Source organism: Actinomyces naeslundii, assembly GCF_001956585.1.
Lineage (GTDB): Bacteria > Actinomycetota > Actinomycetes > Actinomycetales > Actinomycetaceae > Actinomyces > Actinomyces naeslundii.
The window spans coordinates 57,672-114,969 of record NZ_MSRR01000004.1; the positions used below are offsets into that span (position 1 = coordinate 57,672).

Below are 57,298 nucleotides of genomic sequence, written 5' to 3' on the forward strand. Positions count from 1 at the left end.
CGGCGGCCTTGACGCCGGCGGCCATGAAGCCGGTGACCGGGGTGGGAGCGCCCTGGTAGACGTCCGGGCTCCAGGCGTGGAAGGGCACGGCCGCCACCTTGAACAGCAGACCCACGATCACGAGCATGAGGCCTGCCAGAATGAGCCAGTCCTGGCCCTGTACGGTGCGTACGGCGGTGCCGATGCTCCGGTAGTCAACGGCACCGGCCACCCCGTAGAGCAGGGCGGATCCCATGAGGAGGAAGGCGGAGGCGAAGGCGCCCAGTACGAAGTACTTCAGTGCCGCCTCCTGGCTGAGCAGCCGGCGGTGGCGGGCGGTGGCCGCCAGGATGTACAGCGGCAGCGAGATCATCTCCAGGATGACGAACAGCGTGATGAGGTCGCTGCTGGCTCCGAAGAGCATCATGCCACCCAGGGAGAACAGGGTCAGGGGGAAGACCTCGGTGGTGGTCCACCCGGCCAGAAGGGACTCGGTCTCCTCGGCGCTGCCCGGCCGATCGGCGGCCTGGGCCGCGAAGGCGCCGTCACCGACGGCGGTGCGGTCGGCCATCACCAGGACGGCCAGAAACCCGATGACCAGGAGAACGCCCTGGGCGGCGATGGAGAAGGGGTCCTCGGTCAGGCCCGCCGACATGCGAGCGCCCGGGAGGAAGCCCTCGGGCAGCTGGAACTGAGGATCGGCCGCGGCGGCGGCCCCGGCGGCCTTGACCTCGCCCCAGCGCAGGAAGAGGGAGACACCGGAGGCCAGAATGGCCACGAGGCTCAGCGCAGCCTGCAAGGTCAGGCGGGCGGGGCGGGCGATGAATGCCTCCACGAGGACACCCAGGACGCCGGCGCCCAGGATGATGAGTACCGGTGTCAGGGCGTCCCAGTTGACGATCGGGGCAGTGGCTGAGGGGCTCACTTGGTGTTCCCTTCCGTAGCGGTGGAGGCGGCGGGCGCATCAGTCGCACCGTCGGCATCGGAGCTGTCACCGGGGACGACGGCGGAGGCGGCGGCCTGCGGGGCCCGGCTCACCGTGAGCGTGACCTGCCGGGCGACGTCGTCAAGCGCATGAGTGAGTACGGCCGGGGCCAGCCCGAGCGCGAGCATCGCGGCGACGATGGGGACCACGACGAGTCGCTCGCGCCCGTCGAGGTCGGGGCTGCCCACGCGCTCGGGCGCAGGCGCTCCGGTGAAGACCCGCTGGTAGGGCAGCAGCATGTAGACGGCGGCGATGACGACGCCGACGACGGCCGCGGCGCCCAAGGCCAGCGAGACCGAGAAGGTGCCGGTGAGCACCATCCACTCGGGCACGAAGCCGCTCAGGCCCGGCAGGGCGATGGAGGCCAGGCCGCACACGAGGAAGGTGCCGGCCACCAGCGGCATGACCCGGGCGATGCCGCCGAGCTCGCTGATGGCGACCGTCCCGGTGCGCCGGGCCATGAAGCCGGTGACCAGGTACAGGCCGGCGATGGACAGCCCGTGGGCCACCATGTAGACCATGGCGCCGTTGGCGGCCACCTGGTTGCCGATGAAGATCCCCAGGACCATGAAGCCGAAGTGGCTCACGGAGGTGTAGGAGATGAGCCGGTAGAGGTTGTCCTGGGCGATGGCGGCCAGGCCGCCGTAGATGATGGAGACGACCGCCAGAACCAGGATCACCGGGGCGGCCCAGCGGGAGGCCTCCGGGAAGATCGGCAGGACCAGGGTGATCATGCCGAAGGTGCCGATCTTGTCCAGGATGCCGATGAGCAGCACCGAGGTGCCGGGGGTGGCCTGCTCAGCGGTGTCGGGCAGCCAGGTGTGGACCGGGACCAGGGGCGCCTTGATGGCGAAGGCGATGAAGAAGGTCAGGAAGATCCAGTGCCCGGCGGACGTGGAGACGTGCAGGTTGGCGGCCACCGAGTCGATGAGGAAGCTGGGGGCACCGTCCTTCATGGAGTGCAGGTAGACCGCGATGACGCCGATGAGCATGATGAGCCCGCCGGCCAGTGAGTACAGAAGGAACTTCAGAGCGGCGCGCTGGCGATTCTCCCCACCGAAGCACCCGATGAGGAAGTACACCGGGATGAGCATCGCCTCGAAACACAGGTAGAACAGCAGCAGGTCACGGGCCGAGAAGATGACGACGACGAAGAACTCCAGGGCCAGGACGAGCCCGGTGAACAGCCCCTGCCGGTCGGCGGGGACCTCGCCCCAGGAGGCGAGCAGGACCAGGGGCGTGACGAAGGCGGCCAGGAGGACCATGGCCAGACCCAGGCCGTTGACGCCCAGGGCCCAGGAGGCGCCGATGGCGGGGATCCACGCGCGGGTGTGAGCCAGCTGGACGACGCCGGCGTCGCCGAGGTCGAAGGCGCTCAGCGCCCACAGGCCCAGAGCGAGGACGGCCAGGGAGAACACGACGCCCACGGCGCGGGCGTGGAGCCGGCGCAGCGGTGGGACCAGCCACAGCAAGAGCGCCCCGGCCAGTGGCACGATCGCCATGACGGTCAGGACGGGCAGCGATGCGGGAAGAGTCGGCATGTGTCGTGTCCTCTCAGAACCTGGCGGCCAGGACGGCGATGAGTACGAGGACCGTTCCGGCCAGCATGTAGCCGGCGTAGGAGCGCACGTACCCGGACTCGGTGCGGCGGGTCAGGCGCCCCACGGCGCCAGTGCCCGCGGCGGTGCCCTCGACGGCGCCGTCGACGACGTAGCGCTCGACGGCGTCGGTGGCCAGGACCAGTCCCTGGCCGGTGCGCATGGCCAGGGCCTCGTTGACGGCGTCCTGGTACATGTCCTTGCGGGCGGCCTCCACCAGGGGGTTGGTGGGCTGCAGGACGACGGGCACCGGTCGGCGCACGTACATCCACCAGGCCACGAGGACCCCGACAACGACCAGGGCGAGGGTGGCGCCCATGATGACGGTGGCCGGCAGGACCGGCTCGCCGTGCTCGGCGTGGCCGGTGACCGGCTCCAGCCAGGTGACGAACATGTTGTTGTAGGTCAGCAGCCCGCCCAGCCCGGCGGAGAACACGGACAGGATGATGAGCGGCAGCGTCATGAGCCAGCCGGACTCGTGGGGGTGGACCTCGCCCTCCAGGTCCTTGTCCGTGGTCCAGCGCTGCTTGCCGTGGAAGATCATGAAGAACAGGCGGGACATGTAGAAGGCGGTCAGGCCCGCGCCCAGCAGGGCGATGGTTCCCAGGATCCAGGGCTTGGCGCCCTCGCCGACGAAGGCTGCCTCGATGAGGCGGTCCTTGGACCAGAACCCGGAGAAGGGCGGCACCCCCAGGATGGCGAGCCAGCCGATGCCCATGGTGACCCAGGTGATCGTCATGGCGCTGCGCAGACCGCCGAAGCGGCGCATGTTGACCTGGTCGCTCATGGCGTGCATGACCGAGCCGGCTCCCAGGAAGAGCTGGGCCTTGAAGAAGCCGTGGGTGAGCAGGTGGAAGATGGCGAAGGCGTAGCCGATCGGGCCGAGTCCGGCGCCGAGCATCATGTAGCCGATCTGGCTCATGGTGGAGGCGGCCAGGACCTTCTTCATGTCGTCCTTGGCGCTTCCGATGACGGCGCCCAGCAGCAGGGTGATGGCGCCGACGACGGCGACGGCCATCTGCGCGTCCGGGGCGCCCTCGAAGACGGCGGCGGAGCGGACCATGAGGTAGACGCCGGCGGTGACCATGGTGGCGGCGTGGATGAGGGCGGAGACCGGCGTGGGGCCCGCCATGGCGTCGCCCAGCCAGGCCTGGAGCGGGAACTGGGCGGACTTACCGCACGCCGCCAGGAGCAGGAAGAAGCCGATGGCGGTGAGCCAGCCGGTGGACACCGAGCCGTCGCCGGCGGCGGCGGAGACGGTGTCGAAGGAAACGGCACCGACCTGGCCGACCATCGTCATCATGGCCAGCAGGAGACCGACGTCGCCCACACGGTTCATGATGAAGGCCTTCTTGGCGGCGGCGGCGTTCTCGCGGCTGGTGACCTGCTCGCCCTGGGGGGCGTCGGCGTCGGCCGTGTTCCAGAAGCCGATGAGCAGGTAGGAGGCCAGTCCCACGCCCTCCCAGCCGACGAAGAGCACGATGTAGGAGTCACCCAGGACCAGGGTGAGCATCGCGGCGATGAAGAGGTTGAGGTAGGCGAAGAAGCGGCGCCGGTCCCGATCGTGGGCCATGTAGGCCACCGAGTACAGGTGGATGAGGAAGCCGACGCAGGTCACCAGGGTCACGAAGGTCAGCGACAGCGGGTCCAGCCGCAGGCCGACGTCGATGCTCAGGTTGCCGGCGCTGAACCAGTGGTAGAGGGGAAGGCCGATGACGCGTTCCTCGGCGGGCAGGCCCAGGACCTGGAGCAGGATGCCCACGCCCAGGCAGGCGGTGGTCAGGGAGGCGGCCAGTCCCAACCAGTGGCCCCAGGCGTTGGAGCGGCGGCCGGCCAGCAGCAGGAGCGCCGCCGAGACCGCGGGAACGGCGATGAGCAGCCAGGCCCAGGAGGCCAGGCCGGTGGCCTCGGCCACGGGCGTCACAACAGCGGGGGCGGTGACAGGAGCGGGAAGCATGTCGGTGGTCTCTCCCCTCAGTTCTTGAGCAGGTTCTCGTCGTCGACCGACGTGGACCTGCGGGTGCGGAAGATGGATACGACGATGCTCAGGCCCACCACGACCTCGGCGGCGGCCACCACCATGACGAAGAAGGCAAAGACCTGGCCGGTGAGGTTGCCGTGGATCCGGGAGAAGGTCACCAGCACGAGGTTGACGGCATTGAGCATGAGCTCAACGCCCATGAGCTCGATGATGGCGTTGCGGCGCAGCAGCACCGTGAGCGCCCCCAGGGTGAACAGCACCCCGGCCAGCACGATGTAGACGGTGATGGGGAGACTCACTTCTCCTCCTTCTGCTCAGGGGCGGCCGAGTCGGCTGCATCGTCATCGCTGAGGACGGGCTGCTTGACGGCGGGCGCAGCGGCTCCGGGCATGGCCAGCATGCCGGAGCGGCCGGTGTCCTGGGAGCCGGTCGCGCCGACGCCGCCAACGCTGTCCTGGCGGGAGACGATCTGACCGGAGCGCTGGGCCAGTCCCATCTCCGGGGAGACGTCGGACAGCTCCAGGCCCTGGCCTCGGGCCCGCAGGACCCGGGGCACGGACTCCTCGACGGCCTCGCCGTCGGCACCCAGCGCGGGGGCGGCGGCGGAGTTGGTGGAGGCGTAGACGCCGGGCATCGGCTTCTGTCCGGGGTGAACACCCTTGGAGGCGTAGTCCCGCATCTTGTTCGCGGCGATGCGGCGCTGGCTGAGCCGGGCCCGGATCCGCTGACGGTGGGTGAGGGTCAGGGCTCCGACGGCGGCGACGATGAGCAGGATGGCGGTCAGCTCCATGGTGACGACGTGGTCGTTGTAGAGCGTGACGGCCAGAAGATCGGGGGCGGCCTTGGCGCCGTCACCGAGCCCGGCCGGCGTCGGGAAGACGGTGCGCCACACAGCGGCGGTCAGGACCCCGGCCAGGCCCAGTCCCAGCAGGATGAGGGCCGGCCATCGCATGACCGAGCCGGCCGCACCGACCGGCTCGTCACCGCCGACGCCCACGAGCATGATGACGAACAGCACGAGAGTCATGACAGCGCCGGTGTAGACCACGACCTGGGTGATGCCCATGAAGGGCGACTCGTTGACGATGTAGAGGACGGCCAGCGAGATCATGATGCCGATCATGTTGATCGCGGCGGTCACGGCTCGCTTGGCGGTCAGGACGCCGATGCCGCAGGCCACGGTGACCAGGGCGACGACGCCGAACACGATGGCCTCGCCCAGGCCCAGGTGGCCGTTTCCGGCCAGGGCCATGGGAACGGCAGAGACCTCACTGGGAAGCAGGAGGGCGTTCATCGCACGGCCCCCTTCACGGTCTGCTTGGCGCCCCAGCCGGAGGCGGTGGGGGTGGCCTTGGCGCGGGCGCCGGCCAGGCTGGGGTCGTCGGGCCGCTGGGCGCGCACCCAGTCGATCTGGGCCTGGGTGGAACCGGTGACTCGCCCGCGGTAGTAGTCGCCGTCCTCGGTGCCCTCGACCATGGGGTGGGGGGCGGCGACGGCGCCCTCGGGAACCGGGGCCAGGAGGTCCTCCTTCTCGTAGATGAGGCCCTCGCGACCGGGGCCGACGAGCTCATCGAAGTCTGTGGACATCGTCAGGGCCCGGGTGGGGCAGGCCTCGATGCACATGCCGCAGAAGATGCAGCGCAGGTAGTTGATCTGGTAGACGCGCCCGTAGCGCTCGCCGGGCGAGTACTGGGCGCCGGGCTCGTTGGAGGCGGCCTCGACGTAGATCGCGTCGGCGGGGCAGGCCCAGGCGCACAGCTCGCAGCCGATGCACTTCTCCAGGCCGTCGTCGTAGCGGTTGAGCTGGTGTCGGCCGTGGTAGCGGGGCATCACCTGGGGCGGCTCGAAGGGGTACTGCTCGGTGACCACCGGGCGGAACATCGAGGAGATGGTGACCCCGTAGCCGGCCACGGGCGCGAAGGCCCGGGCCAGGGCGGAGGGAGCGTCGCGCAGCCAGTCGTCGTGCTGGGAGCCCCGGGAACGGTTGGGGCGATCAGTCATCTTTTCCCTCCTGGGGTGCCTCAGTGGCCGTGTCTGTGCCCTTGTCGCTGGCCGCGTCGGCCTTGAGGCCAAGGGTGAAGGTGGGCAGGGCGGTGGCCGCGTCCGCACCGGGCCGGGTCGGGCCGGAGACCTCGTCGGGACCGGCCGAGTCCGGTGAGCCGGCAGAGGCCGCGGAGTCGGCGGAACCGGTCTCATCGTCCTCGGAGTCGACGTCGTCCAGAAGACCGACGGCGGTCGCCGGACCGTCCTCGAAGCCGTCGGTCCCTGAGGCCGGGGAGGCACGGCGAGCGCGTGGCGAGGGCGGCAGGGACTGGCCCGGCAGCGGCGGGACGGGGAAGCCCTCGAGGAAGGCCACGTGGTCGTCGTCGGCGCTCATGACCTCGACGTCGCCGGCCTCCTCGTCATACTCGTCATCGTCGTAGTCCTCGTATTCCTCGTAGAGCTCCTCCTCGTACTCCTTGTCGGGGATGAGGAAGAGGACGAACATGATGAGGCAGAAGACGACCGCCAGCGGCAGCAGCAGGGCCTGCACGGAGGCACCGGAGAAGGTGCGGAAGGCGCGCACGACCGCGACCAGCACGAACCACACCAGGGAGACCGGGATGAGGACCTTCCAGCCCAGCTTCATGAAGTGGTCGTAACGGATGCGCACGAGGGTGCCCCGGGTCCAGATCATGAAGAACATGACGGCCCAGACCTTGCCGATGAACCACAGCATCGGCCACCATCCGGAGTTGGCGCCCTCCCAGAACAGGCTGAGGATGGTGGAGCGCCAGCCGCCCAGGAACAGGGTGACGCACACGGCCGAGACGTTGAACATGTTGATGTACTCGGCCAGGAAGTACCAGGCGAACTTCATCGAGGAGTACTCGACCATGTGGCCGGCGACGAGCTCTCCCTCGGCCTCGGGCAGGTCGAAGGGGAGGCGGTTGACCTCACCGACCATGGAGATGACGTAGATGATGAAGCTGGGCAGCATCGCCACGGCCCACCAGACGCGCTGCTGGGCGCTGACGATCCCGGAGGTGGACATGGTCCCCGAGGCCAGGAAGACCGTGAGGATGGACAGGCTCATGCTCAGCTCGTAGGAGATGACCTGTGCGGCGCTGCGCACGGCGCCGAAGAGCGGGTAGGTGGAGTGGCTGGACCAGCCGCCCAGGATGATGCCGTAGACGCCGAAGGCGGTGATGGCCAGGATGTAGAGGACCGCCACCGGGAAGTCGGTCAGCTGCAGGGGCGTGGAGTGGCCGAAGATGCTCACCTGCGGCCCGAAGGGGATGACCGCGTAGACCATGAAGGCGCTGAAGGCGGCGATGAGCGGGGCCAGGAGGTAGATGACCTTCTCAGCACCCTTGAGCCAGAAGTCCTCCTTCATGATGAGCTTGCCGGCGTCAGCGACCGCCTGGAGCAGCCCGAGCGGGCCGTTGACGTTGGGGCCCAGGCGGGTCTGCATGCGGGCCAGGCCGCGCCGCTCCACCCACAGCGCCATCATGACGCTGACGATGAGGAAGGCGACGATGAAGACGGCCTTGATGAGGGTCAGCCACCAGGTCTCGGCGGAGAAGTCGGCAACCACGCCCCCGTTGGAGACGGCGTCGTCGGCGGCGGCCTGAGCCGCGTAGATCGGGTTCACCTCAGTACCTCCGCTGCATGAGTCAGGGTGACCCGGGAGCCGTGACCGGCGCCCAGGGTCTGATGGACGGTGGATCCGGCCGAGCACTCGGGCAGCCACACGCTTCCGTCACTGACACCGCCGACGACGGCCGGCAGGGTGATCGAACCGGTGGCGGTTGACACGGTCACCTCCTCGCCTCCGGCGAGCGACAGGCGCCGCGCGAGGTCGACGCCCACCTTGGCGACGGGACGCAGGGCCGTGGCGGCCAGGAAGGGCTCGCCGTCCTGGAGGCGTCCGGCGTCGAGCATGGGCTTGTGGGTGGTCAGGAGCGCCTCCACACCGCCGCCGACGGACACCTCGGCGCCGGTCACCGGGGCGCGCCCGAAGGCGACCGGCATGCGCTGCCCGCGCCACAGGCCCAGGGCGGCGAGCTGATCGTGCAGCGTGACCAGGTCGTCGACCTGGAGGTCGACGCCCATCTCGTCGGCGAGCATCCCCAGGACCTGGCGGTCGGTGCGGGCCCGCGAGACGTGTGCCTGGCCGAAGGGGCGCACGCGCCCCTCCCAGTTGACGAAGGTGCCGTTCTTCTCCACGGCCGGGGCCACGGGAAGGACGACGTCGGCGTGCTCGCTGACCTCGCTGCGACGCACCTCGAGCTGGACGGTGAAGCCGCTGGCGGCCAGGGCCGCGCGGGCCAGACCCGGGTCGGGGAAGTCGCGCAGGTCGATGCCGCCGACGACGGCGCCGCCCAGGGTCCCGTCCAGGAGGGCGGAGAGGATCCCGGTGGTGTCACGGCCCAGCGACGTGGGCAGGCCGTGCTCGGGGCCCATGTTCCAGGCCCGCTCGACCTGGGCACGGGCCTCGGGGTCGCTCACGGGGCGACCGCCGGGCAGGAGGCCGGGCAGCAGGCCCGCCTCGATGCCGCCGCGCTCGCCGCTGCGACGCGGGACCCAGGCCAGGTGGGCACCGGTGGCCGTGGCCAGGGCGTCCACGACGCTCAGCAGACCGGGAACGCGGGCGGCGCGCTCACCGACGAGGATGGTGGCGCCGTCGGCGCGCAGGGCCTCGACGAGGTCGGGGTGGGTCTGGCTGAGGTGGGCGACGACGCGGGCCTCCTCACCGGGCGGGGTGAGGATGGCCTGGGCGGAGAGCTTGCGGCTGCCGGCGCTCAGGCAGGTGGTCACCGTGGCCACCTTGACGCCGCCGGCGCGCACGCCCTTGCGCAGGCGCAGGAACAGTGAGCCGCACTCGTCCTCGGGCTCCAGGCCCAGGAGCAGGACCTGGCCAGCCCTCTCCAGGTGGCGGTAGGTGACGGCGCCCAGGCCGGTTCCGGCCACTCGGGCGGCCAGGAAGGTGTCCTCCTCCAGGCTGTGGGCGCGCACGCGCTGGTCGATGTCGTTGGTACCCAGGACGGTACGGGCGAAACGGGACCAGGACCAGGCATCCTCCAGGGTGAGGCGGCCGCCGGGCAGGAGCCCCACTCCCCCGTCGGAGGCGGCGCGCGCCAGTCCCTGGGCGGCGACGTCCAGGGCGTCGGACCAGGAGGTGGAGACGAGCTCACCGGTCTCCTCGTCGCGCACGAGCGGCACGGTGAGGCGGTCGGGCTGGGAGGACCAGGTGAAGGCGAAGCGGTCCTTGTCGGTGATCCACTCCTCGTTGACCTCGGGGTCGTTGCCGGCCAGGTGGCGCAGGACGACGCCGCGGCGCATGTCGACGCGGATGGCCGAGCCGGAGGCGTCGTGCTCGGTGACGGAGTCGGTGGAGACCAGGTCCATGGGGCGGGCCCGGAAGCGGTACTTCGCGGAGGTCAGGGCGCCCACGGGGCAGATCTGGATGATGTTGCCGGAGAAATAGGAGGCGAAAGGCCTCCCGGAGGCGTCCAGGTCCTCGCGGCCGGCGCCCAGGTCGGGGCCGTAGTCCGTGCCGTCGGAGGCGCCGGGCTCGCCGCCGGGGCCAGTGAGGTCGCCCAGGGCGCTCAGGGACGGCACCCCGCGGATCGTCTGGAGGTCGGCATCCATCGACTGCTCGGCCGAGCCGGTGGCGAAGTCCAGGACGCGGGCATCGAAGCGCCCGATCTGCTCGGAGTACAGGCCGCCGGCGTGCTCGGGGTTGCCGTCCATGTCGTAGGAGGGGTGACCGCCGCCGCGTCCCTGGAGGGCGATGAAGGGGTCGCCGGGGATCTGGTCGGCGAAGCGCACGCAGCGCTGGCACAGGATGCAGCGGTCGCGGTCCAGCAGGATGTTGCTGGTCAGACGCAGCGGCTTGGGGAAGGTGCGCTTGACGTCGGTGAAGCGGGTGGCCGACTGCGCGCCGGAGGCCATGAGCTCCAGGGCCTGGTTCTGCAGGGGGCACTCACCGCCCTTGTCGCACACGGGGCAGTCCAGCGGGTGGTTGATGAGGAGGAACTCCATGGTGCCGGCCTGGGCCTTGGCCGCGACCTCACTGGTGGCCTGGGTGGAGATCTCCATGCCCTCCATGGCGGTCATGGCGCAGGAGGGCTGCGGCTTGGGCATGGGCCGCACGACGCCGTCGCGCCCCGGCATGGCCACCTCCACCAGGCACTGGCGGCAGTTGGCCGACGGCGCGAGCAGCGGGTGGTCGCAGAAGCGCGGGATGCGCACGCCCACCTGCTCGGCGGCGCGGATGAGGAGGGTCCCCTTCTCCACCTCGACGGGAAGCCCGTCGATGGTCATGTGGACCATCTCGGGTGCCGGCGGCGCAGCCGGTGCGGAGCTCTTAGTGGTCGTCTCAGCAGTCATGGCTCACCGTGCGCTTTCGAAGACGGAGGAGGCGGCGTAGGGGAAGAGCTCGCCGGCGGCGGTGGTGTAGCCGGCCTCGAACTCCTCGCGGAACCGCTTGATGCCGGTCAGGACCGGGGTGGCGGAGGCGTCGCCCAGGGCGCAGAAGGAGCGCCCGGCGATGTTGGAGGCGATGGACTCGAGCTTCTCGACGTCACCGGGCAGTCCGCGCCCGGCCTCCAGGCGCAGCATGATCTGGCGCATCCAGTAGGTGCCCTCGCGGCAGGGGGTGCACTTTCCGCAGGACTCGTGCTGGTAGAACTCGGTCCAGCGGGTGACCACGCGCACCACGGAGACGGTCTCGTCGAAGACCTGCAGCGCGCGGGTTCCCAGCATCGAGCCGGCCTCGGCCACGGACTCGTAGTCCAGGGGCACGTCGAGCTCGTCGGGACCGAAGATCGGCGTCGAGGAGCCTCCCGGCACCCAGAACTTCAGCTCATGCCCGGGGCGGATGCCGCCGGAGAGCTCGATGAGCTCGCGCATCGTGATGCCGAAGGGGGCCTCGTACTGACCAGGGCGGACCACGTGCCCGGATACGGAGAAGATGCCGTGGCCCTTGGACTTCTCAGTGCCCATGGTGGAGTACCACTGGGCGCCGCGGGCCAGGATCGCCGGGACCGAGGCGATGGTCTCGACGTTGTTGACCACTGTAGGCCGGGCGTAGAGGCCGGCGACGGCGGGGAAGGGCGGCTTGAGGCGGGGGTGCCCGCGGCGCCCCTCCAGGGAGTCCAGCAGGGCGGTCTCCTCACCGCAGATGTAGGCACCGGCCCCGGCGTGGGCGGTGATGCGCAGGCGCTGCTGGCCGTCCAGGCCGAATCCGGTGTCCAGCAGACCGGACTCGGTGGCCTCGCGCACGGCGCTGAGCAGGCGGCGGTAGACGTGGGGGACCTCGCCGCGCAGGTAGACGAAGGCATGGTCGCCGCCGATGGCCCTCGAGGTGATGGCGATGCCCTCGATGAGCGCCTGGGGGTTGGACATGATCGTGGGGATGTCCTTGCAGGTGCCGGGCTCGGACTCGTCGGCGTTGACCACGAGGTAGCGCGGGCCTCCGTCGACCGGGGGCAGGAAGGACCACTTCAGGCCGGTGGGGAAGCCGGCGCCGCCGCGTCCGCGCAGGCCGGAGTCCTTGATGAGGGTGATGAGCTCCTCGCAGCTGAGGGCCTTGGCGCGCTTGAGGCCCTCGTAGCCGCCGTGGTCGAGGTAGGCCCGCAGGGTCCAGGAGCGTTCCTGGTCCCACAGGTCGCTCAGGACCGGGGTGAGGGTGCCCGGCGCGGTGTAGGTGGCAGTCACTTGCTCTCCTCCTTCGGCGCGGTCCAACCCTGCTCGCGGGCGATGCGCAGGCCTCGCAGGGTCGGCTCACCGGGGCCGTGGCCCTCGTCGGTGCGCCCGTCCTCGAATCCGGCCAGCAGACGCTCGTTCTCGCGGAAGGTGGGCACGGTCTCGGGGCCACGGGTGGGGGTGACGTCCTCGCCGCGCTCGAGGGCCTTGATCATGGCGACGGCGGAGTCGGGGGTCTGGTTGTCGAAGAACTCCCAGTTGACCATGACGACGGGGGCGTAGTCGCAGGCGGCGTTGCACTCGACGCGCTCGAGGCTGATGGTGCCGTCCTCGCTGGTCTCCTCGGCGCCCAGGCCCGTGTGCTCGGTGACGGCCGACCAGATCTCGTCACCGCCCATGACGGCGCACAGGGCGTTGGTGCACACGCCCACGTGATAGGTGCCGGCAGGGTGACGGCGGAACTGGCTGTAGAAGGTGGCCACGGCGCTGACCTCGGCGCGCTCCAGGCCCAGCCGAGCGGCGCACAGGGCGATGCCGGCCGGTGACACGTAGCCGTCCACGGACTGGACGAGGTGGAGCATCGGGATGAGGGCGCTGCGCTCCTTGCCCGCCGGGTAGCGGGCGATGATCCGCTCGATGTCGACCTGGAGGCCCTGGGCGACGTCGGGGCTGTAGCCGGCGGCGACGGCGGCGGCCGCCACGGTGCCCACCGGGCCGACCGCGCTGACGGTGGCGATCGTCTCCACGGCGGGGTTGACGGCCGGCGCGGCCGAGCCGGCCGGGTTGACTGCGTTCTCGGTGGTGCTCATCAGCGGTCCACGCCTCCCAGGACGGGGTCGATGGAGGCCAGGGTGGGCACGAGGTCGGCGATCATGCCGCCCTCGCCCATCAGGGCCAGCGACTGCAGGTTGGAGAAGGAGGGGTCGCGGAAGTGGACCCGGTAGGGGCGGGTGCCGCCGTCGGAGACGGCGTGGATGCCCAGGACCCCCTTGGCGTGCTCGACGGTCTGGTAGACCTGCCCGGCGGGGACCCGGAAGCCCTGGGTCACCAGCTTGAAGTGGTGGATGAGGGACTCCATGGACGAGCCCATGATCTCGCGCACGTGCTCCAGGGACTGGCCCTGGCCGTCGGTGGCGATCGCCATGCGGGCGGGCCAGGCGATGGTCGGGTCGGCCACCATCGTCGTGTTGGAGGGGTCGTCGCCGCGGGAGGAGATCTCGTCGAGCCGGTCCAGGCACTGCGAGACGATCTTGAGCGACTCATAGCACTCGTCAAGCCGGATACGCAGGCGGTTGTAGCAGTCGGAGACCTTGTAGGTGGGCACCCGGAAGTCGTAGGTCTCGTAGCCGCAGTAGGGCTTGGTGCGCCGCAGGTCCAGCGGGTAGCCGGCCGAGCGCAGGCACGGCCCGGTCAGGCCCAGGGCGAGGGCGCCGGCCAGGCTGATCTCGCCCACGCCGATGAAACGGGACTTGAGGATCGGGTTCTCCATGAGGAGGAGCTCGAGCTCGTGGATGTCGTTCTTGATGTCGGGCATGACCGAGCGCACGAAGTCGGTGAAGCCTTCGGGGAGGTCCTGGGCCAGACCGCCGGGGCGGACGTAGGCGTGGTTCATGCGCAGCCCGGAGACCATCTCGAAGGCCTTGAGGATGTTCTCACGGCAGCGGAAGGCGATGGTCATGAGCGTGGTGCCGCCCATCTCGTTACCGCCACTTCCCACGGCCACGGCGTGAGAGGCGATGCGGTTGAGCTCCATGAGCAGCACGCGGGTAACGGTGGCCTTCTCGGGGACGTCATCGGTGATGCCCAGAAGCTTCTCGACGGCGAGCGCGTAGCCGACCTCCTGGAAGAAGGGGGCCACGTAGTCCATGCGGGTCACGAAGGTCTCGCCCTGGACCCAGGTGCGGTACTCCATGTTCTTCTCGATACCGGTGTGCAGGTAGCCGGTACCAACGCGGACCTCGGTGACGACCTCGCCGTCGGCCTCCAGGACCAGGCGCAGCACGCCGTGGGTGGAGGGGTGGACCGGTCCCATGTTGAGGACGATCCGGTCGTTGCGCAGGCGGTCGGCCTCGTCGCGCTCGGCGATCCGGGCGACGACGTCGTCCCAGTCCCCACCGCTGACGGTGAACTGCTCGGCGCCGGCGGACAGGTCCTCCGTGGCGGGGCCGGAGGCGCGGAAGGTGCGGGTGGTGCTCATCAGCGGTAGGACCTCCGGGTGTCGGCGGGCGGGGTCTGGGCGCCCTTGTACTCGACGGGGATGCCGCCCAGCGGGTAGTCCTTGCGCTGGGGGTGGCCCACCCAGTCGTCGGGCATGGCGGTGCGGGTCAGGTGGGGGTGACCGTCGAAGACGATGCCCATGAGGTCCCAGGTCTCCCGCTCGTGCCAGTCGTTGCCGGGGTAGACCGAGACGATGGAGGGCACGTGCGGGTCGGTCTCGGGGCAGGCGACCTGGAGGCGCAGCTGGCGCCCGCCGTGGGTCAGGCTCATGAGCTCGATGCAGGCGTGCAGCTCGCGGCCGGCCAGCTGGGGGTAGTGGACGCCGCTGACGCCCAGGCACAGCTCGAAGCGCAGGTCCTGGTCGTCGCGCAGGGGCCGCACGACGTCGAGCAGGTGCTCGCGGGCGATGAACAGGGTGAGCTCGTCATGCTCGATGACGACCTTCTCGATGGCGGCGGCAGGGTCGAGGCCGGCGTCCTGAAGGTCCTCGATGAGGGCGTCGACGACGCCGTCGAACCAGCCGCCGTAGGGACGCACGGCGGCCGGGGCGAGGGTGACGACGCTGCGGTGCTCGCCGTAGCCGGTGGTGTCACCGGCGTCGGAGGCGCCGAACTGGCCGGTGGGCGCGGCGATGACCTCCAGACGCAGCTCTGGGCGCACGGGGGTGCCGGCGACCTCGGGCACGGCGGGGACCGCCGGGACCTCGGGGATCTCGGGCAGGGCGTCGGAGCCGTTCGCCGGAGCGTTCTTCTCACTCATGCCAGCAGGCCCTTCATCTCATGGGTGGGGGTGGCGGACAGGGCGGCGGCCTCGACGGCGCGGGCGATCTCCTCGCGGTGCTTGAACAGCGGCTTCTTCTCGATCTGGCGGGTGAGCTCGAGCATGGCATTGAGGAGCATCTCGGGGCGGGGCGGGCAGCCGGGCAGGTAGATGTCCACCGGGACGATGTGGTCGCAGCCCTGGACGACGGCGTAGTTGTTGAAGATGCCCCCGGAGGAGGCGCAGGCGCCCATGGAGATGACCCACTTGGGCTCGGGCATGGAGTCGTAGACGTTGCGCACGATCGGGGCCATCTTGTGGGAGACGCGGCCCGAGACGATCATGACGTCGGCGTGGCGCGGGGAGGCGCGGAAGACCTCCCACCCGAAGCGGGCCATGTCGAAGCGGGGGGTGCCGGCCGCCATCATCTCGATGGCGCAGCAGGCCAGCCCCATGGTGACGGGCCACATGGAGCGGGCCTGGGCCAGGCCCGCAAGCTTCTCGACGGTGGTCAGCAGGAAGCCGGGGCTGTCCACCTCGGCGGCAGCGGCCGCGTAGGGGTCGTTGCGCTTGGAGGGGATGGACGCCATGAAGGCGTTGTGCTTTTTCATGCTCTTCACTGCTGTGTTCTCCTTGAGATCGTCAGGGCCGCGTGCCGCCCGTGGGTCCCGTTGTTGGTGCCTCGTGCTCGATCCGTGCGTCTCAGTCCCAGTCCAGCCCGCCGCGGCGCCACTCCAGGATGTAAGGCACGGTGATGAGGCCGATGAACAGGACGGCGGCGCCCAGTCCGAAGAACCCCAGGCGTCCGAAGGCCGTGGCCCAGGGGTAGAGGAAGACCACCTCGACGTCGAAGATGATGAAGGTCATGCCCACCAGGTAGAAGGAGACGGGGAAGCGCCCGTGCTCGGTGTTGGCGGGAGTGGGGTCGATGCCGCACTCGTAGTTGGCGACCTTGACCCGGTTGCGCCGGGTGGGGCTGACGATGGCGCTCAGGGCCAGGCCGCCGACGGCGACCACGAGGGCCAGCGCGGCCATGATGAGCAGGGAGGCGTAGGGGTTCATGCTTCCGGCACCATCCTTGTCAGGAGCTGGATGAAGTGGTCGATTCCGTCGCCGCCGCGGCGCTCCCACCCGTCGGACAGGAGCTTGGTGACGAGCTTCATGAGGCGCTTGCGCGGCAGCCCGTAGCGGGTGCACAGGCGCATGACCTCGGGGTGCTCGATGAGAGCGACGAAGACACGCCCGAGCGTGTAGTAGCCGCCCATCTCGGCACTGAGGGCCTTGGGGTACTGGGCCAGGACCTGCTCACGGCCCGAGGTCGTGGAGCGGGCGGCGGCCTGAGCGGCGGCCTGGGCGGCCAGGCGGCCGGACAGGAGGGCCTGGGCGATGCCCTCGCCGTTGAAGGGTGAGACCATGCCGCCGGCGTCTCCCAGCAGCATGAGGCCGTCGGCGTAGTGGGGCTTGCGGTTGAAGGCCATGGGCAGGGCGGCGCTGACCAGACCGCCGACCTGGTTCTCCTTGGTGAAGCCCCAGGAGGCCGGGACGTTGTCCATCCAGCGGTTGAACACGGCACGATAGTCGATGGCGGTGGCCGAGGCGCGCGAGGAGACCGAGCCGAGGCCGACGTTGACCAGCCCCTCCCCCACGGACCATATCCACCCGTAGCCGGGCAGGAGATCGGACTTGCCGGGCTTGCCGTCCCACAGCTCGAGGCGCGACTCCATCCAGGCGTCCTTGGCGCGTGGGGAGCGGAAGTAGGCGCGCACGGCCACACCCATGGGACGACGCTCATTCTTGGTGCGCCCGACGGCGGTGGCCAGACGGGCCGAGACCCCTCCGGCGTCGATGACCAGCGGGGCGGTGAAGGTGGTGGGGGCCTCGATACCGGGGTAGGCGACCCGGTTGGTGGGGCGGGCCTCGACGCCGGTGACCCGGCCGGTCGGTGAGGTGACGGGACCGGTGACGGTCACGCCGGTGAGCAGGCGGGCTCCGGCCGCGGCGGCGTGCTCGGCCAGGTCCCGGTCGAGCAGGGCGCGAGGGCGGGCCATCCCGTAGGAGGGGAAGGAGGCCTGCTCCGGCCAGGGGAAGTGGAGGAGGTGACCGCCGCCGATGACGCGCAGGCCGCGGTTGCGCTGCCAGCCGGAGGTGTCCACGCCCATGGAGACGAGCTCGCGCACAGCCGAGGGGGTCAGGCCGTCCCCGCAGACCTTGTCGCGGCCGAGCTCCTGCTTCTCCAGGAGGATGACGTCGAGGCCGAGAGTAGCCATGTGGTAGGCCGCCGAGGATCCGGCCGGGCCTGCCCCGACGACGATGACGTCGGCAGTCGTGGAGGCGCTGGACTGGGCAGCTGCCTGAGTCACTCGGGCTTCCCTCCTCGGCACTTCTGGTACGGCGGGCGTTGTCGTAGGCATCACAGTTGGCACCGTAATGCAGGCCCCGCGCTCGGCGGAGCCTGTGCCGACTGTACCCAGGGGGCGGACACCTCCATGACGAGACCGCCGACAGAGGTGACGAACAGAGGTTTTCGTTGCTGTGACGGCAATGTTCAGGAAAGTCCCCACCTCAACGGACGGTTGCGGCGCCCCGTAATTACGCTGCAAGTGAGTGACGAATTTCAACGCTGTCGGACAGGACCTGGGTCCTAGGCCGGCAGAGGCGCCATGGCCGGGATTTGCGATGATGCTCCCCATGAGCCCTTCCCCCCTTCGAGCCACCCTTGCCAAGGACCCGCGTGAGGTCGCCGGGATGTTCGACGCCGTCGCGCGCCGCTACGACCTGTCCAATGACGTGATGAGCCTGTTCCAGGTGCACATGTGGCGTCAGGTGACGCGTGCCGCCGTCGCTGCGGGGCCGGGGATGCGGGTCCTGGACCTGGCCGCGGGAACCGGCACCTCATCGGTGGAGTATGCCGCCGACGGCGCCGAGGTCGTGGCCTGCGACTTCTCCACCGGCATGGTGGCGGAGGGCAAGCGCCGTCATCCCGAGATCGCCTTCGTGGCCGGGGACGCCACGGCGCTGCCCTTCGCCGATGAGAGCTTCGACGTCGTCACCATCTCCTACGGGCTGCGCAATGTTCAGGACACGGCACGGGCACTGTCGGAGATGCACCGGGTGACGGTGCCGGGCGGCCGGATCGTCATCGCGGAGTTCTCCACCCCGGTCTCACCTCTCTTCCGACGCCTGTACCGCTTCTACCTGGGCAGCGCCCTGCCGACCGCCGCCCGCGTGGTCTCGTCCAACACCGAGGCCTATGACTACCTGGGCGAGTCGATCCTGGCCTGGCCGGACCAGAGGGAGCTGGCCGGCCTCATGCACGAGGCCGGCTGGCGGGGCGTGGGCTACAAGAACCTCTCCGGCGGGATCGTTGCCGTCCACCGGGCCACTCGGCCGGATCATGCCGCGCGCACCGCGATCGAGCGCTGAGAGGCGAGTTGTGAGGGCCGATCACTGCCGGGACGCGCCGCCGCGGCTGTCCTTCCGCACCCACGAGCTGCCCGAGGAAGCACTGGAGGGGCTCGCGCTCATCGACCTGCTGGCGGGCCGTGAGGATGTCAGCTCCTGGGTCCATGAGGAGCGCGGGCTCATCGGCCTGGGCCGCGTCCTGGTGATCGAGGCCCACGGTGCGGAGCGCATCGAGGCGCTGCGGGCCGCGTGGCGGGCCACCGTTGGCGCGGCCTGGTGGCGCGACGCGCTGGTGCGCCCCGGGACCGGCCCGGTGGCCCTGGGCACGATCTCCTTCTCCCCCGCCTCGCGACAGCCCTCGGTACTCGTCGTCCCTAAGGCCCTCATCGGACTCGACGACGAGGGCGTCTGGCTGACGACCGTGGTGCCCGCCCCCTCGGGAGAGGCCGAGCCGGAGCACCCGGATCCCGAGGCGCTCATCAAGGCGCTTGTGGTCGAGGCGCGCGCGGCGATCGGCCAGGAGCGCACCGGCAGCGACAAGGACTCCGGCGGCACGACCGCCGTCGAGACCGGGGCGCTCAGCGAGGAGCAGTGGTGCCGGGCGGTGGCGGGCACGCAGGAACGGATGCGCGCAGGGCACGCCCGCAAGGTGGTCCTGGCCCGAGACGTCCTGGCCCGCCCGCCGGCGCCGCTGGCCACCGGCACGGTGCTACGGCGCCTGGCATCCGACTACCCCTCCACCTGGACCTTCGCCGTGGACCAGATGGTGGGGGCCAGCCCCGAGCTGCTGCTGCGCCTGCGCGATCGGCGCCTCATCAGCAGGGTTCTGGCCGGTACGGCCCGCCGGCACGCCGGCGAGGACGCGCTGGCCACGGCCCGCCTGGCGGCCTGGCTGGAGGGCTCGGAGAAGAACAACCGGGAGCATGAGCTGGCCCGAGCCTCGGCGATCACGGCGCTGGAGCCTCTGTGCTCAGTGGTGGAGGCTCCGGCGCGCTTCGTCCTGACGCTGCCCAACGTCCTGCACCTGGCCAGTGACGTCACCGGGGTCGTCGCCGGGGACACCGGAGCGCTGGCGCTGGTGGACGCGCTGCACCCGACGGCCGCGGTGTGCGGGACGCCGACGCCGGCGGCGGCGCGCCTCATCGAGGAGGTGGAGTCCATGGACCGGGGGCGTTACGCCGGGCCCGTGGGCTGGGTCGACTGGCACGGCGAGGGCGAGTGGTGCATCGCGCTGCGCAGCGCCCAGCTGCCCACCGGCGGCCCCGGACCGCATTCCCCCACGAGAGTGTTCGGGGGCGGCGGCATCATGCCGGACTCCGATCCGACCGACGAGCTGGCGGAGACGATCGCCAAGATGCGCCCCATGCTGGGGGCACTCGGCGTGCGTTGGTGACGCCCGATCCCTCAGGAGTCCTTGCGCTCGGCCAGGGTCACTTCGATGTCCTGCTTCTTGGAGTCGCGGATGACTGTGAGCTTGACCTTGTCGTTGGCGGAGTACTGGCGCACGTAGCCGGTCAGCGCCGAGCCCTGGGACGTGGTCTTGCCGTCGATGGCGATGACGACGTCGCCCTTCTTGAGACCGGCCTTGTCAGCGGGTGAGCCGCCCTCGACCGAGGTGATCTTGGCACCGGCTCGCTTTTCGCCGTCGGCCGTGGCTCCATCGGTGTCGAGGCTGACTCCCAGGTAGGCGTGGGTCGCCGCCCCCGACTCGATGAGCTGCTTGGCGACCTTGTCCGCCAGCTTGACGGGGATGGCGAAGCCGATGCCGATGCTGCCGGAGCCGCCCTCACCGGAGCTGGAGTTGCCCATGGTGGCGATCGAGCTGGTGATGCCGATGACCCGGCCCTTCTCGTCGAACAGGGGCCCACCAGAGTTGCCGGGGTTGATGGCGGCGTCGATCTGGATGGCGTTGGTGTAGACCGCCGAGGACGAGGATCTCCCACCCGTCCCGTCCTCGCCCTGAGAGTTGACGACGGGACGGTCGAGGGCCGAGATGATGCCGGTGGTGACGGTGGAGGACAGGCCCAGCGGGTTCCCGATGGCCATGACGTCCTGGCCGGTGGTCAGCTTGTCGGAGTCGCCGAGCTGGGCGACGGTGAGGTTGTCGGGGGCGTCCTTGAGCTGGATGACCGCCAGATCGGTGGCCGGATCGGTGCCGGTGGTCTCAGCGTCGTAGACGCGGCCATCAGCCAGCGTCACCTGGATCTGCGAGGCGCCCGCCACCACGTGGTTGTTGGTGATGATGTGCCCGTCCTTGTCGAAGATGACGCCGGAGCCCAGGGCGTTGCCGTTGTTGGTAGCGATGGCGATGGACACGACGGCGTTGGACACCGCGGCCGAGACCGCCTCCCAGTCGGGGGCCTGACCGGTGCTGTTGACGGTCTGGGTCGTGTCACCGGTGGCGATCGCGGTGGGCGCGGCCGAGGTGTGCGAAGAGGGGCTCCCGCTGCCGGAGTCCAGGTACTTGACCGCTCCGACGGCGCCACCGGCGCCCAGCAGGGAGGCGACCACCGCGGAGGCCACGAGGGCGAACCAACCCGGTCCTCGACGTCGGCTTCCGCTGCTCTGGCTGCCGGCGGCACTCGACGTCGCGTAGAAGGACTCTCCCGCAGTGCCCAGTGGCGCATAGGTGCTGGCGCCCGTCTGCGAGCCGCCCGCAGCCGCACCGGCGCTGCCGGGCGCCGACGGGGGGACGTCGTAGCCGCCGGGCGTTGTCGGAACGCTCGTGTAGGGAGAGCCGAGGTGCGCCTGCTGCCCCTGGTAGGACGGCTGAGCGGCGGGCTGGTTGTAGGGCGCCGTCGGCTGCTCCGGGACGTAGGGCGGGTACTGGTTCTGCTGGTAGGACTGCTGGAACGGCTGTTGCTGAGACTGCGCGTAGACCGACGTCGGCTGATCCGCGGGGAGCACCGACGTGGCCTGGTCCGCAGGTATCTGCTGGGTGTGTCCGGTGTACTCCCCGGCCGAGGTCGGAACGGAGTCGGAGACCGACTCGGGCTGCGAGGGATCGGCGTCATAGGCCTGAGAGGGGGCGTCGTAGCCGGCCTGGTCCGCAGACGCGTTCGAGGGCGCACTCGAGGCTTCGCCTCCAGAGACCGTCTCAGCCGATGCTCCCTGACGTGCAGCGGACGGGGAGTCGACACCGGGGTGACTACCGTCCGCCGCCTGGTCGGGCTCGGTAGGCCGATAGGTCTCCGGATGCGTCTCGTCGTAACCGCTCATCTATGTGTTCCTCCTCGGGCCGTGTGCCCTGTCCAGGTCCGCAGGTAGACAACCTCAGGGCTCTGTGGCGTTTCCGATGATTTCCTGAGGCTGTGCTGTGGATCGTATAACCGTTGTGTCGCAGCTCGCCGAGCGAGGGTGGCCGGCTCGAGGCGGGGTGGCCACCGTTTGTGACGGTCTCGTCAGCTCACAGGACTGTCTATCTCTATCGTGGGTCATGTTGTCCGGGCGTTAGGCGGTTTTCTCGAAACCGTCCATAAAATGACACTCAGCCCCTCGACCGGCTCGGCCAGGAGCGCTCGGAGAGCGGCGACGTCCTCGGGGACGTGGACACGAGCCCCCAGGGCGGCGGCCAGTGCGGAAATACTCGCACGCTGAGGGGCGGCGAAGAGCCGTTCGAACCGATCTGATGCTGTGGTACGGGCGTACTCGAGATGGGAGAAGATCGCGCCTCCGCCGTCGTCGACAACGATAACCTGAAGGTCCGGCTCCGTCTCACGGAGCCCCCTCCCCATTGACATGGCATCGTGGAGGAAGGCGAGATCCCCCATGACGGCTCGCACCGGCCGCTCCGACGCCATCCACAGCCCGACCCCGGTGGCAATGGTGCCGTCGATTCCCGCCAGACCGCGGTTGGCCACGGCCTTCGGGGCTGAGCAGTCGGGGTCACCGGGGCGGGCGAGGCGGTCGAGGCGACGTACCGTCATCGAGGAGCCGACCAGCAGGATGGGGGCGCCAACCGGACGAGCAGCCTCCCACACGACCTCGACCGCGGCATTCGCGACGGCGTCGGTACTGCCGGGACGCTCCGGCTCGGGCAGGTCCGCCACGGCGCGGCGCCAGGCCTCAGCCCAGGCGGCGTCGGCCCGAACCAGAGTGAGGGAGTCGGCCAGCCGGGTGGCCCGGAAGGCGGCGTCATCAGTCGTCCGGGCGCCGAGCCCGTCGACGGGGATGACGCGCCGGGCCCTTCCGGGGACATCGGTCCACCCGGCCCGCTCGGTCAGGACCGTGATGTCGAGGTCCTCTCGCCCCAGGAGCGCGGTGACCGATCTGCTGAGGCTGGGATGGCCGACGACGATGAGGTGATCGGCCTGCGCGACGAGATCGCGTCCCGGCCCGGTGGCCAGGAGCTCGGCGTAGCGGGTCAGCGCCTGGGGACCACCGCGGGCCTGGGAGGTCGGCTCGGCCAGAAGCGGCCAGTCGAGGTGCTCGGCCAGGGCCCGTGCCAGGGCGCCGACGGCCGGGGAGGCGGAGTCACCGGCGACGACGATTCCCCGCCCCTGCGCATCGGCGGAGGGGGCACCGATCTGCTCGACGGCTTCGACCAGGGGGACGGGCACCGCCTCGGTCGCCTGTGCTGCCATGGCCGGTGGCGGGACAGGGGTGGTCACAGCGGCCGGAGCCGCACCGTCCACCGCCAGGGGCGGGCGGAAGCGGGCGTTGATCTGGGCCGGTCCGGGGTCCCGGCTGAGGACCCCGGTAGCGGCGGCGACGGCGCGGCGCACCTGCCCGGCGATGGCGGCATCGGCCGCGGATCTCCCGAGGTCGGCGGACAGGTCAGCGGGCAGGTCGACGCCCAGACGCAGGGCCGGTGCGAAGAGCCCGGTCTGCTCGGTGGTCTGGCTGGCGCCGGTGCCGACCAGCTCGTGGGGCCGGTCGGCACTGATGACGAGCAGGGGGATCCCGGCGGCGTCGGCCTCACTGACGGCCGGGTGGAGGTTGGCAACAGCCGTCCCCGAGGTGGTGACGACGGCGGCGCACCGGCTGTGCCCGGTCAGGGCGTGGGCACGAGCGGCGCCCAGCGCGATGAAGCCGGCGCTGCGCTCATCCAGGACGACTCGCAGGGTCAGGGCACCAGCGTCGGCGGCGTCGGCGAGGGCGTCCGCCAGTGGGGCGCTGCGCGATCCCGGGCACAGGACGACCTCGCGAACGCCTTCGGCCAGAAGGGCGGCCGCAAGACTGCGGGCGTCGGCCAGGGCGGAAGGGAGCTGCGGGCACTCCGGGGAGTCGGTCACAGGAGCGAGAATACGAGAGCGCCTCGCATCCGCTGCGCTGCGATTCATCACAGTTCGGTGCGGATCCGGCACGGTTCGAGCGAGGTCTACAGCGGCAGCCCGGCCACGGCCCGGCTCGGGTCGCGGGCCTCTCGCTGTCGACGGGCGTGCAGGGCGCCGGCCAGGTGCAGCAAGCGGGTCTGCCAGTGCCTGGTGAGGTAGGGCCCTGCCTTGACCTCATTCAGGAGACGCTCGGAGACCGGTGCGGCGTCGTCGACGCGCAGCATCCCGTCGTGAGGGGCGACGCTGGGCTCGGTGACGTCCTGGGTCAGCAGGCGCGCGGTCCCCAGACCGCAGGCGTGGCCGAGGGCCGGCAGGCTGAAGCCGAGAGTGGCGCCGGCCATGATGCCCACGGAGGTGTCCAGGGCCGAGGAGACAACCGCCGGCAGCCCGAGGCGCTCAGCCATGTCCAGGGCCCGGTGCACTCCGCCCAGCGGAGCGATCTTGAGGATGGCGATGTCGGCGGCCCGCCGGTGGACGACCTCCAACGGGTTGGACGACAACCGGATCGACTCGTCCGCGGCGATGGGCACGTCAACGGCGCGGCGCAGATCGGCCAGGTCGTAAACGGTGGCGCAGGGCTGCTCGGCGTACTCCAGCCCTCCGGCGGCCCGGTCCATCCGTGGCAGGTTCTCGCGGGCGGTCTCCAGGTCCCAGGCGCCGTTGACGTCGATGCGCACCTTCCCGGAGCGCCCCAGTGCCGAGCGGACGGCCTCGAGCCGCTCGAGGTCGGCGGAGCGCCGCTCCGGGCTGCCGGAGACCTTGACCTTGGCGGTTCTGGCTCCGCAGGCGCGCACCGTCTCGGCGGCCTCCTGGGCACCGACCTCCGGGACTGTCACGTTAACGGGGATGGTCTCGCGGTAACGGGGCAGGACGGAGTTGCCCAGGGCCTGCGACAGCCCGGAGGCGAGCCATGACGCACTGGCCTCCGACCCGTAGTCCCAGAACGGCGCGACCTCGCCCCAGCCGCCGGGGCCGTGGAGCAGGACGCCATCGCGTCGGGTGATGCCGCGAAACGGCGTCACCAGGGGGATGTCCCAGACCACGGCGCGGTCGATCCGGTCCAGCAGACCGGTGGAGTCCTGCGCATGAAGAGCGGCGATGTCGATCTCGCCGCTGGCATGCTGATGGTCCGGACTCACTGGGACAGAATACGCACGATCTTCAATCAACATGATGGAACCGGAACAAGGGTGGCGGGGCCCACCTCGACGAGTGCTCGACGGGTATCGCCCGACGTCGTCGGTCAGCCCGCTACACACCGGCACCTCGCACAGGGGCGCGGACTCCTCGAGGAGGTGCGGCCCGTGAGGCCGGCCAGGACGGTGGGATCGGGGCGGCGATGAAGGTCCTCGCGGCACGGTGAGGCGGGATGACGGCAAGGCACACCCGCACCGCGGCCGACCGCCGTCGATCGTGCGAGACACCTCCGACAGGCTTTGTAGAATGAGTCAAACGGTTGAATGCAGGATCAGACCGGACAGAAGGGATGCCATGGGCGAGGGTGGTACAGAACGGGGCGGCACCGGAGGCGGCCACTGGAGACCTGTCACACCCGTCTCCGCGATGGTGCTGGGCCGCCTGGTCCTCGGAGTGCCCGGGGTCATCGGGCTGACCGCCATCGTGTGCGTATGGTCCGTCCTGACCGGTGCCGGTCTGGGATTCGGGCGGGCAGTCCTGTTCTCCCTGGTGGCGGTGACGGTGCGTGAGGTCATCGACGTCTCCGCCCACCGGCTCATCATGCGGGCTTGGCGCTCCCGAGACGCAAACGGTCTGCTACTGACTCTCGTTGCCGTGCTCTGTCCTGCGGTCGCAGGGTTCCTGGCCGGCCGGCTCGTCGCTCCGGCGTCGACGACGATGCTGACGGTTCTCACGTGGCTGCCGTTCATGGCCTTCGTCGCCCTCATCGAGAGGCCGTGGGACACCTCGCTGGGCTACGACGCCCTTCAGGAGCGCATTCACCAGCCCCAGCCGATCCCGCCGGAGTACGTCACCGCTGATTTCCGCGACGGCCGCAGGTTCCTCCCCGAGCTCAGCCGAATCGCACTGAGTCACTCAGGGGCGTGATCACCGAGGGGCATCGGGTCCCAACGTTCCTCAACTGCAACGCCCACTCGCACCTCCGTTAGGGTGGGTATATGACGCCCATGAGCTGAGAGGCAGCAGGAGGAGCACATGAGCGGCGGCACTTCTCATGTACCCGACCATCAGCATTGGAAACCGGCCGTCCCTCTGTGGGGCGTGGTGTATGGACGGATCGGTTTGGGCATTCTCGAGGCAATCGCACTCGGGGCGGTCGTGGCCGTCTGGTCCGCCCTCACCGACGCCGGACTCGTCTCCGACCAGGTGACGGGATTCGCCATCCTGGCGACCGCGGTGCGCGAGGTGCTCGACGCCTTCTCAATGCGTCTGACCATGCGCATTCTGCGCACCAACGACATGAACGCGACACAGCGGACCGTGGCCGCCATCATCTGCCCGGCCATCGGCGGAGCACTGGCGGCCATGGTCTTCGTACCGCACGCCCTCACTCACCTGACTCTTCTCACGTGGGCGCTGTTCATGCTCATCACGTGCACGTTGGAACAGCCGTGGAAGAAGCCGTTGTCCTACGAGGAGATGAGGGAACGCGGCCGCCGGACCCGGCTGATGACCCGGGATCACTTCGCCGAGGAGATCGCCGACGGCCGCATGACCTTCCGGCCGATCGACGACGAGGGCTGCTACCTCGACGAGGATGGCAACCGCATCGATGACTAAAGGGATGCGCCGGTAGGAGCCCGACCTGCGAGTCGTGGTGGCGCTGGTCGCGGCCGCGCGAATTGTCTCCGCACTAGACCGCACCCGCGCCCGCCCTGCGGCCCGCCGCCCCACCCACCTTTCGCAGGCCCTGGGCTGAGCGACGGACTCACAGCCGTCCGACGTCAGGACTTCTTGAAGTCGTACTGCGGGTGCTCCTTGGACCAGGCGGTGGCGGCCTCGTCCTCTTTTCCCTCGCCGTAGGTGTTGACGACAAGGTCCTCGAGACTGCCGTAGGTGGCCTCATCCATCTTGATGGAGCCGAGCCACTTCGCGATCTCGGGGTACTCCTGCGCAAATCCCTCTCGTCCCAGGAAGTGAAGCCCCTCCCCCTTGCCGAGCGCCCCCTTGGGATCCTCCAGGTCCCGCATGTCATAGGTGGTGTTCGCCCAGAAGGGGTGCCACAGGGTGACGACGATCTCGTTCTTCGCGTCGACCGCCTTCTTGAGCTCTGCCAGCATCCCGGTGGTGGAGGAGGTCAGGAACTTCATGTCCCCCAGGCCGTAGTCGGGGATGACGTCCTCCTGCGACACCTTGGTCAGGCCCGCGCCCGGCTCGATACCGATGATCTTGTTGCCGATCTGCGAGGCGTGGGGCTTGATGTCCTCGATCGATTTCATTGAGGAGTAGGAGGGAACCGCCCAGGTCAGCTTGGCGGCGTCGTAGTAGGTCCCCAGGTCCTCGATGTACTTGCGGTACTTGTCCATGTACTCCTTGTGAGTGACGTCCGGCCAGGCCGACGGGTAGAGGTCAACCGCCCCCTGGCTGAGCCCGGCGTAGAGAGGCCCCGCCTCACTCAGGTCAGTCAGCTTGATCCGGTACCCGGCCTTCTCGAGCTGGGTCTTCACCAGATGCGTCATGGACAGACCGTCACTCCAGGAGGGGATGAAGCCGAGTCGGAGTGTCTTACCGCCACCCGAGCCTCGGCCGCAGGCGGCGAGCGCACCTCCTGCCATGAGGGAGGCGAGAGCCGTGGTGAAGGTACGACGGGAGGCCTGCATAGCATTCCTTCGGTGTGCGCCTGCCGCCTGCGAGGGCGGAGCGGAAAAGCGTCGTCGAGTCATGGGTCACCGCTTCTTGAGGATCGAGAGCAGCGAGCCCTCCTCCCGCGGTGCCCCGAGGGCCGCGGTCACCCGGTCCAGGAAGATCGCCAGGAACACGATGGACAGACCCGCCTCGGTGCCCTTGGCGATATCGATCGTCGCGAGCGCCTTGACGACCTCCTTCCCGAGACCGTCGGCACCGACCATGCCCGCGATGACGGCCATCGACAGCGCCAGCATGATGACCTGGTTGACGCCTGCCATGATCGTGGGGACGGCCAGCGGAAGCTGGATGCCCTTGAGGATCTGCCAGTCGGTCGCTCCGAAGGAGCGCCCCGCCTCAACGGTCTCCTTATCCACCTGCTTGATGCCCAGCTCGGTCATGCGCACCCCGGGGGGCATCGCGAAGATGAGCGTGGCGAACATGCCGGGAACCACGCCGATGGAGAAGAACAGCACCGAGGGAATGAGGTAGACGAAGGCCGGCATGGTCTGCATGAGGTCGAGGACCGGGCGGACCAGCGCGCTGACGTACTTGTTCCGGGCGGCCCAGATCCCCAAGGGGATGGCGAAGATGAGGGCGGTGACCGTGGCCAGGGTGACGAGGACCAGAGTCTCCATCGCGTTGGTCCACTGGCCCATCGAGATAATGAGCAGGAAGGTGACGGCGGTCCCCACGGCCAGCCTCCAGGACTTCGCCAGCCAGGCGATCAGGACGAAGACCACCACCATCACGAGCGGTGGGATGGCCAGCAGGACGTTGACGAGGGCGTCATTGACCGAGGTCCCACTCTGGGAGATCAGACCCAGGAAGCCGTGCAGATGCGTCTGGATCCAGTTGATAAAGGTCTCGACCCAGGAGCCCAGAGGGATCTTGGGAAGAGGGGTCTGTGAGGAAATCATCAGGCGTCGGCTCCTTCGGACTCGTTGGTCTCGCTGGCCTCGACGGCCTGCTCACTGATGGCCGCCAGCAGCGTGACGCGCGGGATGACGCCGGAGACCCGTCCGTCGTCGTCGACGACGACGATGGGGGCGGCGTGCTGCGCGGCGTAGGAGAACAGCTCGTTGACGGGGGTCGTGTGCGACACGACCGGCATCTCGTGGACCGTGGACAGCGGCAGGATGTCGGAGCCCTCCTTGACCGCGCGGGCGACGTCGTCCTCCCAGACGTATCCGAAGGGCGTGCGGTCGCGGTTCTGCACCAGCAGCCATGAGGGCTGGTTCTCCCTCAGGAGCTTGTGAGCGGCACGCGGGCTGCGGTCCGAGCCCAGGATCGCGTAGGGCGGCTCCGCGATCGAGCCCGCCGTCAGGACCCGGGTGCGGTCGACGTCCGCCACGAACCGCGAGACGTAGTCGGAGGCGGGGTCGCGCAGGATCTCCTCGGCGGTACCGACCTGCTCGACGCGCCCGTCGCGCATCATCGCGATCCGGTCCCCCAGCCGCATGGCCTCGTTGAGGTCGTGGGTGATGAACAGGATCGTCTTGCCGAGCTTGCCCTGCAGGTCGATGAGCTGGTCCTGCATCTCGCGACGGATCAGCGGGTCGAGTGCGGAGAAGGCCTCGTCCATGAGCAGGATGTCGGTCTCGGCGGCCAGCGCCCGGGCTAGGCCCACACGCTGGCGCATCCCTCCGGAGAGCTCGCCGGGCTTGTAGCCGCCCCAGCCCTCCAGGCCCACCATGGACAGGGCCTCCTCGGCCCGGCGCTCGCGCTCGGAGCGCCCCACTCCCTGGACCTCCAGACCGTAGGCGACATTCTCACCCACCGTGCGGTGCGGCAGGAGGGCGAAGTTCTGGAAGACCATGGACACGCGCTTGCGGCGCAGGTCGCGCAGCTTCGGCTTGGAGATGTCGGCCAGGTCGTCCCCGTAGAGGGTCATGCTGCCCGCGGTCATGGGCAGCAGGCCATTGACCATGCGGATGAGCGTGGACTTGCCGGAGCCCGACAGACCCATGACGACGAAGATCTCGCCCTTGTCGACGTCGAAGGAGGTATCGATGACGGCGGCCGTCTGCCCCGACTTCCTCAGCTCGTCCCGTGTCCTTCCGGCCTTGAGCTTCTTGACGCCGTCGGACGGTCGCCGCCCGAAGACCTTGTAGACATGACTGGCTTCAATGACTTTCACAGCACTCCTCACGATCTAGCTCCTGGACCTGCCCGCTACACGGCCCGGAAGACGACGTTGTGAAAACCGCTTCCGGGGCCTTAAGACGGCCGCGAGCCTCGTTTTATGGTGATGCGATGCAGTCAAACGGTCAATCGGAAGGCACCCCAGAATCCGCGAATTCACGGGTCTTTGGGCCTTGACACGTGCATGGGCGTGGTTGAGGACACGCCCTGGGAACAGGATGAGGATCATCGCGCCCGCCGAAGCGATCCTCGCCGCCCGCAACCCTAGAAACGATTGGAAAGACTACGGATAACGAGGGCTCACATGAACCACCTTCATCAACATCACAGGAAGGTCACATAACCAATTACTCGCACATCTGCAACCGGACCCCCGCGACCCCAACCAAAGTGAAGAACATCACATTATCGTCCGGGTTGTACTCGGAGCCGGGACAGCAGGCGGTTTGCGGCCCGCCTCCCCCGCACTGACGTTCCGCCGGAGGACGGAGACGGGAGTATCACCGACACCACGGACCACCCACCCCGCGCGGCCCCCGAGAGCAGCCCGCATCACTAGGCTTGAGAGGCGCGACCACGGCCCAGAAGGCCAGCAGAGTGCCAATGCGGGAGGAGGCTGGCGTGCCGGCTGCAGGATGGATCCCGGTGGACAGCCCGGGCCCCTGGGGATCCCCCAGTTCCCCGCGAGCGCAGGGCCCCAAGGCTCACGCCGACGTGCGCAGCTCAAACATGTCACTCATTCTGCGCCGCCTTCAGACGAGCCCCGCCCTGTCACGCACCCGCCTGGCCCGCGAGACAGAACTGTCCAAGGCGACGGTGTCGACCCTGGTGGCCGGGTTGTGCTCACGGGGACTGCTCATCGAGGAGAAGCCCGATCTGTCCGGCAACGTCGGCAGATCGAGCAGCACCGTGCGCTACTCCTCCACCCCGGGGTGGCACGACGTCGCCGTCGCGAGCCACGACGGTCTGGACACCTGAGACGAGCAGGAGAAGAGGATCCACATGACTGACGCAGCAGGCCAGACCCGCACCGCCGTCGTCCTGGCCCGGGGCCTGGGAACCCGCATGCGGGCGGCCAGCCCGGCCGGCTCCGACCTGACCTCCCAGCAGGCCGTAGCCGCCGCCAGCGGTTACAAGGCCCTCATGCCCATCGGCGGGCACCGGCTCATCGACTACAGCCTGGCGGCCCTGGCCGACGCCGGGATCGAGCGGGCCGTCCTGGTCGTCGGGCCCGAGCACGAGGACTTCCGCCGTCACATCGACTCCTTGAGGCTCACGCGGCTCACGATCGACCTGGCCGTCCAGAGAGAGCCCCTGGGAACGGCCGACGCCGTCCTGTCCGCCGAGGCGGCCGTGGACGGTGAGCCCTTCCTCATGGTCAACGGGGACAACTACTACCCCCACCGGGCCCTGCGCGACCTGGCCCGCCACCGGGGCACCGCCCTGGCCGGCTTCGACCGCGCAGCGCTCGTGGCGGACTCCAACATCCCCGCGGAGAGGGTCGCCGCCTTCGCACTGGTGCGCGCCCGTGACGGGTTGCTGGCGGAGATCATGGAGAAGCCCTCACCTGAGGCGGTCCGGGCCGCCGGGCCGCACGCACTGGTGTCGATGAACGCCTTCGGATTCACCAGTGAGATCTTCGCCGCCTGCCGCCGGATCACCCCCTCACCGCGCGGCGAGCTGGAGATCGTCGACGCCGTGCGCGCCCTGCGCTGCCCGGTGTCGGTCCTGCCGGCCACCGGCGCGGTCCTGGACCTGTCCCGCCGCGAGGACATCGCCGAGGTCGAGGCCCGCCTGACCGGAATGGAGGTATCGCTGTGAGCCAGGAAGAGTGCCAGGTGATGAGTGAGGCGCCCGAGGAGTCCGCCTGGCGGGTACCCGGACGCGTCGAGGTCCTGGGCAAGCACACCGACTACGCCGGCGGCTCGGTCCTGGTCGGCGCCGTCGACCGGGCCATCACGGCGCGTGCGCACCGCGCCCGAGGACCGCAGTCGTCCCTGACCGCCACCACCGACGACGGCGACCCCATCACCCTGCGCGCCGGGGTGGACCCCGGCCTGGAACCGGGCCACTGGGGGCACTACCTTCAGACGGTCCTGGACCGGCTGACCCTCAACTTCGGGGCCGGTGCCGCGGCCCACCTATCCATCTCCTCCGACCTGCCGCCGGCCTCTGGGATGAGCTCATCCTCCGCGCTCGTGTGCGCCACGGCCCTGGCCCTGGCCGATCTCAATGGCTGGAGCCGGGCTCCCCGGTGGAACGAGGCGATGCCCGACCGGCTGTCCCTGGCCGGCTACCTCGCCGCCGTGGAGGGCGGGCGCAGCTGGCGCGACCTGCCGGGGACCAGCGGGGTGGGCACCCGCGGCGGGAGCGAGGACCACACCGGCATGCTGTGCGGCGCCCGGGACCGGCTGCTCCTGGCCGGCTTCGACCCGATGCACATCGAGCAGACCATCTCCTTCCCCGCCCAGTGGGCCGTCGTCATCGGCGTGAGCGGGGTGCTGGCGCACAAGACCGGCGCGACCCTGGAGGACTACAACCGCGGGCCGAGTACCGTCCAGTCGGTGCTGTCCAGGTGGAACCAGGCCACCGGACGCGCCGACGTCTCCCTGGCCGGTGCGGTCAGGCACCTGGTCGGGGACGCCACCGGCGAGCAGGCGGCCGCAGACCCCGTGCTGCAGGATCTGCTGGGGCTGTGCGAGCCCGGCTACGAGCGGAAGCGGATCGAGCAGTTCCTCATCGAGTCCCTCGTGCTGGTCCCGGCCGGCGCCCGGCTGATCACCGCGGCCGATCCCGGCGTCGGCGACGTCCTCCAGCGCTCCCAGGAGCTGGCCGACCAGGGCCTGCGCAACCAGGTGCCGCAGACCCGCCTCATGGTGTCCCTGGCCCGGGAGATGGGAGCCGTCGGTGCCTCCTCCTTCGGAGCCGGGTGGGGCGGGTCGGTGTACGCCCTCGTTCCGACCGACGATGCCGAGGACTTCGCCTCACAGTGGCTCCAGGCCTATCGGGACCGCGAGCAGGAGGCCGAGCACTCCTCCACGATCGTGACCAGGCCGGGGACGGGGGCCTGCCGACTGCTCTGAACACCCTGGCCGCCGACCGAGTGACCCGGGAAGTACTTCACGACTCCTTACGGCATCTTTTGTTGAGCACCGAACCATTCAAGGCGTCGAAGATACATACTTGTCACGAACTACAAGAATGGTAGGATAAATTGTCCTTTGACACCTCCCCTGGACAGGAGTTTCCTTGATGAAAACTGTTGCTCGAGTCTCTCTCGTCGCCCTCCTCCTGGCGGGCTTCGCCGTACCCGCAAACGCCGCACCGGCCGCCAGCCCCGCACGACAGGACGACTCAGCGAGCGCCTTCGGCAAGCCGTTCCGAGACTGGTGCATCTTCCCACCCTCCCCGTGGTGTGACAGGAAGAACAACCGGTGGTACAGCTGATTGAACCCACCCCCTGACCACCCCTAAGCATCACGCCTTAGGGGTGGCAGCATTTTCTCGACATTAGGCGCAGAACACAAAACAAATCACCTCCACAACTCCACCCCTGACCTTCAAGGACAATGCATAACGATAGTTTTCTCTCGACACTCTGGATGCGGCTCCACGACTTCCTGCCGCACCTGAGACGAACTATCCTTATGTTGACCATCATACCCGTCATTCTTGTCGACACCATCGCATACTTAACTTACAGAAACAGCTTAAACTCATCCGTTTTCTGGGAAGCCGTCCAGGTACTCTGCTTTATCCCATATGCCTACACGAAAGATCGGCGCATCGGAGTAACACCGTACTGCATCGCACTCACACTCACCTTTTGCCTACCGGGAGTGCAGCCAATCTGGGCCTGGTTCTTCGTCTACATCATCATCACCGACCTCCTGGCTGCAAGCAAAGCACGCCTGGCATTTATTCAGATCCTCTTATTTCTCTTAGTTCAACTAATTTCGGGAATACCATTTCTTCCAACGGCATTTTGGACAGTTGTTTGGGGAATAACCTCCGCCTCCATTGGCATCCTGATCCGCAACACAAGAGAGCGCCTCGAGGAGATGCAGCGGGAGGCGGAGCACTCCAAGGAGGTCGCCGCCGAGCTCATTCAGCAGCTGCGCCGCGACATTGCGGACAGCCTCCACGACGACCTGGCCGCCGATCTCACTCGCATGCTCATTATCTCGCGCTCCATCAGTCTCCCCAATGGAGACGACCGCGACCGCCTGCTGGATCTACAGGACCGGACCCAGCAGGCCCTTGCCCATCTGCGTCTACTCATCCACAACCTCGCCGTCTCCCAGGGACTGCCCAAGGAGGAGCCCACCCTTCGGGAGATTGTCGACTCCAGCGTCTCCACACTGTCCCAGCGAGAGATCGTCCTCGACGCCGACCTGGACGGCATTGAGGACATTCCGGCTCTGCACCGCTCCGAGCCCGGCCGGCTCCTGGTCGCCTTCATCCGCGAGAACATCCTCAACGCCCTCAAGTACAACGCCCCGCACGATCTGGTCTCCCTGTTCGTGGAGCAGGAGCAGGACATGCTCTACATCAGCTGCAGCTCACCGTGGAGGGAGCAGAAGGTGCCCGAGGAGATGCACGGCGGGTACGGTTTATTAGCACTTCAGAATCGCTTCGAGAACGCCGGAGGCACACTGAGCTCCAACCGGATCGGAGCCTCCTGGACCGTTCTTGCCAGCCTTCCCTGGAGTGAGATCGCCACACCGACCACTAATGCAAGATCCCTCATGTCGCCGCCGGACGGAGCCATTTATGCCTAGTCACAGTCTGCGTTCCCTGCGGGTCCTCATTGTCGATGACGACCCGCTCATCCGCACCACCTTCGCCGAGCAGCTCGACATTCAGCGGGCCATTACCGTCGTTGCCGCGGCCTCCAGCGGAAGGCAGGCCATCAGCCTGCTCATGACCGGGCAGCAGCCGATCGACGTCGTCCTGCTGGACAGCGATATGCCGGATATGGACGGGGCTCAGACCGCCAGAGCGATTTATGAGCGCTTCCCCAGGATGCCCATTGTCATGTTCACCGTCTTCAGCCGCGACGAGATGCTCACCGAGGCCCTGGCCGAGGGCGTCAACGGCTTCATCACCAAGGATGAGAGCACGGAGAACGTCGCCGCCGCGCTCCTGCGCGCCAGCCGCGGGGAACCGGTCATGTCCTCACGCCCCACGAGGATGCTCGTCAACGCCTACCAGTCCGAGCAGCGTCGAGCCGTCGCCGAGGCCCGTATCCAGGAGCTGGTCCACGAGCTCCCGCCCCGGCTTCAGGACGTCTACACCTGCCTCCTGGAGGGACTGACCAACCGGCGCATCGCCCGCAAGCTCGGCATCTCGGAGAACACCGTGCGCATCTACGTCTCCGAGGTCCTCCACCGCCTCGGCCACACCTCGCGTACCGAGCTCATCGCCGCAGCCCTGGGCAACTGAGCTCGGACAGGACGACTGACCACAGAAAGCAGGGCGCAGGGCCGCCTACGTCCTCGCCTGCCGCCGGCGGCTCTACGCTGGGGCCATGAGTGCCGCCTCCGCCCCGCCCCACCCGCTTCCGCGCCGCGTCTCGGAGATCTTCGATCCCGCCCGCTGGCGGGAGGTACCCGGCTTCACCCATGCCCAGACCGCTACCGATGCCCTGCGGGAGCCGACCCGGACAGAGGTGCTCACGGACGTCACCTACCACCGGGGCTGCACCCGAGACTCAGACGGCACCTGGCTCAAGGACCTGCCGGTGGTCAGGGTGGCCTTCAACCGTCCCGAGGTCCGCAACGCCTTCCGGCCCCGCACCGTCGACGAGCTCTACCGGGTCCTGGACCACGCGCGCATGAGCGGCGACGTCGGCGCCGTCATCCTCACCGGCAACGGCCCCTCCCCGCGCGACGGCGGCTGGGCCTTCTCCTCCGGGGGCGACCAGCGCATTCGCGGCCGGGACGGCTACCGCTACGAGCATGATCAGGCTCCCGACGGCCTTAAGGCGACCACCACCGGCGACACAGACGTCTACAGCCACGAGGCCGATGTGGCCGCCGCCCAGGCCCGCCTCGATACCGCCCGGGCCGGCCGTCTCCACATCCTGGAGGTCCAGCGCCTCATCCGCACCATGCCCAAGGTCGTCATCGCCGCCGTGCCGGGCTGGGCGGCCGGCGGCGGTCACAGCCTCAACGTCGTGTGCGACCTGTCCCTGGCCTCCATCGAGCACGCGCGCTTCAAGCAGACCGACGCCGATGTCGGCAGCTTCGACGCCGGCTACGGCTCAGCACTCCTGGCCCGCCAAGTGGGAGACAAGCGCGCCCGGGAGATCTTCTTCCTGGCCCGCACCTACGACGCCGTCACCGCCGAGCGCTGGGGCGTGGTCAACGAGGCAGTCCCCCACGCCGAGCTCGAGGGGCGAGCCCTGGAGTACGCGGCCATCGTGGCGGCCAAGTCCCCACAGGCCATCCGCATGCTCAAGCTCGCCTTCAACCTGGCCGACGACGGCATGGCAGGCCAGCAGGTCTTCGCCGGTGAGGCCACGCGCCTGGCCTACATGACCGATGAGGCGGTCGAGGGGCGCGATGCGTTCCTCCAGCGCCGTTCCCCCGACTGGTCGCCCTTCCCGTACTACTTCTGACACGGAAGCGGTATCTCCTTGTCATTCCCGGTCCGAAATGATCACCGGTAACCAACAACGCCAAGACCGGCCATCAACCAGGGGACCGGATTCTTCGCATTGGATATGACGTCGGAATCCCGAATCAAGGCAAACGCAAGAACTGAGAGAAGAAAAAAGCACAAACAGCGACTTCCACACAGCGAGAGGCATTCACCGCTCCTCCCCAAAATCGCCTCACTTCGACGTCCGTAACTCCCCTGTCCTCACGGCCTTTCGAACCTTTCCCAGCAAACCGCGGCAGGACGGGGAATCAACCGAACGACACTGACGTTCGTCAGCATCAGCCCCAGAACCCTGCAGTCACCTCATGCGTTAACTGCACCACAAACGCGGGCTGTTTGGTCCCCACCAGCCACTCGACACCACTAAGCGGAGTCCCCAGCTGGGGTCGAGGAGGGCTCAGGTGCCGGTGAGCCGGTCGCGGTGCCGGCCTGGTCCTCACTCACCCGCAGGGTGACCAGGGGCGGCGTCGTCGGCTGGGGCGATCCACCTGCTGGTTCCATGGTGATGACGATCTGCTGGCCGGGCCTGGGCATGATGTCGAGGAAGGAGAAGCCGGTTCCGTCGCGGGGGTCGTAGACGCCCAGCGAGGTAGTCCGCTCCCCCTCCTTGAGCCAGACCTGGAGGCTGCGGTCGCCGGCCGAGTCCTTCATCGCGGCCGGCAGGGTCAGGGCAGTCATGCTCATGTCTTGCGACCAGGTGAGAGTCGCGACGTGGCCGTCCGGCATCGTGTCGGTGACCCGCTGGACGTCCTGGGCCTGGTTGAGGTGGGCGTAGTGCTGGGTCGGCGCCATGGACTCCGCCATGGAGTCCATGGCCTCATCAACCGCGCCCCGTGCGCTCCAGCGCCCCACACCGATACCGACGCCGAGCAGGACGACAGCCGCGGCCGCTCGCATCAGACCGGCGCGCCAGGTCGAGCGGCGTCTGCGATGCGCATCGAGGGGGACGATGGACGAGTCAGCCGAGTCAGCCGAGCCGGTACCCCGGCCGGCGGCTGCGCCGCCGGTCCCACCGGCGTCACTGTCAACGACACTGTCGGTACCCCTGTCATCTCTGTCATCGCTGTCAGCAGCACCGACCGATTGCCCCGCCTGCGGCTCACGCACGACGGCTTCCAGCAGGGCGGCGCGGATCGCGGCGGGCGGGGCCACGGGCCTCAGCGAGGATCCGAGCAGGGCCGCCGTCTCGGAGTCGAGCGCCTCATGGGTATCGGCGTCATCGACCCCCTGGACGCCGTCGGAATCCGCGGCGCCCGGCGTATCGGCGCCGCCGCTGATGGCGTCCTCGTGCGTGTTGTCGCGGTCCTTCATGGCTGCACCCCCAGCTCTCGTCGTAACCGTGCCATTCCGTCCCTGATCCGTGTCTTGACCGTCCCCAGCGGCGTGCCCGTGCGGCGGGCGATCTCGCGGTGGGTCAGGCCGGTGAAGTAGGCCAGCTCAATGGTGGAGCGGTAGGGTTCCCCGACGGCCTCGAGCGCCCGGCGGACCTGCTCACCCTCCATCCTGTCCTCGACCTGCTGAAGCGTCAGATCGACGTCGGGCATGTAGTCACGCCACCGGCTCTCCCGGTCTCGGGAGGACTGGGAGGAGCGCACCCGATCAATCGCCCGGTGCCTGGCCATGGTCACCAGCCAGGCCCGGGCGCTGCCTCGAGCCGGAGAGAACGATCCGGCGGTGCGCCACACCTCGAGGAATACCTCCTGGAGGACCTCCTCGCTCTGGGCACGGTCGACGACGATCTGCAGGATCAGCGCGAATAGGCGAGAGGACCAGGCGTCATAGAGGTGGGCGAAGGCGTCGGCGTCACCGTCGGCCACCTGAGCGATCCACTCCTCTTCAGAGCCGCAAGAACTGCTTGTCACAGGGGAATGGTAGGTGAGACCGGCGGCGCAGGCGGTGCGCGTCCTAGTGCGCGGTTCCAGCGTCGTCAGGATCATCGCACCGTCTCCCGACTCGTCTCCGGGGAAGCTTCCCGGGGTGTCGTCTCCATCAGCACCGGAGGGTCACCCGAAGGTGAAGGAGTAGAGCTCCAGGCCCGGCGACGCCTGAAGCTCGAGCACACCCGAGCCCACCTCGTCGGTACGGACCAGCTCCATCCCGTTGGGTACGCCCGAGACGTGGGCGGTATGAGTGCGCCCGTTGACTCTCCAGGTCAGGTCGCCCTCCCCGGAGACGACGAGGTTGACCTGCTTGCCGCGGTAGGACAGGCGCAGCCGGCCGGGGCCGTCGGCCGGGGCGATGGACTGGGAATCAACCTTCCAGGTGCCGTCAAGGGCGAAGGTGTCGGCCTTGAGGTCGGAGGGGAAGGAGAAGGAGTGCCGCCCCTTCTGCAGGGCGCCCTGAGCAAAGCCGGAAGCCCGGCTTGAGCCCAGGTAGGTCTCGGGGGTGCGGGGACTGTCCGTGCCCGCGTCGTCGTCGACCTCGGAGAAGACAGGGGCCGGGAGACTCACGTTCGGGTTGGCCTGCTTGAGCAGCTCGCGGACGTGCTTCTCCGTCGTGGCCTCCCCGCCCTCGCCGACGTGAGTCTGACGGACGTTGCCCTGGGCGTCGGCCAGGTAGTGGGCGGGCCAGTAGTGGTTGTTGAAGTTGCTCCAGGTGGTCAGGTTGGAGTCGACCGCGACGGGGTAGGTGATGCCCAGGCGCTCGACGCCGCCACGCACATTGTCCACCTCCTTCTCGAAGGCGTACTCCGGGGAGTGGACGCCGATCACCTGAAGGCCGTACTCGGCGTAGGTCTGGTGCAGCTTCTCGACGCCGGGGATCGAGCGCTGGCAGTTGATGCAGGAGTATGCGAAGAAGTCGACCAGAGTGACCTTGCCTGAGCGGTCCTTCTGGGTCAGGGGCTGGTTACCGGGCGTGTTGAGCCAGGCCACCGTGCCATCAATGGCGGGCAGGGGGCCGCAGTCACCGAGAGTGGCGGCTCCAGGACGGCAGGTTCCGGAGGAGGAGTCGCCGTGAAGGAGCTCGTCGGTACGGGCCTGAAGGGAGGCCGTGTAGTCGGGCAGGCGACGCTGGAGAGCCGCGGGGGCGTCCAGGACGAGCGCGACGGACAGGCCGAGCATGACGACACCGGCAGTGATACGGATAGCGCGCTGACGGGTACGGAATGCTCGGATCCGCTCCGTGATGCCGCGGCCGGCCAGGGCGAAGGCCAGCAGCGGGATCGCCGTGCCGACGGCGAAGGACAGGGCCAGTGCGACGGTGTCGACGCCGATCCGTCCGGTGGCACCCGCCACAGCGACGGCCGCCAGGACCGGGCCGGCGCAGGGCACGTATGCGGCTCCCAGCACCAGGCCGAGGAGGAAGCCGTTGGAGGGGTTCTTCGAGCCGCCGAAACGCTGGAAACGCGCGAAGGGGCGTTCCAGGACCTCCATGACCCTCGGCACCATCATGCCCAGGCCGATGAGTGCGAGCATGATGATGCCGACCCACCGGATGAGGTCCTGTGGCAGATGGAGCAGGCTCAGCAGGGTCGATCCCAGGAGCGTGAACACCGTGAAACTAACCACAAGGCCGGTAACCACGAGGTAGGGGTGGAAGCGGGAGGTGAGGCCGCCGTCGGACCCCTCTCCATCACCGCGTGCGCCCTGCGCTCCCGCGGAGAGGAGGATGACGGGGAGCACCGGCAGGACGCACGGGGAGATCCCCGTGATGAGCCCTCCCAGCAGTCCGATGACCACCAGACTAGAGACCGTTGTCACTATGATTCACCCTTTCGGTCCGTTTCTTGTTGTTAGTCTCGAAAGAGGTTCGGAGCCATCGGCAACGGGGATTGTCGAACAACCACATAGCCGTCTATGACGATCGTCACTCATGACGGACGCCGTCGAGCTCCCACAGAGAGCCCCGTGAGCAACACGGACGACGGCGACTCCGGATCCGCAAGAGCGGGCCATCCCGCACTGACACTGCACCAGCAAGCGCATAAGGAGAACTCATGCGATTCACCGCTACACGTGCCACCAAGACCCTCGCCACCTCACTCCTCATCGCCACCGCCGGACTCGGTCTGGCCGCCTGCTCCGGCTCCGGCTCGGGCGACTCGACCACGCCCGCAACCAAGCAGACCGCCGGCAGCACCAGTGACGGCGGCTCCATCGCCCCCAGCGCAGACAGCAAGATGTCCGGCAGCACCGACAGCACGGGTGGTGCTGCCGGCGGCGGCTCCGCGAAGCCCGAGGGCGGCGACAACCAGCCCGCCAGCCCCGGAGGCCAGCAGGGCGGCGCCGGTCAGCAGGGCGGTTCCGTTCAGGGTGACAACAACCAGGGTCAGCAGGGTGGAGCCGGTCAGCAGGGCGGCGCTGGCGGCAGCGCCGGTAGCCAGCAGGGCGGTGCCGAGGGCCAGCAGGGTGGCGCCGGCCAGCAACAGGGTGGCGCCGGCCAGCAGCAGGGCGGCGCCGGTGCCAGCGCCGACAGCCAGCAGGGCGGCGGCAACTAAGCCGATAGACCCGCGTTACCCATTGAGCGAGGACCCCACCGCAGCCACAGCTGCGGCGGGGTCCTCGCCATCTTCCGCAGCCCAGATGCTCCACGTCGCACCTGCAGCACGACCAGACGCAGGTCACGATGGCATTGCGGTCCAGCCGCCTCTCGTGCCAGGCTTCCGAGGGCCGGGTCGGTGGACAACGGACGACTAAGACACCGTTCGATCTGCAAGCCGTCCACCGACCCGGTCATCACACTGTTCACCCCAGTCACCCATGGAGACACCCATGCTGTCCGCTCTGCTGGAGAAGACCGACCCCACGCGCCGAAGGATCGGGACCGCGATCCTCGTCGGCATCATCGGAGGGTTCTTCTCCGCCATCGTCAAGTTCGGCTGGGAGGTCCCTTTCCCGCCCCGCACCCCGGAGCGCAACGCGACGAACCCGCCCCAGAGACTTCTGGAGCAGCTGGGGATGAGCCCGGAGCAGTCCCACACCGGCATCACCTTCAACGGCAACGAGGGGCTGCCGATCTACTCGTTCATCATCCACTTCAGCTTCGCGATCGTCTTCGCCGTCTTCTACTGCGTCATGGCCGAGTACTACAGATCGATCACGCTGTGGCAGGGGGCCGCCTTCGGTCTGCTCGTGTGGGTGGGGGCGCACCTGGTGCTCATGCCGCTGACGGGCACGGTTCCCTCTCCCTTCCCGTGGGTCGCCGGCGGGCAGACCTGGGCGGAGCACTTCTCCGAGGCGCTGGGGCACGTCATCTGGCTGTGGTCCATCGAGCTGGTGCGCCGCGACCTGCGCAACCGCATCACCCACCAGCCCGACCCCTGGGTGCCGCTCGACGCCGTGCCGGCCCGCTGAGCCCTCAGGGCCCGGCACGCCTCTCGTAGCAGCGGAGGTTGGCGTCCCACCAGTACTCCGCGAGGGTCGGGCGCTACTGGGGAAGGTTCGGGCGTACTCCACGGGGGCCGGGGGTTCGTGCAGTACGCACAACCCCTGGCCAGTACACCCCCGCCTTCGTGCAGTACAGGCCACGGGAGAACCCTGGATCCGACCGCGCGTCTTTCACCTGGACCTCGGGGGCTCAGCTACCGGGGGAGAAATCCCGGGAAGGACTCGAAGGGCTAGAGGCACCTGGGCAGGTACTGCTTCTGCTCCGCCCAGTCGATGTACTTCGTCGACTGCCTGAGGTCCCCGCGCATGAGATCGACGCTCGCCTGGGCCCGGGCTCACAGGGTGATGATGACGGTGGCGGCAGCGAAGACGATGCCGTAGGCGAGCTCCAGGAGTCCGGCGTCGCGCAGGGAACCGATGAGATCGCGTCCCCGGGCACCGGCGCGTACCGGTGCGGTGGCGCGTCGTACCAGCGGAAGCAGCAGGAGCGGGACGGTCAGCGCGACAACCAGGGTCAGCAGCGGGCTGACGTGGCCTCCGCCGTCGGCGGGACTGGCCGATCCGGTCTCACGCGCCCACACCAGCGCGACGGCTCCCAGCAGGAGGGGCAGGTAGAGCATGGCTGAGAAGGCGCGGCGCGCGCCCCGCTCCCCCAGGCGGACGGCCAGGGTCATCTTGCCGTGATCGGGGTCGGTGTCGATGTCACGCAGGTTGTTGACCATGAGCAGGGAGCAGGCGAGCAGTCCGATCCCGCAGGCCGAGGGCCACAGCCACCCTGGTACCGTGTCGGCCTGAACATAGGTGGTGCCGGCGGTGGCCACCAGGCCGAAGAAGATGAAGACGAACAGCTCCCCCAGACCGGCATAGCCGTAGGGGTGGGACCCTCCGGTGTAGAACCAGGCGGCCGCGATCGCCGCGGCGCCGACGGCAAGCAGCCACCACTGGCCGCTCAGCGCCAGCAACCCCAGCCCCAGGAGGGCCCCCAGGCCGAAGCAGCCGAAGGCGGCGAGCTTGACGGTGCGAGGGGCGACCTGCCCGGAGGCGGTCAGGCGCGGCGGCCCAGTGCGCTCGTCGTCGGTGCCGCGCACGCCGTCGGAGTAGTCGTTGGCCAGATTGCAGCCGACCTGCAGCGCCAGGGCGACGCCCGCGGCCAGGAGGGAGCGCACCCAGGACAGGTCCCCCGTTGCGGCGGCCGCCCCGGACCCCAGGATGACGGGGGCGACGGCGGCCGGCAGGGTGCGCAGACGCACCACTTCCGCCCAGCTGGTGGCCCGAGGCCCGCCGTCCTGTGCCGTCTTGCCGCTCACGGCTTCCTCCGATCCTCTAGGGTAAGCGGCAGCGACCCTACCAGCGCCGTGGCCGGTGCCGGTATCCCAGCCAGCACCCTCGTCAGTACTCAGGATGACACTCAGGATGACTCTGTGACAGCCGCAGCCTCCCGCCCCCACGACCCCCTGGATGGGTCCGTCTCCAGCCGCCCGGCGGCTGCTGCGTCGATGTACAAGCGCGCCCTGGGGGCGCTGGCCGGACTGGCTCTTGGTGACGCACTGGGTATGCCCACCCAGTCCATGAGCCCGGAGCAGATCCGCCAGCACTACAACACGATCACCGGCCTGCACGATGCCGTGGCCGAGCAGCCCATCGCCCCGTCGATGCCGGCAGGCAGCATCACGGACGACACCGAGCAGGCCTTCCTCTTGGCCGGTCTCCTTGTGGAAGGCGACGGCCGCATCGATCCTCTCCGCCTGGCCGAGGCCCTTCTGAGCTGGGAGGACGACATGCGCTCCCGCGGCTCACTCGACCTGCTGGGCCCCTCGACCAAGCGCGCTCTGGAGCGGGTGCGCACCGGCGCAGATCCCCGTCGAACCGGCCGGGAGGGCACCACCAACGGCGCCGCGATGCGGGTCACCCCGGTGGGCATCGCCTTCCGCCTGGGCACCACCGGCGACGGCCTGGCCCAGGCCGTTCATGAGTCCTGCCTGGTCACCCACGACACTCGCCAGGGTTTCGAGGCGGCCGGGCTCATCGCCGCGGCAGTCAGCGCGGCCATCGACGGCGCCGACGCCGCCTCCGCCCTGGAGGCGGCTCTCAGCTTCGTGTCCGCCCATCCCGAGGAGGGGCACTGGACGGAGAAGGCCTCGGTGGCAGCCCGCGCTCGTCTGGCCCTGGAGACGAGCCGGGGCCTGCAGGGCGATGCCCTGGCCGAGCACCTGCGGACCTGCGTCGGGACCTCGGTGGAGTCGGCGGAGTCAGTCCCCTGCGCTCTGGTCATCGTGCACGAGTTCGCAAGACGCCCCCTGGCCGGCCTGTGCTTCGCTGCCGAGCTTGGCGGCGACACCGACACCATCGCCGCGATGGCCGGCGCGATCTTGGGGGCGAGCGCGCCCGACCTTCTCCCCGTCGAGCTGGTCGATCAGGTGCTGGAGCGCTCCGGCCTGGACCTCGGCCCGCTCTGCGAGGCCCTGCTCGCGATCCGTTCGGCGCCCTCACGCCTCGGGAGGCATGTATGACAGGCCGGGTCATTCACACCGGTCAGGTCGTCATTGACCTGACCTTGCGCATCGAGGCGATTCCCGAACCGGGCGGTGACGTGTTCGCCGACGAGGCAGGAATGGCCGTCGGCGGCGGCTTCAACGTGCTGGCGGCCGCCCGCAGGCTCGATGTCACGACCCTCTACGCCGGGCCGCTGGGTGAGGGACCCTTCGCCGAGACTGTTCGACAGGCCCTGGAGGAGATCGGCGTGGCCCACGTCGGACCAGTCGTGACAGGCGACCAGGGCTATTGCGTGGCCATGACCGACGCCCGCGCCGAGCGCACCTTCGTCTCCACGCGCGGGGCCGAGACCCGGGGTCCAGTCGACACCTTCGACAACCTCGAGGTGCTGGGCGACGACGTCATCTATCTCTCCGGCTACTCCCTGGCCGATGCGGCCTCCACGGCTGCGCTGGAGAGACTGGTAGGGAGGCTGGCTAGAGGCCGGACGGGCTGTCGGTCACTGTTCGATGTCTCCCCCATGGTCGGCTCCGTTTCGTTGAGCGACCTGGAGAGCATCGGTGCTCTCGAGCCGATCTGGTCGCTCAACGAGCGGGAGGCTGTCATGCTCGCCGCCCGCCTGGGGGTGACGGTGGAGCCCGGTGACCACGCCGGCGCCTGCACGGCGCTGTCGAGCAGACTCGGCACGGTGCTGGTGCGGGCCGGCGAGCAGGGTTCCTGGTTCGCCGACGGCGGCGCCGCGGCCCATACCCCGAGCATCCCCGTGACGCCGGTGGACACCAATGGGGCCGGGGACGCCCACTCCGGGGTACTGGCCGCCGCGCTGGCGCATGGCACGGACCTGGCGACGGCGCTGCGCTGGGCGAATGTGGCCGGCGCCCTGACGACGACGCGTTTCGGCCCGGCCACCTGCCCTAGCGGGGCGCAGATCAGGGCCCTGGCCTGAGAAGCTCAGCGGACTCACCGGGCTCGACGGGCTCTGCGACTGCGGTGAGGAGCCGGGTGACGGCGCGCCGGTCGACCTTGCCGCTGGGGCGCAGAGGCAAGGACTCCAGGACGACGATCCGTTTGGGGGCATGAGCGCCGTCCAACCGGAATCGGACCGCCTCACGCAGGACGACGCCGTCGGGTCTGCGCCGGTCATCGGGGCCTCCTGAGATCTTCTGACCGGCGGGGGGCTCGAGGACCACGGCAGCGGCCACGAGGCCGCCCCACTGCTCATCGGACAGGCCGACGACGCAGGCCTCAGCGACACCGTCGATGCCGGTGAGGGCCTCCTCGACATGGCGGGGCTCGACCTTGACGCCGCCGGTGATGATGACGTCGTCCAGGCGCCCCAGGACCTCCAGTCGCCCGTCGGGGCGCAGGCGGCCGCGGTCGGAGGTGGCCAGGACGCGTCCGCAGGAGCGGTCCTGGAAGGCCTCGCCGATGTCGTCGGGCGTGCGGTCAACGGGTTGCAGGTAGCCCTCCGCCAGGACCGGACCGGAGACGAGGACGCGGCCGATCCCATCGGCATCAGGGTCCCGGATGGACAGCGCGACGCCGTCCAGAGGACGGCCGTCGTAGACGCAGCCCCCGCCGGTCTCACTCATGCCGTAGGTGGTCACCACGGTGATGCCGGAGCCTCGAGCCCGGGCCAGCAGCGCGGGATCGGCAGCGGCGCCGCCCAGGAGAACGGCGTCGGCCGTGGACAGGGCCCGGCTCGCCGCCGGGTCCCGCAGGACCCGTACCAGCTGGGTGGGGACCAGCGAGACGTAGAGGCGAGGGTCTGTCGAGCCGGCCGTGGGACTAACCGCTGCGCCGGCCGCCGTACCGACCGCTGCACTGGCCGCTGCACCGGCAGGGACTCGGACGGAGCGCAGGGCGTCGGCGAGCGTCGTCGGGCTGAATCCCCTGCTCGTGTCCACCACGACCGGAGTGGTTCCGGCGATGAGGGAGCGGATGAGGATCTGCAGGCCGGCGACGTGGTGGGCCGGCAGGGGCAGGAGCCAGGTCCCCGATCCACCGAGGCGATCATGGGTGGCGCGGGCCGAGGCCACGAGGGCGGCGGCGCTCATGGCGATGAGCCGGCCGGTGCCGGTGGTGGAGCCGGAGGTCCGCAGGACCAGGTCGGTGCGCGGGGGAACTCGGGTGATGCGGCGGGCCAGGTCGGCTCGGACCCGCCCCTCGTCCTCGCCGGGGCCGATGGGGACGAGCAGCGGAAGGGGGCACGTGGTGCTCTCGACCTGCGCCCCGGCCGTGGCGCTGGAGGCGGGCGGATCGCCGCGGGCCGTGAGCAGGCCGCGCTGAGCCAAACGCTCCGCCAGGGCGGTGCGCAGGGCGGCGACGTCGTCGGGTGCGGTTCCTCCGGTCAGAAGGCGGAGGGTGGGCGGGACGGGCACGGGATGATCGTGCCATGGCTCGGACGCACGGGATGAACGGTCGGCTGCGGGCGGGCGGTGTCGGTGGGCCCGGTCGGCTCGGCTAGGGTTGGCCCATGCGTATCGTCCTCATCGTCCTGGTGTTCGCCCTGACGCTGTACGCCCTGCTGGACTGCGCGCGCACGCCCGAGGAGAGCATGCCGGCGCGGATGCCGAAGTTCCTGTGGATCATCCTCATCGTGCTGTTCCCGACCATCGGCCCGATCGCCTGGATCATCGTCTCGCGGGTCAAGGCAGCCGAGGAGCGCGGCGGCTACGTGGAGCCCACCGTGTGGTCCTCCAAGGAGGGAACGAGCTTCCGCCGCCCGCAGCGCGCCCAGCCCATGGCGCCCGACGACGACCCGGAGTTCCTGAGGGGGCTGGAGCAGGACATCCGCCGTCGTAAGCACCACCCGGGGACGTCCGCCAGCAGTCCCAACCACGACGAGGGCGGAACCGGGGAGGATGCCGAGGGGCCCGACGCCGGCGAGGCGGGCGACACCGACCGTTCCGGAAGCGACCAGCACTGAGCCGCCCCTGGCGACGACGGCCCGTGCGAGGGCCGGGTCAGGGAAGTGCGGCGGTTGTCCGGGGCCAGGGGCCGGTGTCGACGTCGTAGCCATGGGCCGCGGCGTGGACGAGCCAGTCGCCCGGGATCCAGGTTCGCCCCACGATCTGGGGGTGCTCGGGCATGTAGCGCACCGCCCACAGGATGAGGACGAGCTCGGCCCACTGGGCGCGGATCTTCAGGCGCACCGAGCCGGAGGCGTTGGCGGCGGCGATGACGATCTCACCGGTGGCGGTGCGCTGGACCTCCTGGATATCGGCGTAGGAGATGGGCATAACGCCCTCCCCCGTGCCCAGGTAGATGCCGTGGGTGGACACGGTCAGGCGGGCTGTGGCCAGGTGGCGCCACTTCTCGACGGCGTCGGCCTCTGCGGCGCGACGACGCCGATGGTTGAGATAGGCCTGCCCGCCGAAGAAGGCGGCCGTCAGGGCCAGGCCGACCGGCCCCCCGGCCAGGAAGAAGCCGCGAGAGGGGTTGTAGGTGGCGTCCCCGCGCCGCCACATGAGCAGCTCGGCGTCGCAGGTGGCCAGCATGACCTCACCGGATCCCAGAGCCGGGCGCACGGGGTCGATGGTGGGCGAGACCGGTTTGGGGCGCCGGCCCTGGCGGGTGGCGGTCAGGACGGCGGCGGTGTGCCACCACACGAAGTCCTGCCCGGTCCAGGGGCGCCGCGGGGCGGGGCGCGGGCGACCGGGGCGGATGACCTCGCCGGGGGCGCCAGTGCGCACGACCTCGCCGCCGACCGGGCGCGAGGGCGGCTGCTGGGTCACTGCGTCGCCTCGGCGCTGTCGACCTCGGCGGAGCGCTCTAAGTGGGCAGGGCGGCCGGTGGCGGCCCGGGCGGCGGAGGTGCCGGGCACCATGTCACGGGCCTGGCGCAGCAGGTCCCCGGCGGGCTCCCAGTAGGCCAGCCCCACCAGGGTGCGGCCCTCGAAGGTCAAGGAGGTCAGGGAGGCCAGGGCGCACTGGCGCCGGCGCGGGTCGTGGGCGAGGGAGCGCCCCTCCAGGAAGAGGCGCAGCGACCAGATGGGAAGCTGGTGGGAGACGAGGAGCGCCTCGTGGCCCTCGGCGACGTCGAGCGCGGCGACGACGGCGCCGCGCATCCGTTCGACGATCTCGCGGTAGGGCTCACCCCAGGAGGGGCGCAGCGGGTTGACGTAGCTGCCCCAGTAGGCGGGGTGGGCCAGGATCCAGCGGTTGCGGTTGACGGCCACGCCCTCGAAGGAGTTGCCTGCCTCGATGAGCCGGGCGTCCGTCGTCGGCGCCAGGCCGAAGGCGGCGGCGGTGGGGGCGCCGGTCTCCCGGGCCCGCTCCAGGGGTGAGGTGATGACCCGTGTGATGTCGTGCCCGGAGGCGGACAGGACGTCGGCGACCTGCTGGGCCATCTGGTGTCCCAGGGTCGAGAGGTGGTAGCCGGGCAGGCGGCCGTAGAGGATGCCCTCGGGGTTGTGCACCTCGCCGTGCCGCATGAGGTGGATCGTCGTACGCGCCATGCGGTGATTCTCGCACGCCCACCGGCGCCGGTCAGCCTCCAGGTCCCGTAGGGTGTTCTTCATGACGACTCGCAGCGCATGGGGTCTCGGTCTGGCGACCGTGACCGACGACGGTAACACCCTTGACGTGTGGTACCCCCGCCCGGTCCTCGGCGACGAGCCCGAGGACGGACACGCCGATCTACTGGGGACCCTGAGCGCGATGGAGCGTCGCGACGAGGCCCGCGGCGTGCACACCACCGTGGTACGCACCTGGGCCGACCTCGACGACGCCCCCCAGACCGTGGCCGGCGCCTACCTGCGACTGCATGTCCTGTCCCACCGACTGGCCACGCCCAACACCGTCAACCTCGACGGAGTCTTCTCCCGCCTGCCCAACGTGGTGTGGACCTCGGCCGGCCCCTGCCACGCCGAGGACTTCGAGACCACCCGCACCCGCCTGCGCGCCGCCCTGGGCCGCCCGGTCCAGGTGAACTCCGTGGACAAGTTCCCCCGCATGACCGACTACGTCCTGCCCTCGGGCGTGCGGATCGGAAACGCCGCGAACGTGCGCCTGGGCGCCTACCTGTCCGAGGGCACCACGGTCATGCACGCCGGTTTCGTCAACTACAACGCCGGGACGCTGGGACGCTCCATGGTCGAGGGCCGCATCTCGCAGGGCGTCGTCATCGGTGACGGCTCCGACGTCGGCGGCGGCGCCTCCACGATGGGCATGCTCTCGGGCGGCGGCCGTCAGCGCGTGGCCCTGGGAGAGCGCTGCCTGCTGGGTGCGAACTCGGGGCTCGGGATCCCGCTGGGCGACGACTGCGTCGTCGAGGCGGGCCTGTACCTGACGGCCGGCACGAAGGTCTCCCTCATGCCGCAGGGCGGCGTGGTGCCCGGTAGCCACGGCCTGTTCAAGGAGCCGCGGGTGGTCTCGGCCCGCGAGCTGGCCGGTGCCTCCAACGTCCTGTTCCGCCGCAACTCCCAGTCCGGTGCCGTCGAGGCGCTGGCCCGCGGCGGCAAGAGCATCGAGCTGAGCGCAACTCCGCACGCCGGCCAGTAAGACTCCTCGCATCCACTGCTACAGCGATTCGTACCGGCCGTCTTCCGTCTCAGCCGCGGGAGGCGGCCGGTCACGTTGAACGGTCCGCGCGCTCATGAGGAGCCGGGTGCAGGGGTGGGCGGGGTGCTTCATGAGCTCGGCCGTGGGGCCGGTCTCCACGAGGCGGCCAGCCTGGAGCACCGCCGTCGTGTCGGCGAGGTAGCGGGCCGAGGCCAGGTCGTGGGTGATGCAGAGGATGGACAGGCCGCATTCTTCGCGCAGCCCCAGCAGCAGGTCGAGGATGCCGGCGCGCAGCGGGGCGTCCAGCATCGAGGTGGGTTCATCGGCGACCAGCACCTCGGGCTCGCAGGCCAGGGCCCGGGCGATGGCCACGCGCTGGCGCTGCCCGCCGGAGAGCTCGTGGGGACGCACCCCCAGGAGCTCGGGCTCCAGGCCGACGGCGTCGAGCAGCTCGGCGGGGCCTCGGCCGGGTTCCGCGGTGCTCCGGTGCAGGGCGAGGGCGCGCCCCAGCGTGTGCCCGACGCTGTGGGCGGGGTTGAGGGGGGCGAAGGGGTCCTGGAAGACCATCTGCACCCGGCTGCGGTAGCCGCGGGAGGCGCGACGCGGCTCGCGGGTCAGAACGTCACGCCCGTCCAGGAGGAGGCGCCCGGCGGTGGGGGTCTCCAGGCGCGCGATGATGCGGGCGAGCGTCGACTTGCCCGATCCGGTCCGCCCCACCAGGGCGAGGATCTCACCGCGGTGCAGAGTCAGGTCGACGCCGTCCAGCGCACGAACAGTGCGCCGCGAGAGCAGCCCTCCGGCGGGGAAGTCCTTGCGCAGGCCTCGTACCTCCAGGACCGGTTCCGTAAAAGTCGGATGCGGGGACTCGGCACTCGGACGGTCCGGCAGCCCCGCGACAAGGGCCCGCGTCGCGGCGTGGGCGGGTGAGGTGAGGATGCCGCCGGCCGGCCCCTCCTCCACGAGGCGGCCCGCCTCCATGACGCCGATACGGTCGCACCTGCCCAACATGAGGGACAGGTCGTGGGTGATGAGCAGGACGGAGAAGCCAAACCGCGCCTTGAGGTCAAGGACCAGCTCCATGATCTCGCGCTGGACGACGACGTCGAGGGCCGTGGTCGGCTCATCCAGGACGAGCAGGCGGGGTCTGAGGGCCAGGGCCATGGCGATGATGACTCGCTGGCGCTGTCCTCCGGAGAGCTGGTGGGGGTAGGCGCGCAGGCGGCCGGCCGGGATGTCGACGGCGTCGAGCAACTCGGCGGCGCGCTCCAGAGCCGGGCGGTGTCGCAGGCCCTCGTGACTGGTGAGGACATCGGCGATCTGCTCGCCGATCGTCATGACGGGGTTGAGGGCGTTCATGGCGGCTTGGGGGACAACGGCGACCTCCCGCCAGCGCAGGCGACGCAGCTCGTCCCTATCCAGGGCCAGGACGTCGCGCCCGCCCACCATGATGCGGCCGCCGGTGACGCGCGCCGTAGGAACCAGCAGCCGCATGATGGCGGCTGCGACCGTCGTCTTGCCGCAGCCGGAGGGGCCGGCCAGCCCCACCACCTCGCCGCGGCCGACGCTGAGGCTGAACCGATCGGTGCCGACGACGCGGCGACTTCCACCGGAGTGCTCACCGGCGTCGTACTCCACGCTCAGGTCCTCGATACGTAGGACAGGCTCAGGGACGGTCCGCACACCGCTGTCCGGCTCGACCGATGGAGCCTGGGGCCGGCGCGTGCCAGGCGCCCCTGAGGCCGCGCGGCGCAGGCGGGGGTTGGTGGCCTCGTCGACGCCGGCGTTGATGAGGGCCAGGGCGTAGGCGACCAGCGCAATGGCGAGGCCCGAGGGCACGAAGGTCCACCAGCGGCCGGTCATGAGCGCGCCGTCGGTGGCGGCCCAGTAGAGGTTGGTGCCCCAGGACACGGAGCCGGAGCGGCCCAGCCCCAGGAACTCGAGCCCGGCCTGGGCACCGATGGCGGCGTTGACGCAGCCCAGCAGCGTGGACATGACGACCGAGGCCATGTTGGGCAGCATCTCCCCCACCATGATCCGCACCGGCCGTTCCCCGCTGACGACGGCGGCCTCCACGAAGTCCGTGCCGCACAGGCTCATGGCCTGGGCACGCAGGACGCGGGCGGCCCCGGCCCAGCCGGTGACGACGAGGACGATGAGGGTGCTGCCCCACCCCGGCGGCATGTAGGCGGCCAGGACGACGAGCAGTGGTAGGCCCGGTAGCAGGAGGAAGACGTTGGTGACCACGGACAGGGCACCGTCGACCGCTCGCCCCAGGTAGGCCGAGGCCAGGCCGACGACGAGGGCCACGAGCGTCGCCAGGAGTCCGGCACCCAGGCCCACGGCCAGGGAGGAGCGGGCACCCCACAGGGTCATGGCGAGCACGTCCTGCCCCTTGGGAGTCACGCCGAGCCAGTGGGCGGGGGCGGGGGCGGCGGCCGGTGCGCCCGTGATGCGGGCGGGGTCGCCGGGGCTGATGACGGGGGCCAGGAGCGCGGCGATGATGAGCAGGGCGAGGACCGCCGCCCCGGCCCCGGCTCGGCGGGAGCGGATCAGGGAGGCGAGCAGGCCGGTCAGGGGGCCACTGCGCCGTCGGGCCGGGCTCATGACTCCCCCTGTCCGCCGGCGCGCACGCGGGGATCGAGGCGGACGTAGACGAGGTCCACCAGGAGGTTCGCGGCCAGGACGGCGGCGGTGATGGTCAGGAAGATGCCCTGCATGAGCGGGTAGTCCAGGGCCCCCACGGCGCTGAAGAGCTGGTAACCGATGCCGGGGTAGGCGAAGACGACCTCGGTGAGCATCGAGCCGCCGACGATGAAGCCCAGCGACATGCCGATGCTGGTCACCGTGGGCAGAATGGCGTTGCGGGCGGCGTAGCGCAGCATGATCCGCGAGCGCGTGAGTCCCTTGGCCTCGGCCAGGAGGATGTAGTCCTGGGAGGCGGTGGCGATCATCGTGTTACGCATCCCCAGGGCCCAGCCGCCCAGGGAGACCGCCACGATGGTGAGGGCCGGAAGCGCGAGGTGCTGGGCGACGTCGGCCAGGAAGACGGGGCTAGACCAGTCCACGATGCTCCCGGCGGTGTAGGCGTGGCGCAGCGGGAACCAGCCCAGGCCCATCCCCAGAAGGTAGAGGGCGCCCATGGCCAGCCAGAAGTAGGGGAAGGAGCCGAGGAAGACCAGGAGGGGCACGAGGATCGAGTCGGCCACTCCCCCGCGCCGCCATGCCGCCAGGATCCCCAGCAGGCTGCCGGCCAACGCAGCGATGACCAGGGCGAAGCCGCCCAGCAGGACGGTCCAGCCGATCTGGCTGCCGATGACCTCGCTGACCGGCGCCGGGAAGCGGGAGATGGATACGCCCAGGTCCCCGGTGAGGATGGACTTGAGGTAGCGGAGGTACTGCTGCCACAGGGGTGCGTCGTCGATCCCGAACAGCCGGCGCAGCTGGAGGGCCTGCGTCTGGGTGAGGCGGGCGCCGGAGCGGGCGAACATGCGTGAGACGGGGTCGCCGGGCATGAGCCGCGGCAGGAGGAAGTTGAGGGTGACCGAGGCCCAGAAGGCCAGGAGGTAGTAGCCCAGGCGCTTGAGGATGTAGGCCACCGGCGCGCGCCTCCTTCCCGAGCATCGAGCGGCAAGCTGCTGCGGGCGGCCCGCTGCGCCGCCCGGAACAGTGTCCCCGTTCCGGCCGGGTGGCCGGTAGTCTCGCGAGGCCCCATCGGTGTGGGGCGGTCGTCCTGAGGTGAGGGCTTAGGCGCGGGGCCTGAGGGAGTTGAGGACCAGGACGGTAGTGGCGGAGCGGGTGCTCAGTGAGGCGTAGGGGTGGTCCTGGCTGGGCCAGCCGGTGAAGTGCTCGTCGGTGTAGGCGCCCCAGACCGGCCCGGGGAACAGGGGGATGACGGGCAGCTGGTCGGCGTAGCGCTGCTGGATCTCATGGCAGATCTCGATCTGGCGGGCCCGGTCGGTGGTGGCGGCGAACTGGCCGAGCAGCTCGGTGGCCCGCTGGTCGCCGAAACGGTGGTAGTTCTCCAGGGCGTGGGTGCCGATCGGCTTGACCTTCTGGGTGCTCATGGTCGCCTCGTAGTAGGTGTACGGCGTGGCGCCCAGCGTGGACCAGCACACGGCGGTCTCGAAGGTTCCGGTCTCCAGGGCGGCGGTGACCTCGGTCCAGTCAGGTGAGTCGATGGTGGCGCTGATGCCGACGTCGGCGAGGTTCTGCACGATGATCTGGGCCACGCTGAGCCAGTCCGACGACGTCGAGCCCACCTGGATCGTCAGGGCGAGCGGTTTGCCGTCCAGGCCGTGGCGCTTGGAGTCGGCCCCGAGCCTGTAGCCGGCGGCGTCGAGGGCGGCGGCCGCGGCGGCCTTGTCGAAGGTGCACAGGGGAAGGGCGGCCACGGCCGGGTCCTTCCAGGCCTGGAAGCCCTCCCCCAGGCCGGTGGGGTCGGCGGGCTGGGCGTAGCCGGACATGCCGGTGGCACAGATGGTCTTGCGGTCGATGGCCCGGCTGAGAGCCTTGCGGAAGGCGACGTCGTTGTAGGGGGCCTTGGTGGTGTTGAGGGTCCACTGGATGGTGGAGTCGGCGCCGGGGAACCAGTAGTGGCGGTGGTCGGGGTCCTTGTCGATGTAGGCGGTCTGGATGTCGGCCATGTACTGGGGAGCCCAGTCGACGTCGCCGTTGACGGCGGCCAGGTTGGCGCTGTCGTTGCCGGCGAAGGCCAGCATGCGGATGCCGGGAACCGACGTTCGACGAGCGGTGCGGCTCGCGGTCTCACCGGCGGAGGGACTCGCAGAGGTTCCTGCGGAGGCGCCCGTGCTGGGGGCACCGGCGTCGTCGCTCTGGTGGTTGTTGCCCCAGTAGGTGGGGTTGGGCATGAGGTCGAAGGACTGGGTCTGGAAGCCTGCGACCCGGGTGAAGGGGCCGGTGGCCACGGGGTCGGGGTTGGGGAACTTGGCGGGCTCGGAGATGGCGGACCACACGTGGTCGGGGGCGATGAGCTGGCTGCCGAGCTCCTGCAGGGCGACGGAGTTGGGACGGGTGAAGATGAGGGTGACGGCGGTGGCGTTGTTGGCAGTGACGGAGTCGAGGTAGTCGTAGCCGCCGGCGACGGCGCGGTGGACCGCGAAGGTGGTGACGACGTCCTTGGCCACCAGCGGCCTGCCATCGGACCAGGTGACGCCGGGTCGCAGGTGGAAGGTGAGGGCGGTAGCGCCCTCGGACATCGCCCAGGACTCGGCGAGCCAAGGGGTGATCTCGCCATTGAGGGGGTTGACGATGAGGAGGGGCTCGTAGATGGCCTGCCCGGTCATGGGAGCGCTGTTGGTGGTGAAGGGGTTGAAGTTGCGGGTGAAGGTGCCCATGTCCTCGCGCGGGATCGTCAGCAGGCGCGGGCCGTCGGCCTTTCTGGAGCAGCCGGAGGCGGCTAGGAGGACGGCGAGGGCACCGGTGGCGCCTCCAGTCAGGACCTGACGGCGGGAGGGGCCGGGGCTGCGCAGCGACACCGGTGAGACCGGCGTGCCCGGTAAGACCGATGAGACCTCAACGGGCACGGCTGGTCCTTTCGTCGATGGAGCTCCTACTTCCTGGGCGAGGTTATCGCGTGGCAGGTTCGTTCATCCCGGTACCGGTAACGGAGGCGATGACCGCCACGCCCCACGGGAGCTCCGCGAGCACGAGAGGCCCACCTTCGGGCCGGCCCGACGAAACACAGGGTTCACACTCTATGCCAGTATCACAGTTTTCGTTATCATAATTATGGGTTGTTCTACGCAAAGGAGGGGAGACCAGATGGCTGCGACGTCCACGGTCGTCCGCACTCCTGAGGCTGCTCAGCCCGCTGGTGACGCGCTTCCTCCCCGGCGCAGGCGCCGCACCCCCGTGTGGGCATCGCAGCGCGTCCTCAAGGCGACGATGGCGATCACCGGCACGGTCATGGCCCTGTTCGTCGTGGTCCATATGGTCGGCAACCTCAAGGTTCTCGCGGGCCCGGAGGCGTTCAACGGCTACGCCGCCTGGCTGCGGCAGGTCGCCTACCCGCTCCTGCCGCACGAGGGGCTCCTGTGGGTGATGCGCCTGGCCCTGGGAGTCTGCATCGCGGCGCACGTCGCTGCGGGGATCACGCTGTGGCGACGTGCCAGGAGCGCTCGCGGGGCCTTCCGGCGCCGGGCCCTGCCCGCCCGCACCATCGGCGCCCGCTCCATGCTGGTGACCGGCGTCCTCATCGGGGTCTTCGTCCTCATCCACATTCTCGACCTGACCATCGGCCGTCTCATCGCCCCTGAGGGCTTCCAGGCGCCGACGACGTCGAACGGTGAGCTGCAGGTCAGCGCCTACCACAACCTCGTGGCGAGCCTGTCGCGCCCCGGTATGGCGGTCTTCTACAGCCTGGTCATGCTGGCGCTCTCCCTCCACCTGGCCCAAGGCCTGTGGAACGTGGTCATCGACCTGGGCGGCACCGGCCCCAGGCTGCGAAGGGTGTGCCGCGCCGTCGCCCTGGCCGTGGCCCTGGCCATCGCGGTCGTCAACGGCCTGCTGCCGGTGCTGATCTGCACGGGGGTGATCGGATGAGCGCGAGCGCGCCGCGGGCCGTCGGTGGCCTGTACGACGTCGGCGAGGACCTTGATGCGCACCTTCCGGACTGTCCGCCCGAGCAGGCCTGGGAGCGCCGGCGCGACGAGTACCGCCTGGTCAATCCCGCAAACCGCCGCAAGCTGACCGTCATCGTCGTGGGCGCCGGACTGGCCGGTGCCGGCGCGGCCGCGACCCTGGGGCGCCTGGGCTACCGGGTGGAGTGCTTCAGCCTGCACGACGCCCCGCGTCGCGCCCACTCGGTGGCCGCGCAGGGAGGGATCAACGCTGCCCGGGCCCGCAAGGTCGACGGCGACTCCCTGGCGCGCTTCGTCAAGGACACCGTCAAGGGCGGGGACTACCGGGGGCGGGAGGCCGACGTCGTGCGCCTGGGAATGGAGTCCGGCCGGGTCATCGACCACATGGAGGCGATCGGGGCGCCCTTCGCCCGTGAGTACGGCGGTCAGCTCGCCACCCGCTCCTTCGGCGGGGTGCAGGTCTCGCGCACCTACTACACGCGCGGGCAGACCGGGCAGCAGCTGGAGATCGCATGTGCCCAGGCGCTCCAGGAGCAGGTCGCCGCCGGGAGCGTCCACATGCACTCCCGCACCGAGATGCTCGACCTCATCGTGGCCGACTCCCGTGCTCAGGGCATCGTCACCCGGGACCTGCTCTCCGGTGAGGTACGCGCCCACACCGCTCACGCCGTCGTGCTGGCCACCGGCGGCTACGGCAGCGTCTACCACTACTCGACCCTGGCCATGGCCTCCAACGCCACCGCCACCTGGCGCGCCCACCGACGCGGGGCTGCCTTCGCCTCCGCCTGCATGGTGCAGTTCCACCCCACGGCCCTGCCGGTGAGCTCCCGATGGCAGTCCAAGACGACGCTCA

49 protein-coding genes (2 of these 49 only partly in view) are annotated in these 57,298 nt (G+C 69.7%); 18 read left to right on the forward strand and 31 right to left on the reverse strand.

All coding sequences use genetic code 11. The features are described 5' to 3' along the window. From nuoN to BKH33_RS02480, 15 genes are all read right to left on the reverse strand, one after another. A protein-coding gene (gene nuoN / locus BKH33_RS02410) for an NADH-quinone oxidoreductase subunit NuoN (RefSeq protein ID WP_003779906.1) crosses the window boundary here: on the reverse strand, window positions 1-904 show its 5' portion. It extends 710 nt beyond the left edge of the window; 904 of the gene's 1,614 nt are visible here — the first part of the coding sequence; it begins with the start codon at window positions 902-904; its stop codon lies off the left edge, out of view. Further along, window positions 901-2,505, reverse strand: coding sequence for an NADH-quinone oxidoreductase subunit M (locus BKH33_RS02415; RefSeq protein WP_076142499.1), 1,605 nt, complete (start codon window positions 2,503-2,505; stop codon window positions 901-903). Before BKH33_RS02415 ends, nuoN begins: the two co-directional genes overlap by 4 nt. A gap of 13 nt (window positions 2,506-2,518) precedes the next feature. Next, window positions 2,519-4,519: an NADH-quinone oxidoreductase subunit L gene (nuoL, locus tag BKH33_RS02420; protein ID WP_003782516.1), complete on the reverse strand. Its 2,001-nt coding sequence runs from the start codon at window positions 4,517-4,519 to the stop codon at window positions 2,519-2,521. A 17-nt stretch (window positions 4,520-4,536) separates the two neighbouring features. Continuing rightward, the gene (gene nuoK, locus BKH33_RS02425; protein ID WP_003782496.1) at window positions 4,537-4,842 is read right to left on the reverse strand and encodes an NADH-quinone oxidoreductase subunit NuoK; all 306 of its coding nucleotides are present in this window, start codon (window positions 4,840-4,842) and stop codon (window positions 4,537-4,539) included. Continuing rightward, complete coding sequence (locus BKH33_RS02430) at window positions 4,839-5,837, reverse strand: NADH-quinone oxidoreductase subunit J (RefSeq protein WP_003782509.1); 999 nt, start codon at window positions 5,835-5,837, stop codon at window positions 4,839-4,841. Before BKH33_RS02430 ends, nuoK begins: the two co-directional genes overlap by 4 nt. Then, entirely contained in the window at window positions 5,834-6,544 is a 711-nt protein-coding gene (gene nuoI, locus BKH33_RS02435) for an NADH-quinone oxidoreductase subunit NuoI (protein ID WP_003782538.1), read from the reverse strand. Before nuoI ends, BKH33_RS02430 begins: the two co-directional genes overlap by 4 nt. After that, window positions 6,537-8,177, reverse strand: coding sequence for an NADH-quinone oxidoreductase subunit NuoH (gene nuoH / locus BKH33_RS02440; protein WP_003782504.1), 1,641 nt, complete (start codon window positions 8,175-8,177; stop codon window positions 6,537-6,539). Before nuoH ends, nuoI begins: the two co-directional genes overlap by 8 nt. After that, a complete protein-coding gene (locus BKH33_RS02445) occupies window positions 8,174-10,918 on the reverse strand; it encodes an NADH-quinone oxidoreductase subunit G (RefSeq protein WP_003782494.1) in 2,745 nt (914 codons plus the stop codon). Before BKH33_RS02445 ends, nuoH begins: the two co-directional genes overlap by 4 nt. Window positions 10,919-10,921: 3 nt before the next feature. After that, complete coding sequence (gene nuoF, locus BKH33_RS02450; RefSeq protein ID WP_003782542.1) at window positions 10,922-12,247, reverse strand: NADH-quinone oxidoreductase subunit NuoF; 1,326 nt, start codon at window positions 12,245-12,247, stop codon at window positions 10,922-10,924. Beyond that, a complete protein-coding gene (gene nuoE / locus BKH33_RS02455; protein ID WP_003782521.1) occupies window positions 12,244-13,044 on the reverse strand; it encodes an NADH-quinone oxidoreductase subunit NuoE in 801 nt (266 codons plus the stop codon). The genes nuoF and nuoE overlap by 4 nt, the downstream gene beginning before the upstream one ends. After that, on the reverse strand, window positions 13,044-14,432 hold the full coding sequence (locus BKH33_RS02460) for an NADH-quinone oxidoreductase subunit D (RefSeq protein ID WP_003782540.1): 1,389 nt from the start codon (window positions 14,430-14,432) through the stop codon (window positions 13,044-13,046). Before BKH33_RS02460 ends, nuoE begins: the two co-directional genes overlap by 1 nt. Beyond that, window positions 14,432-15,211, reverse strand: a complete 780-nt coding sequence (locus BKH33_RS02465) for an NADH-quinone oxidoreductase subunit C (RefSeq protein ID WP_003782526.1) — start codon at window positions 15,209-15,211, stop codon at window positions 14,432-14,434. The genes BKH33_RS02460 and BKH33_RS02465 overlap by 1 nt, the downstream gene beginning before the upstream one ends. Then, window positions 15,208-15,822, reverse strand: coding sequence for an NADH-quinone oxidoreductase subunit B (locus tag BKH33_RS02470; protein WP_171971951.1), 615 nt, complete (start codon window positions 15,820-15,822; stop codon window positions 15,208-15,210). The genes BKH33_RS02465 and BKH33_RS02470 overlap by 4 nt, the downstream gene beginning before the upstream one ends. Before the next feature lie 91 nt (window positions 15,823-15,913). Continuing rightward, a complete protein-coding gene (gene ndhC / locus BKH33_RS02475; RefSeq protein WP_003782487.1) occupies window positions 15,914-16,273 on the reverse strand; it encodes an NADH-quinone oxidoreductase subunit A in 360 nt (119 codons plus the stop codon). Then, window positions 16,270-17,571, reverse strand: a complete 1,302-nt coding sequence (locus BKH33_RS02480; RefSeq protein WP_075416658.1) for a geranylgeranyl reductase family protein — start codon at window positions 17,569-17,571, stop codon at window positions 16,270-16,272. Before BKH33_RS02480 ends, ndhC begins: the two co-directional genes overlap by 4 nt. 328 nt (window positions 17,572-17,899) lie before the next feature. Between BKH33_RS02480 and BKH33_RS02485 the strand changes: the two genes are divergently transcribed. Together BKH33_RS02485 and BKH33_RS02490 are read left to right on the forward strand one after the other, a co-directional pair. Next, the gene (locus tag BKH33_RS02485; RefSeq protein WP_050998502.1) at window positions 17,900-18,634 is read left to right on the forward strand and encodes a demethylmenaquinone methyltransferase; all 735 of its coding nucleotides are present in this window, start codon (window positions 17,900-17,902) and stop codon (window positions 18,632-18,634) included. Between the two features lie 10 nt (window positions 18,635-18,644). Next, window positions 18,645-20,006, forward strand: a complete 1,362-nt coding sequence (locus BKH33_RS02490) for an isochorismate synthase (RefSeq protein ID WP_003782506.1) — start codon at window positions 18,645-18,647, stop codon at window positions 20,004-20,006. A gap of 11 nt (window positions 20,007-20,017) precedes the next feature. Here BKH33_RS02490 and BKH33_RS02495 read toward each other — a convergent pair whose 3' ends face one another. From BKH33_RS02495 to BKH33_RS02505, 3 genes are all read right to left on the reverse strand, one after another. Next, a complete protein-coding gene (locus BKH33_RS02495) occupies window positions 20,018-21,832 on the reverse strand; it encodes a S1C family serine protease (RefSeq protein ID WP_003782524.1) in 1,815 nt (604 codons plus the stop codon). Between the two features lie 215 nt (window positions 21,833-22,047). Then, window positions 22,048-23,895, reverse strand: a complete 1,848-nt coding sequence (gene menD / locus BKH33_RS02500) for a 2-succinyl-5-enolpyruvyl-6-hydroxy-3-cyclohexene-1-carboxylic-acid synthase (protein ID WP_050998503.1) — start codon at window positions 23,893-23,895, stop codon at window positions 22,048-22,050. 38 nt (window positions 23,896-23,933) lie between these two features. Continuing rightward, entirely contained in the window at window positions 23,934-25,061 is a 1,128-nt protein-coding gene (locus tag BKH33_RS02505) for an o-succinylbenzoate synthase (protein ID WP_050998504.1), read from the reverse strand. 319 nt (window positions 25,062-25,380) lie between these two features. Between BKH33_RS02505 and BKH33_RS02510 the strand changes: the two genes are divergently transcribed. Both BKH33_RS02510 and BKH33_RS02515 read left to right on the forward strand, forming a co-directional pair. Next, window positions 25,381-25,953, forward strand: a complete 573-nt coding sequence (locus BKH33_RS02510) for a hypothetical protein (RefSeq protein WP_003782529.1) — start codon at window positions 25,381-25,383, stop codon at window positions 25,951-25,953. Between the two features lie 108 nt (window positions 25,954-26,061). Beyond that, window positions 26,062-26,646: a hypothetical protein gene (locus BKH33_RS02515; RefSeq protein WP_043539203.1), complete on the forward strand. Its 585-nt coding sequence runs from the start codon at window positions 26,062-26,064 to the stop codon at window positions 26,644-26,646. 164 nt (window positions 26,647-26,810) lie between these two features. Here BKH33_RS02515 and BKH33_RS02520 read toward each other — a convergent pair whose 3' ends face one another. The 3 genes from BKH33_RS02520 to BKH33_RS02530 all read right to left on the reverse strand — a co-directional run bounded on the left by BKH33_RS02520 (window position 26,811) and on the right by BKH33_RS02530 (window position 29,851). After that, the gene (locus BKH33_RS02520) at window positions 26,811-27,686 is read right to left on the reverse strand and encodes a glycine betaine ABC transporter substrate-binding protein (protein ID WP_003782518.1); all 876 of its coding nucleotides are present in this window, start codon (window positions 27,684-27,686) and stop codon (window positions 26,811-26,813) included. Between the two features lie 66 nt (window positions 27,687-27,752). Next, entirely contained in the window at window positions 27,753-28,631 is an 879-nt protein-coding gene (locus BKH33_RS02525; RefSeq protein ID WP_003782537.1) for an ABC transporter permease, read from the reverse strand. Continuing rightward, complete coding sequence (locus tag BKH33_RS02530; RefSeq protein WP_003782514.1) at window positions 28,631-29,851, reverse strand: quaternary amine ABC transporter ATP-binding protein; 1,221 nt, start codon at window positions 29,849-29,851, stop codon at window positions 28,631-28,633. The genes BKH33_RS02525 and BKH33_RS02530 overlap by 1 nt, the downstream gene beginning before the upstream one ends. Window positions 29,852-30,477: 626 nt before the next feature. Here BKH33_RS02530 and BKH33_RS14040 point away from each other — a divergent pair. From BKH33_RS14040 to BKH33_RS02565, 6 genes are all read left to right on the forward strand, one after another. After that, entirely contained in the window at window positions 30,478-30,834 is a 357-nt protein-coding gene (locus tag BKH33_RS14040) for a MarR family transcriptional regulator (protein WP_043539205.1), read from the forward strand. 24 nt (window positions 30,835-30,858) lie between these two features. Then, on the forward strand, window positions 30,859-31,677 hold the full coding sequence (locus BKH33_RS02540; protein ID WP_003782492.1) for a nucleotidyltransferase family protein: 819 nt from the start codon (window positions 30,859-30,861) through the stop codon (window positions 31,675-31,677). Continuing rightward, window positions 31,674-32,939 (forward strand): galactokinase family protein, encoded by a 1,266-nt coding sequence (locus BKH33_RS02545; protein WP_232621514.1) that lies wholly within the window; start codon window positions 31,674-31,676, stop codon window positions 32,937-32,939. The genes BKH33_RS02540 and BKH33_RS02545 overlap by 4 nt, the downstream gene beginning before the upstream one ends. Before the next feature lie 978 nt (window positions 32,940-33,917). Further along, complete coding sequence (locus BKH33_RS14045; protein WP_232621515.1) at window positions 33,918-34,637, forward strand: sensor histidine kinase; 720 nt, start codon at window positions 33,918-33,920, stop codon at window positions 34,635-34,637. Next, complete coding sequence (locus BKH33_RS02560) at window positions 34,630-35,301, forward strand: response regulator (RefSeq protein WP_076142503.1); 672 nt, start codon at window positions 34,630-34,632, stop codon at window positions 35,299-35,301. The genes BKH33_RS14045 and BKH33_RS02560 overlap by 8 nt, the downstream gene beginning before the upstream one ends. An 85-nt stretch (window positions 35,302-35,386) precedes the next feature. Continuing rightward, window positions 35,387-36,478: a 1,4-dihydroxy-2-naphthoyl-CoA synthase gene (locus BKH33_RS02565; RefSeq protein WP_003786104.1), complete on the forward strand. Its 1,092-nt coding sequence runs from the start codon at window positions 35,387-35,389 to the stop codon at window positions 36,476-36,478. A gap of 407 nt (window positions 36,479-36,885) precedes the next feature. Here BKH33_RS02565 and BKH33_RS02570 read toward each other — a convergent pair whose 3' ends face one another. From BKH33_RS02570 to BKH33_RS02580, 3 genes are all read right to left on the reverse strand, one after another. Next, window positions 36,886-37,833, reverse strand: coding sequence for an anti-sigma factor (locus BKH33_RS02570; protein ID WP_003786094.1), 948 nt, complete (start codon window positions 37,831-37,833; stop codon window positions 36,886-36,888). Beyond that, complete coding sequence (locus BKH33_RS02575) at window positions 37,830-38,459, reverse strand: sigma-70 family RNA polymerase sigma factor (RefSeq protein ID WP_003786101.1); 630 nt, start codon at window positions 38,457-38,459, stop codon at window positions 37,830-37,832. Before BKH33_RS02575 ends, BKH33_RS02570 begins: the two co-directional genes overlap by 4 nt. A gap of 66 nt (window positions 38,460-38,525) precedes the next feature. Then, window positions 38,526-40,223: a cytochrome c biogenesis protein CcdA gene (locus BKH33_RS02580; RefSeq protein ID WP_076142505.1), complete on the reverse strand. Its 1,698-nt coding sequence runs from the start codon at window positions 40,221-40,223 to the stop codon at window positions 38,526-38,528. Window positions 40,224-40,459: 236 nt separating this feature from the next. Between BKH33_RS02580 and BKH33_RS02585 the strand changes: the two genes are divergently transcribed. Continuing rightward, window positions 40,460-40,960: a hypothetical protein gene (locus tag BKH33_RS02585; RefSeq protein WP_076071545.1), complete on the forward strand. Its 501-nt coding sequence runs from the start codon at window positions 40,460-40,462 to the stop codon at window positions 40,958-40,960. A 274-nt stretch (window positions 40,961-41,234) separates the two neighbouring features. Continuing rightward, window positions 41,235-41,816, forward strand: coding sequence for a YagU family protein (locus BKH33_RS02590; protein ID WP_003784495.1), 582 nt, complete (start codon window positions 41,235-41,237; stop codon window positions 41,814-41,816). Window positions 41,817-42,184: 368 nt separating this feature from the next. Here BKH33_RS02590 and BKH33_RS02595 read toward each other — a convergent pair whose 3' ends face one another. Then, window positions 42,185-43,156 (reverse strand): 1,4-dihydroxy-2-naphthoate polyprenyltransferase, encoded by a 972-nt coding sequence (locus tag BKH33_RS02595; protein WP_003784501.1) that lies wholly within the window; start codon window positions 43,154-43,156, stop codon window positions 42,185-42,187. Between the two features lie 189 nt (window positions 43,157-43,345). Here BKH33_RS02595 and BKH33_RS02600 point away from each other — a divergent pair, with 189 nt between their 5' ends. Together BKH33_RS02600 and BKH33_RS02605 are read left to right on the forward strand one after the other, a co-directional pair. Then, the gene (locus BKH33_RS02600) at window positions 43,346-44,359 is read left to right on the forward strand and encodes an ADP-ribosylglycohydrolase family protein (protein WP_043539668.1); all 1,014 of its coding nucleotides are present in this window, start codon (window positions 43,346-43,348) and stop codon (window positions 44,357-44,359) included. Next, on the forward strand, window positions 44,356-45,288 hold the full coding sequence (locus BKH33_RS02605) for a PfkB family carbohydrate kinase (protein WP_003784508.1): 933 nt from the start codon (window positions 44,356-44,358) through the stop codon (window positions 45,286-45,288). The genes BKH33_RS02600 and BKH33_RS02605 overlap by 4 nt, the downstream gene beginning before the upstream one ends. Here the strand turns inward: BKH33_RS02605 and BKH33_RS02610 are convergent. Next, window positions 45,272-46,723, reverse strand: coding sequence for an AMP-binding protein (locus BKH33_RS02610; RefSeq protein ID WP_003784497.1), 1,452 nt, complete (start codon window positions 46,721-46,723; stop codon window positions 45,272-45,274). The genes BKH33_RS02605 and BKH33_RS02610 overlap by 17 nt on opposite strands. Before the next feature lie 95 nt (window positions 46,724-46,818). Here BKH33_RS02610 and BKH33_RS02615 point away from each other — a divergent pair, with 95 nt between their 5' ends. Further along, window positions 46,819-47,271 (forward strand): PLD nuclease N-terminal domain-containing protein, encoded by a 453-nt coding sequence (locus BKH33_RS02615; protein WP_003784503.1) that lies wholly within the window; start codon window positions 46,819-46,821, stop codon window positions 47,269-47,271. A gap of 37 nt (window positions 47,272-47,308) precedes the next feature. Here the strand turns inward: BKH33_RS02615 and BKH33_RS02620 are convergent, their stop codons facing one another. Together BKH33_RS02620 and BKH33_RS02625 are read right to left on the reverse strand one after the other, a co-directional pair. After that, complete coding sequence (locus BKH33_RS02620) at window positions 47,309-48,079, reverse strand: hypothetical protein (RefSeq protein WP_143229052.1); 771 nt, start codon at window positions 48,077-48,079, stop codon at window positions 47,309-47,311. After that, entirely contained in the window at window positions 48,076-48,801 is a 726-nt protein-coding gene (locus BKH33_RS02625) for a histidine phosphatase family protein (protein ID WP_076066977.1), read from the reverse strand. The genes BKH33_RS02620 and BKH33_RS02625 overlap by 4 nt, the downstream gene beginning before the upstream one ends. Before the next feature lie 61 nt (window positions 48,802-48,862). Here BKH33_RS02625 and dapD point away from each other — a divergent pair, with 61 nt between their 5' ends. Next, window positions 48,863-49,846, forward strand: a complete 984-nt coding sequence (dapD, locus tag BKH33_RS02630) for a 2,3,4,5-tetrahydropyridine-2,6-dicarboxylate N-succinyltransferase (RefSeq protein WP_003780498.1) — start codon at window positions 48,863-48,865, stop codon at window positions 49,844-49,846. Window positions 49,847-49,864: 18 nt separating this feature from the next. On the opposite strand, the gene BKH33_RS02635 is transcribed toward dapD, so the two are convergent. From BKH33_RS02635 to BKH33_RS02645, 3 genes are all read right to left on the reverse strand, one after another. After that, window positions 49,865-52,450: an ABC transporter ATP-binding protein/permease gene (locus BKH33_RS02635; RefSeq protein WP_076142507.1), complete on the reverse strand. Its 2,586-nt coding sequence runs from the start codon at window positions 52,448-52,450 to the stop codon at window positions 49,865-49,867. Continuing rightward, window positions 52,447-53,442: an ABC transporter permease gene (locus BKH33_RS02640; RefSeq protein ID WP_076066975.1), complete on the reverse strand. Its 996-nt coding sequence runs from the start codon at window positions 53,440-53,442 to the stop codon at window positions 52,447-52,449. The genes BKH33_RS02635 and BKH33_RS02640 overlap by 4 nt, the downstream gene beginning before the upstream one ends. 147 nt (window positions 53,443-53,589) lie before the next feature. Next, window positions 53,590-55,389 (reverse strand): ABC transporter substrate-binding protein, encoded by a 1,800-nt coding sequence (locus tag BKH33_RS02645; protein WP_003779509.1) that lies wholly within the window; start codon window positions 55,387-55,389, stop codon window positions 53,590-53,592. Window positions 55,390-55,627: 238 nt separating this feature from the next. Between BKH33_RS02645 and BKH33_RS02650 the strand changes: the two genes are divergently transcribed. Next, complete coding sequence (locus tag BKH33_RS02650; RefSeq protein WP_003779515.1) at window positions 55,628-56,407, forward strand: succinate dehydrogenase cytochrome b subunit; 780 nt, start codon at window positions 55,628-55,630, stop codon at window positions 56,405-56,407. Beyond that, window positions 56,404-57,298: the start of a fumarate reductase/succinate dehydrogenase flavoprotein subunit gene (locus tag BKH33_RS02655; RefSeq protein ID WP_003779496.1), read on the forward strand. It continues 1,067 nt past the right edge of the window; 895 of the gene's 1,962 nt are visible here — the first part of the coding sequence; its start codon is at window positions 56,404-56,406; the stop codon falls past the right edge of the window. The genes BKH33_RS02650 and BKH33_RS02655 overlap by 4 nt, the downstream gene beginning before the upstream one ends.

What these genes read in the sequence shown, in the direction of transcription:
- BKH33_RS02415 (WP_076142499.1), bottom strand. Translation starts at nt 2,505, where the DNA reads ATGCCGACTCTTCCCGCATCGCTGCCCGTCCTGACCGTCATGGCGATC.
- nuoL (WP_003782516.1), bottom strand. Translation starts at nt 4,519, where the DNA reads ATGCTTCCCGCTCCTGTCACCGCCCCCGCTGTTGTGACGCCCGTGGCC.
- BKH33_RS02430 (WP_003782509.1), bottom strand. Translation starts at nt 5,837, where the DNA reads ATGAACGCCCTCCTGCTTCCCAGTGAGGTCTCTGCCGTTCCCATGGCC.
- nuoI (WP_003782538.1), bottom strand. Translation starts at nt 6,544, where the DNA reads ATGACTGATCGCCCCAACCGTTCCCGGGGCTCCCAGCACGACGACTGG.
- BKH33_RS02445 (WP_003782494.1), bottom strand. Translation starts at nt 10,918, where the DNA reads ATGACTGCTGAGACGACCACTAAGAGCTCCGCACCGGCTGCGCCGCCG.
- nuoE (WP_003782521.1), bottom strand. Translation starts at nt 13,044, where the DNA reads ATGAGCACCACCGAGAACGCAGTCAACCCGGCCGGCTCGGCCGCGCCG.
- BKH33_RS02460 (WP_003782540.1), bottom strand. Translation starts at nt 14,432, where the DNA reads ATGAGCACCACCCGCACCTTCCGCGCCTCCGGCCCCGCCACGGAGGAC.
- BKH33_RS02465 (WP_003782526.1), bottom strand. Translation starts at nt 15,211, where the DNA reads ATGAGTGAGAAGAACGCTCCGGCGAACGGCTCCGACGCCCTGCCCGAG.
- BKH33_RS02470 (WP_171971951.1), bottom strand. Translation starts at nt 15,822, where the DNA reads ATGAAAAAGCACAACGCCTTCATGGCGTCCATCCCCTCCAAGCGCAAC.
- ndhC (WP_003782487.1), bottom strand. Translation starts at nt 16,273, where the DNA reads ATGAACCCCTACGCCTCCCTGCTCATCATGGCCGCGCTGGCCCTCGTG.
- BKH33_RS02485 (WP_050998502.1), top strand. Translation starts at nt 17,900, where the DNA reads ATGAGCCCTTCCCCCCTTCGAGCCACCCTTGCCAAGGACCCGCGTGAG.
- BKH33_RS02495 (WP_003782524.1), bottom strand. Translation starts at nt 21,832, where the DNA reads ATGAGCGGTTACGACGAGACGCATCCGGAGACCTATCGGCCTACCGAG.
- menD (WP_050998503.1), bottom strand. Translation starts at nt 23,895, where the DNA reads ATGAATCGCAGCGCAGCGGATGCGAGGCGCTCTCGTATTCTCGCTCCT.
- BKH33_RS02505 (WP_050998504.1), bottom strand. Translation starts at nt 25,061, where the DNA reads ATGTTGATTGAAGATCGTGCGTATTCTGTCCCAGTGAGTCCGGACCAT.
- BKH33_RS02510 (WP_003782529.1), top strand. Translation starts at nt 25,381, where the DNA reads ATGGGCGAGGGTGGTACAGAACGGGGCGGCACCGGAGGCGGCCACTGG.
- BKH33_RS02515 (WP_043539203.1), top strand. Translation starts at nt 26,062, where the DNA reads ATGAGCGGCGGCACTTCTCATGTACCCGACCATCAGCATTGGAAACCG.
- BKH33_RS02520 (WP_003782518.1), bottom strand. Translation starts at nt 27,686, where the DNA reads ATGCAGGCCTCCCGTCGTACCTTCACCACGGCTCTCGCCTCCCTCATG.
- BKH33_RS02525 (WP_003782537.1), bottom strand. Translation starts at nt 28,631, where the DNA reads ATGATTTCCTCACAGACCCCTCTTCCCAAGATCCCTCTGGGCTCCTGG.
- BKH33_RS02540 (WP_003782492.1), top strand. Translation starts at nt 30,859, where the DNA reads ATGACTGACGCAGCAGGCCAGACCCGCACCGCCGTCGTCCTGGCCCGG.
- BKH33_RS14045 (WP_232621515.1), top strand. Translation starts at nt 33,918, where the DNA reads ATGCAGCGGGAGGCGGAGCACTCCAAGGAGGTCGCCGCCGAGCTCATT.
- BKH33_RS02560 (WP_076142503.1), top strand. Translation starts at nt 34,630, where the DNA reads ATGCCTAGTCACAGTCTGCGTTCCCTGCGGGTCCTCATTGTCGATGAC.
- BKH33_RS02565 (WP_003786104.1), top strand. Translation starts at nt 35,387, where the DNA reads ATGAGTGCCGCCTCCGCCCCGCCCCACCCGCTTCCGCGCCGCGTCTCG.
- BKH33_RS02570 (WP_003786094.1), bottom strand. Translation starts at nt 37,833, where the DNA reads ATGAAGGACCGCGACAACACGCACGAGGACGCCATCAGCGGCGGCGCC.
- BKH33_RS02575 (WP_003786101.1), bottom strand. Translation starts at nt 38,459, where the DNA reads ATGATCCTGACGACGCTGGAACCGCGCACTAGGACGCGCACCGCCTGC.
- BKH33_RS02585 (WP_076071545.1), top strand. Translation starts at nt 40,460, where the DNA reads ATGCGATTCACCGCTACACGTGCCACCAAGACCCTCGCCACCTCACTC.
- BKH33_RS02590 (WP_003784495.1), top strand. Translation starts at nt 41,235, where the DNA reads ATGCTGTCCGCTCTGCTGGAGAAGACCGACCCCACGCGCCGAAGGATC.
- BKH33_RS02600 (WP_043539668.1), top strand. Translation starts at nt 43,346, where the DNA reads ATGTACAAGCGCGCCCTGGGGGCGCTGGCCGGACTGGCTCTTGGTGAC.
- BKH33_RS02605 (WP_003784508.1), top strand. Translation starts at nt 44,356, where the DNA reads ATGACAGGCCGGGTCATTCACACCGGTCAGGTCGTCATTGACCTGACC.
- BKH33_RS02615 (WP_003784503.1), top strand. Translation starts at nt 46,819, where the DNA reads ATGCGTATCGTCCTCATCGTCCTGGTGTTCGCCCTGACGCTGTACGCC.
- BKH33_RS02625 (WP_076066977.1), bottom strand. Translation starts at nt 48,801, where the DNA reads ATGGCGCGTACGACGATCCACCTCATGCGGCACGGCGAGGTGCACAAC.
- dapD (WP_003780498.1), top strand. Translation starts at nt 48,863, where the DNA reads ATGACGACTCGCAGCGCATGGGGTCTCGGTCTGGCGACCGTGACCGAC.
- BKH33_RS02635 (WP_076142507.1), bottom strand. Translation starts at nt 52,450, where the DNA reads ATGAGCCCGGCCCGACGGCGCAGTGGCCCCCTGACCGGCCTGCTCGCC.
- BKH33_RS02650 (WP_003779515.1), top strand. Translation starts at nt 55,628, where the DNA reads ATGGCTGCGACGTCCACGGTCGTCCGCACTCCTGAGGCTGCTCAGCCC.